Annotated in this window: 70 protein-coding genes and 2 pseudogenes; 51 read left to right on the top strand and 21 right to left on the bottom strand. The window is 42.6% G+C overall.

The genetic code is table 11. From position 1 onward, the window contains the following. Positions 1–37 precede the first annotated feature (37 nt). The 30 genes from rplD (at position 38) to prfA (ending at position 17,789) form a co-directional block, all read left to right on the top strand. Positions 38–676, top strand: a complete 639-nt coding sequence (gene rplD / locus V7K73_RS24610) for a 50S ribosomal protein L4 (protein WP_334883907.1) — start codon at positions 38–40, stop codon at positions 674–676. Next, positions 669–983: a 50S ribosomal protein L23 gene (locus tag V7K73_RS24605; RefSeq protein ID WP_334883895.1), complete on the top strand. Its 315-nt coding sequence runs from the start codon at positions 669–671 to the stop codon at positions 981–983. The genes rplD and V7K73_RS24605 overlap by 8 nt, the downstream gene beginning before the upstream one ends. Positions 984–1,130: 147 nt before the next feature. Then, positions 1,131–1,994, top strand: a complete 864-nt coding sequence (gene rplB / locus V7K73_RS24600; protein WP_334883894.1) for a 50S ribosomal protein L2 — start codon at positions 1,131–1,133, stop codon at positions 1,992–1,994. A gap of 99 nt (positions 1,995–2,093) precedes the next feature. Then, positions 2,094–2,372 (top strand): 30S ribosomal protein S19, encoded by a 279-nt coding sequence (rpsS, locus tag V7K73_RS24595; protein WP_012410721.1) that lies wholly within the window; start codon positions 2,094–2,096, stop codon positions 2,370–2,372. An 81-nt stretch (positions 2,373–2,453) separates the two neighbouring features. Next, positions 2,454–2,810: a 50S ribosomal protein L22 gene (gene rplV / locus V7K73_RS24590; protein ID WP_069070777.1), complete on the top strand. Its 357-nt coding sequence runs from the start codon at positions 2,454–2,456 to the stop codon at positions 2,808–2,810. 54 nt (positions 2,811–2,864) lie between these two features. Next, positions 2,865–3,650, top strand: coding sequence for a 30S ribosomal protein S3 (gene rpsC / locus V7K73_RS24585; RefSeq protein ID WP_334883892.1), 786 nt, complete (start codon positions 2,865–2,867; stop codon positions 3,648–3,650). Positions 3,651–3,785: 135 nt separating this feature from the next. Continuing rightward, positions 3,786–4,211 carry a 50S ribosomal protein L16 gene (rplP, locus tag V7K73_RS24580; RefSeq protein WP_334883890.1) on the top strand — a complete coding sequence of 142 codons (426 nt, stop codon included), beginning with the start codon at positions 3,786–3,788 and terminating at the stop codon, positions 4,209–4,211. 3 nt (positions 4,212–4,214) lie between these two features. Next, positions 4,215–4,442: a 50S ribosomal protein L29 gene (rpmC, locus tag V7K73_RS24575; RefSeq protein WP_334883888.1), complete on the top strand. Its 228-nt coding sequence runs from the start codon at positions 4,215–4,217 to the stop codon at positions 4,440–4,442. Positions 4,443–4,448: 6 nt separating this feature from the next. Further along, complete coding sequence (gene rpsQ, locus V7K73_RS24570; RefSeq protein WP_334883887.1) at positions 4,449–4,697, top strand: 30S ribosomal protein S17; 249 nt, start codon at positions 4,449–4,451, stop codon at positions 4,695–4,697. Between the two features lie 46 nt (positions 4,698–4,743). Beyond that, positions 4,744–5,112, top strand: coding sequence for a 50S ribosomal protein L14 (gene rplN / locus V7K73_RS24565; RefSeq protein WP_229547629.1), 369 nt, complete (start codon positions 4,744–4,746; stop codon positions 5,110–5,112). Further along, the gene (gene rplX / locus V7K73_RS24560; protein ID WP_334883885.1) at positions 5,112–5,465 is read left to right on the top strand and encodes a 50S ribosomal protein L24; all 354 of its coding nucleotides are present in this window, start codon (positions 5,112–5,114) and stop codon (positions 5,463–5,465) included. Before rplN ends, rplX begins: the two co-directional genes overlap by 1 nt. 116 nt (positions 5,466–5,581) lie before the next feature. Further along, positions 5,582–6,142, top strand: a complete 561-nt coding sequence (gene rplE / locus V7K73_RS24555) for a 50S ribosomal protein L5 (RefSeq protein ID WP_334883883.1) — start codon at positions 5,582–5,584, stop codon at positions 6,140–6,142. 8 nt (positions 6,143–6,150) lie between these two features. Continuing rightward, positions 6,151–6,552 carry a 30S ribosomal protein S8 gene (gene rpsH, locus V7K73_RS24550; RefSeq protein WP_012410712.1) on the top strand — a complete coding sequence of 134 codons (402 nt, stop codon included), beginning with the start codon at positions 6,151–6,153 and terminating at the stop codon, positions 6,550–6,552. A 79-nt stretch (positions 6,553–6,631) separates the two neighbouring features. Then, positions 6,632–7,180 carry a 50S ribosomal protein L6 gene (gene rplF, locus V7K73_RS24545; RefSeq protein ID WP_334883880.1) on the top strand — a complete coding sequence of 183 codons (549 nt, stop codon included), beginning with the start codon at positions 6,632–6,634 and terminating at the stop codon, positions 7,178–7,180. A 2-nt stretch (positions 7,181–7,182) separates the two neighbouring features. Continuing rightward, complete coding sequence (gene rplR, locus V7K73_RS24540) at positions 7,183–7,545, top strand: 50S ribosomal protein L18 (protein ID WP_099101131.1); 363 nt, start codon at positions 7,183–7,185, stop codon at positions 7,543–7,545. Between the two features lie 95 nt (positions 7,546–7,640). Then, complete coding sequence (gene rpsE, locus V7K73_RS24535) at positions 7,641–8,168, top strand: 30S ribosomal protein S5 (RefSeq protein ID WP_334883878.1); 528 nt, start codon at positions 7,641–7,643, stop codon at positions 8,166–8,168. A gap of 191 nt (positions 8,169–8,359) precedes the next feature. Next, on the top strand, positions 8,360–8,803 hold the full coding sequence (gene rplO, locus V7K73_RS24530; protein ID WP_104906408.1) for a 50S ribosomal protein L15: 444 nt from the start codon (positions 8,360–8,362) through the stop codon (positions 8,801–8,803). A gap of 74 nt (positions 8,804–8,877) precedes the next feature. Then, entirely contained in the window at positions 8,878–10,188 is a 1,311-nt protein-coding gene (gene secY / locus V7K73_RS24525; RefSeq protein WP_334883876.1) for a preprotein translocase subunit SecY, read from the top strand. Positions 10,189–10,190: 2 nt separating this feature from the next. Then, positions 10,191–10,745 carry an adenylate kinase gene (locus V7K73_RS24520; protein WP_334883874.1) on the top strand — a complete coding sequence of 185 codons (555 nt, stop codon included), beginning with the start codon at positions 10,191–10,193 and terminating at the stop codon, positions 10,743–10,745. A gap of 185 nt (positions 10,746–10,930) precedes the next feature. After that, entirely contained in the window at positions 10,931–11,155 is a 225-nt protein-coding gene (infA, locus tag V7K73_RS24515; protein WP_006276978.1) for a translation initiation factor IF-1, read from the top strand. A gap of 117 nt (positions 11,156–11,272) precedes the next feature. After that, positions 11,273–11,386: a 50S ribosomal protein L36 gene (gene rpmJ / locus V7K73_RS24510; RefSeq protein ID WP_015129703.1), complete on the top strand. Its 114-nt coding sequence runs from the start codon at positions 11,273–11,275 to the stop codon at positions 11,384–11,386. Positions 11,387–11,501: 115 nt separating this feature from the next. Beyond that, positions 11,502–11,882, top strand: a complete 381-nt coding sequence (gene rpsM, locus V7K73_RS24505; protein WP_069070762.1) for a 30S ribosomal protein S13 — start codon at positions 11,502–11,504, stop codon at positions 11,880–11,882. 54 nt (positions 11,883–11,936) lie between these two features. Further along, positions 11,937–12,332, top strand: a complete 396-nt coding sequence (rpsK, locus tag V7K73_RS24500; protein WP_069070761.1) for a 30S ribosomal protein S11 — start codon at positions 11,937–11,939, stop codon at positions 12,330–12,332. A 572-nt stretch (positions 12,333–12,904) separates the two neighbouring features. Then, positions 12,905–13,852, top strand: a complete 948-nt coding sequence (locus tag V7K73_RS24495; RefSeq protein WP_334883873.1) for a DNA-directed RNA polymerase subunit alpha — start codon at positions 12,905–12,907, stop codon at positions 13,850–13,852. Positions 13,853–13,884: 32 nt separating this feature from the next. Continuing rightward, entirely contained in the window at positions 13,885–14,235 is a 351-nt protein-coding gene (gene rplQ / locus V7K73_RS24490) for a 50S ribosomal protein L17 (RefSeq protein ID WP_094349105.1), read from the top strand. A gap of 117 nt (positions 14,236–14,352) precedes the next feature. Further along, positions 14,353–15,201 (top strand): tRNA pseudouridine(38-40) synthase TruA, encoded by an 849-nt coding sequence (truA, locus tag V7K73_RS24485; RefSeq protein ID WP_334883905.1) that lies wholly within the window; start codon positions 14,353–14,355, stop codon positions 15,199–15,201. A gap of 87 nt (positions 15,202–15,288) precedes the next feature. Continuing rightward, on the top strand, positions 15,289–15,750 hold the full coding sequence (gene rplM, locus V7K73_RS24480; RefSeq protein ID WP_334883871.1) for a 50S ribosomal protein L13: 462 nt from the start codon (positions 15,289–15,291) through the stop codon (positions 15,748–15,750). Then, positions 15,750–16,166 carry a 30S ribosomal protein S9 gene (gene rpsI, locus V7K73_RS24475; protein WP_104906415.1) on the top strand — a complete coding sequence of 139 codons (417 nt, stop codon included), beginning with the start codon at positions 15,750–15,752 and terminating at the stop codon, positions 16,164–16,166. Before rplM ends, rpsI begins: the two co-directional genes overlap by 1 nt. A gap of 178 nt (positions 16,167–16,344) precedes the next feature. Then, a complete protein-coding gene (gene rpmE / locus V7K73_RS24470) occupies positions 16,345–16,587 on the top strand; it encodes a 50S ribosomal protein L31 (RefSeq protein ID WP_069070756.1) in 243 nt (80 codons plus the stop codon). Between the two features lie 104 nt (positions 16,588–16,691). Further along, entirely contained in the window at positions 16,692–17,789 is a 1,098-nt protein-coding gene (prfA, locus tag V7K73_RS24465; RefSeq protein WP_334883869.1) for a peptide chain release factor 1, read from the top strand. Positions 17,790–17,932: 143 nt separating this feature from the next. Here prfA and V7K73_RS24460 read toward each other — a convergent pair whose 3' ends face one another. Continuing rightward, positions 17,933–18,376, bottom strand: a complete 444-nt coding sequence (locus V7K73_RS24460) for a hypothetical protein (protein ID WP_334883867.1) — start codon at positions 18,374–18,376, stop codon at positions 17,933–17,935. A 239-nt stretch (positions 18,377–18,615) separates the two neighbouring features. Here V7K73_RS24460 and V7K73_RS24455 point away from each other — a divergent pair, with 239 nt between their 5' ends. The 10 genes and pseudogenes from V7K73_RS24455 to V7K73_RS24410 all read left to right on the top strand — a co-directional run bounded on the left by V7K73_RS24455 (position 18,616) and on the right by V7K73_RS24410 (position 26,477). After that, positions 18,616–18,978, top strand: coding sequence for a helix-turn-helix domain-containing protein (locus tag V7K73_RS24455; RefSeq protein ID WP_104906418.1), 363 nt, complete (start codon positions 18,616–18,618; stop codon positions 18,976–18,978). A gap of 86 nt (positions 18,979–19,064) precedes the next feature. Beyond that, on the top strand, positions 19,065–19,523 hold the full coding sequence (locus tag V7K73_RS24450) for a DUF29 domain-containing protein (RefSeq protein WP_334883865.1): 459 nt from the start codon (positions 19,065–19,067) through the stop codon (positions 19,521–19,523). Then, positions 19,468–20,052, top strand: a complete 585-nt coding sequence (locus V7K73_RS24445) for a hypothetical protein (protein ID WP_334883863.1) — start codon at positions 19,468–19,470, stop codon at positions 20,050–20,052. Before V7K73_RS24450 ends, V7K73_RS24445 begins: the two co-directional genes overlap by 56 nt. A 216-nt stretch (positions 20,053–20,268) precedes the next feature. Continuing rightward, positions 20,269–20,766, top strand: a complete 498-nt coding sequence (locus V7K73_RS24440; RefSeq protein ID WP_334883861.1) for a hypothetical protein — start codon at positions 20,269–20,271, stop codon at positions 20,764–20,766. 281 nt (positions 20,767–21,047) lie between these two features. Next, entirely contained in the window at positions 21,048–22,733 is a 1,686-nt protein-coding gene (locus tag V7K73_RS24435; protein WP_334883860.1) for an ABC-F family ATP-binding cassette domain-containing protein, read from the top strand. 221 nt (positions 22,734–22,954) lie between these two features. Next, positions 22,955–24,553 carry a 2,3-bisphosphoglycerate-independent phosphoglycerate mutase gene (gpmI, locus tag V7K73_RS24430; RefSeq protein WP_334883858.1) on the top strand — a complete coding sequence of 533 codons (1,599 nt, stop codon included), beginning with the start codon at positions 22,955–22,957 and terminating at the stop codon, positions 24,551–24,553. Positions 24,554–24,695: 142 nt separating this feature from the next. Next, positions 24,696–24,929 carry a preprotein translocase subunit SecG gene (secG, locus tag V7K73_RS24425; protein WP_229554260.1) on the top strand — a complete coding sequence of 78 codons (234 nt, stop codon included), beginning with the start codon at positions 24,696–24,698 and terminating at the stop codon, positions 24,927–24,929. A 10-nt stretch (positions 24,930–24,939) separates the two neighbouring features. After that, a complete protein-coding gene (locus V7K73_RS24420) occupies positions 24,940–25,755 on the top strand; it encodes a peptidase (protein WP_334883855.1) in 816 nt (271 codons plus the stop codon). A gap of 132 nt (positions 25,756–25,887) precedes the next feature. Next, positions 25,888–26,244: pseudogene (locus V7K73_RS24415) on the top strand (putative toxin-antitoxin system toxin component, PIN family); the annotation flags it as partial. Next, entirely contained in the window at positions 26,241–26,477 is a 237-nt protein-coding gene (locus tag V7K73_RS24410; RefSeq protein ID WP_118167601.1) for a hypothetical protein, read from the top strand. The pseudogene V7K73_RS24415 and the gene V7K73_RS24410, both read left to right, overlap by 4 nt. Positions 26,478–26,546: 69 nt before the next feature. On the opposite strand, the gene V7K73_RS24405 is transcribed toward V7K73_RS24410, so the two are convergent. The 6 genes from V7K73_RS24405 to V7K73_RS24380 all read right to left on the bottom strand — a co-directional run bounded on the left by V7K73_RS24405 (position 26,547) and on the right by V7K73_RS24380 (position 33,257). Then, positions 26,547–26,993 (bottom strand): DUF29 domain-containing protein, encoded by a 447-nt coding sequence (locus V7K73_RS24405; RefSeq protein ID WP_334883903.1) that lies wholly within the window; start codon positions 26,991–26,993, stop codon positions 26,547–26,549. Positions 26,994–27,092: 99 nt separating this feature from the next. After that, entirely contained in the window at positions 27,093–28,241 is a 1,149-nt protein-coding gene (locus V7K73_RS24400; RefSeq protein WP_334883853.1) for a glycosyltransferase family 4 protein, read from the bottom strand. A 327-nt stretch (positions 28,242–28,568) separates the two neighbouring features. Next, a complete protein-coding gene (locus V7K73_RS24395; protein ID WP_334883901.1) occupies positions 28,569–30,206 on the bottom strand; it encodes an MFS transporter in 1,638 nt (545 codons plus the stop codon). Continuing rightward, entirely contained in the window at positions 30,193–31,122 is a 930-nt protein-coding gene (gene recO, locus V7K73_RS24390) for a DNA repair protein RecO (protein ID WP_334883851.1), read from the bottom strand. Before recO ends, V7K73_RS24395 begins: the two co-directional genes overlap by 14 nt. A 105-nt stretch (positions 31,123–31,227) precedes the next feature. Further along, positions 31,228–31,908: a deoxyribose-phosphate aldolase gene (gene deoC, locus V7K73_RS24385; RefSeq protein ID WP_229554255.1), complete on the bottom strand. Its 681-nt coding sequence runs from the start codon at positions 31,906–31,908 to the stop codon at positions 31,228–31,230. A gap of 170 nt (positions 31,909–32,078) precedes the next feature. After that, the gene (locus tag V7K73_RS24380) at positions 32,079–33,257 is read right to left on the bottom strand and encodes a DNA cytosine methyltransferase (RefSeq protein ID WP_334883849.1); all 1,179 of its coding nucleotides are present in this window, start codon (positions 33,255–33,257) and stop codon (positions 32,079–32,081) included. A 288-nt stretch (positions 33,258–33,545) separates the two neighbouring features. On the opposite strand from V7K73_RS24380, the gene V7K73_RS24375 reads away from it, so the two are divergent. The 6 genes from V7K73_RS24375 (at position 33,546) to V7K73_RS24350 (ending at position 40,466) form a co-directional block, all read left to right on the top strand. After that, positions 33,546–34,817, top strand: a complete 1,272-nt coding sequence (locus tag V7K73_RS24375) for a glycosyltransferase family 4 protein (protein WP_334883847.1) — start codon at positions 33,546–33,548, stop codon at positions 34,815–34,817. Between the two features lie 1,220 nt (positions 34,818–36,037). Next, the gene (gene rsfS, locus V7K73_RS24370) at positions 36,038–36,496 is read left to right on the top strand and encodes a ribosome silencing factor (protein WP_334883845.1); all 459 of its coding nucleotides are present in this window, start codon (positions 36,038–36,040) and stop codon (positions 36,494–36,496) included. After that, positions 36,493–36,993: a CGLD27 family protein gene (locus V7K73_RS24365; protein WP_334883843.1), complete on the top strand. Its 501-nt coding sequence runs from the start codon at positions 36,493–36,495 to the stop codon at positions 36,991–36,993. The genes rsfS and V7K73_RS24365 overlap by 4 nt, the downstream gene beginning before the upstream one ends. 93 nt (positions 36,994–37,086) lie before the next feature. Beyond that, positions 37,087–38,040, top strand: a complete 954-nt coding sequence (locus tag V7K73_RS24360) for an asparaginase (protein WP_334883841.1) — start codon at positions 37,087–37,089, stop codon at positions 38,038–38,040. Between the two features lie 416 nt (positions 38,041–38,456). Beyond that, on the top strand, positions 38,457–38,969 hold the full coding sequence (locus tag V7K73_RS24355) for a group I intron-associated PD-(D/E)XK endonuclease (RefSeq protein ID WP_334883839.1): 513 nt from the start codon (positions 38,457–38,459) through the stop codon (positions 38,967–38,969). A 42-nt stretch (positions 38,970–39,011) separates the two neighbouring features. After that, the gene (locus tag V7K73_RS24350; protein WP_334883837.1) at positions 39,012–40,466 is read left to right on the top strand and encodes a YcjF family protein; all 1,455 of its coding nucleotides are present in this window, start codon (positions 39,012–39,014) and stop codon (positions 40,464–40,466) included. Positions 40,467–40,802: 336 nt separating this feature from the next. Here V7K73_RS24350 and V7K73_RS24345 read toward each other — a convergent pair whose 3' ends face one another. Further along, positions 40,803–41,852, bottom strand: a complete 1,050-nt coding sequence (locus V7K73_RS24345) for an anti-sigma factor antagonist (protein ID WP_334883835.1) — start codon at positions 41,850–41,852, stop codon at positions 40,803–40,805. Positions 41,853–42,050: 198 nt separating this feature from the next. Between V7K73_RS24345 and V7K73_RS24340 the strand changes: the two genes are divergently transcribed. Then, a complete protein-coding gene (locus V7K73_RS24340) occupies positions 42,051–42,848 on the top strand; it encodes a 7-carboxy-7-deazaguanine synthase QueE (RefSeq protein ID WP_334883834.1) in 798 nt (265 codons plus the stop codon). Between the two features lie 551 nt (positions 42,849–43,399). On the opposite strand, the gene V7K73_RS24335 is transcribed toward V7K73_RS24340, so the two are convergent. Both V7K73_RS24335 and V7K73_RS24330 read right to left on the bottom strand, forming a co-directional pair. After that, complete coding sequence (locus V7K73_RS24335) at positions 43,400–44,044, bottom strand: DUF3318 domain-containing protein (protein ID WP_334883832.1); 645 nt, start codon at positions 44,042–44,044, stop codon at positions 43,400–43,402. 77 nt (positions 44,045–44,121) lie between these two features. Next, positions 44,122–44,679, bottom strand: a complete 558-nt coding sequence (locus V7K73_RS24330; protein WP_334883830.1) for a hypothetical protein — start codon at positions 44,677–44,679, stop codon at positions 44,122–44,124. Positions 44,680–44,740: 61 nt separating this feature from the next. Between V7K73_RS24330 and V7K73_RS24325 the strand changes: the two genes are divergently transcribed. Continuing rightward, on the top strand, positions 44,741–44,902 hold the full coding sequence (locus tag V7K73_RS24325; RefSeq protein WP_334883828.1) for a hypothetical protein: 162 nt from the start codon (positions 44,741–44,743) through the stop codon (positions 44,900–44,902). Positions 44,903–44,987: 85 nt separating this feature from the next. Here the strand turns inward: V7K73_RS24325 and V7K73_RS24320 are convergent, their stop codons facing one another. Next, a complete protein-coding gene (locus V7K73_RS24320) occupies positions 44,988–45,734 on the bottom strand; it encodes a methyltransferase domain-containing protein (RefSeq protein ID WP_334883826.1) in 747 nt (248 codons plus the stop codon). 152 nt (positions 45,735–45,886) lie between these two features. On the opposite strand from V7K73_RS24320, the gene V7K73_RS24315 reads away from it, so the two are divergent. Continuing rightward, positions 45,887–46,771: a LysR family transcriptional regulator gene (locus V7K73_RS24315; protein ID WP_334883825.1), complete on the top strand. Its 885-nt coding sequence runs from the start codon at positions 45,887–45,889 to the stop codon at positions 46,769–46,771. A gap of 4 nt (positions 46,772–46,775) precedes the next feature. Here V7K73_RS24315 and V7K73_RS24310 read toward each other — a convergent pair whose 3' ends face one another. Continuing rightward, a complete protein-coding gene (locus V7K73_RS24310) occupies positions 46,776–47,402 on the bottom strand; it encodes a retropepsin-like domain-containing protein (protein WP_334883824.1) in 627 nt (208 codons plus the stop codon). Positions 47,403–47,438: 36 nt separating this feature from the next. Between V7K73_RS24310 and V7K73_RS24305 the strand changes: the two genes are divergently transcribed. Together V7K73_RS24305 and V7K73_RS24300 are read left to right on the top strand one after the other, a co-directional pair. Further along, on the top strand, positions 47,439–47,573 hold the full coding sequence (locus V7K73_RS24305; protein WP_334883822.1) for a hypothetical protein: 135 nt from the start codon (positions 47,439–47,441) through the stop codon (positions 47,571–47,573). 36 nt (positions 47,574–47,609) lie between these two features. Beyond that, entirely contained in the window at positions 47,610–49,007 is a 1,398-nt protein-coding gene (locus tag V7K73_RS24300) for a hypothetical protein (RefSeq protein ID WP_334883820.1), read from the top strand. Between the two features lie 96 nt (positions 49,008–49,103). Here the strand turns inward: V7K73_RS24300 and V7K73_RS24295 are convergent, their stop codons facing one another. The 9 genes and pseudogenes from V7K73_RS24295 to V7K73_RS24255 all read right to left on the bottom strand — a co-directional run bounded on the left by V7K73_RS24295 (position 49,104) and on the right by V7K73_RS24255 (position 54,741). Next, entirely contained in the window at positions 49,104–49,520 is a 417-nt protein-coding gene (locus V7K73_RS24295; protein WP_334883818.1) for a putative toxin-antitoxin system toxin component, PIN family, read from the bottom strand. Further along, positions 49,510–49,737: a hypothetical protein gene (locus V7K73_RS24290; protein ID WP_334883817.1), complete on the bottom strand. Its 228-nt coding sequence runs from the start codon at positions 49,735–49,737 to the stop codon at positions 49,510–49,512. The genes V7K73_RS24295 and V7K73_RS24290 overlap by 11 nt, the downstream gene beginning before the upstream one ends. Positions 49,738–49,812: 75 nt before the next feature. After that, positions 49,813–49,923, bottom strand: a pseudogene (locus V7K73_RS24285) (AbrB/MazE/SpoVT family DNA-binding domain-containing protein); the annotation flags it as partial. Positions 49,924–49,971: 48 nt separating this feature from the next. Further along, complete coding sequence (locus V7K73_RS24280) at positions 49,972–50,187, bottom strand: DUF2442 domain-containing protein (protein WP_334883815.1); 216 nt, start codon at positions 50,185–50,187, stop codon at positions 49,972–49,974. Positions 50,188–50,215: 28 nt separating this feature from the next. Next, positions 50,216–51,619, bottom strand: coding sequence for a ferredoxin:protochlorophyllide reductase (ATP-dependent) subunit N (locus V7K73_RS24275; protein ID WP_334883813.1), 1,404 nt, complete (start codon positions 51,617–51,619; stop codon positions 50,216–50,218). A 163-nt stretch (positions 51,620–51,782) separates the two neighbouring features. Further along, a complete protein-coding gene (locus V7K73_RS24270; protein ID WP_334883811.1) occupies positions 51,783–52,568 on the bottom strand; it encodes a DUF5331 domain-containing protein in 786 nt (261 codons plus the stop codon). Positions 52,569–52,600: 32 nt separating this feature from the next. After that, the gene (gene bchL, locus V7K73_RS24265; protein WP_012410753.1) at positions 52,601–53,467 is read right to left on the bottom strand and encodes a ferredoxin:protochlorophyllide reductase (ATP-dependent) iron-sulfur ATP-binding protein; all 867 of its coding nucleotides are present in this window, start codon (positions 53,465–53,467) and stop codon (positions 52,601–52,603) included. A gap of 604 nt (positions 53,468–54,071) precedes the next feature. Further along, complete coding sequence (locus tag V7K73_RS24260) at positions 54,072–54,326, bottom strand: TIGR02450 family Trp-rich protein (protein ID WP_334883809.1); 255 nt, start codon at positions 54,324–54,326, stop codon at positions 54,072–54,074. Positions 54,327–54,435: 109 nt separating this feature from the next. Continuing rightward, the gene (locus V7K73_RS24255; RefSeq protein WP_334883807.1) at positions 54,436–54,741 is read right to left on the bottom strand and encodes a hypothetical protein; all 306 of its coding nucleotides are present in this window, start codon (positions 54,739–54,741) and stop codon (positions 54,436–54,438) included. Positions 54,742–54,802: the final 61 nt, after the last annotated feature.

Here is a 54,802-nt window from a genome sequence, read left to right as displayed (position 1 = left end):
ATGACCAATGACCAATGACAAAGGACAAATAACAAAGATGGTTGAAAGCGTAGTTAAAAATTGGCAAGGAGAACAGGTCGGCGAGACGACCTTCGAGTTGCGCGTTGCCAAGCAAGAAACAGCCTCTCATATTGTACACCGCGCCTTGGTACGGCAATTGACTAATGCTCGTCAAGGAAATGCCAGTACAAAAACACGTTCAGAAGTCAGAGGCGGTGGTCGTAAGCCTTGGCGACAAAAAGGTACTGGTCGCGCTCGTGCAGGGTCTATTCGTTCACCACTGTGGCGTGGTGGTGGTGTAATCTTTGGGCCAAAGCCCAGAGACTTCGACCTCAAGTTGAACCGCAAAGAGCGACGTTTAGCACTGCGGACAGTATTTGTCAGCCGCATTGAGGACTTAATCGTAGTAGAAGAATTTAGCACCGAGCTATCTCGCCCAAAAACTAAAGAATTAGTGGCAGCGCTTGCCCGTTGGGGAGTAGCGCCAGAAACCAAGTCACTGTTAATTTTGTCTGAAATTGCGGATACAGATAACGTTTATTTGTCAGCCCGCAACATTGAAAATTTAAAACTAATTGCAGCTGACCAGCTAAATGTTTTTGATTTACTGCACGCTGACAAGATTGTAATTACGGCATCAGCCCTAGAAAAAATTCAGGAGGTCTACAGTGCCTAACTTTGACCCCCGCGACCTTGCCGACTTAGTGCGTCGCCCAATTGTCACCGAGAAAGCGACCATCTTAATGGAACAGAATAAGTACACCTTTGAAGTAATTCCAAAGGCATCTAAGCCAGAAATCAAGGCTGCGATCGAAGACTTGTTTCAGGTGAAGGTTGTAAAAGTCAACACCACCCTACCACCGCGTAAAAAGCGGCGCGTTGGTAAATTTATTGGTTATAAGCCCCAATATAAACGAGCCATTGTTACCGTCGCAGCTGGGGATGAAGACAAGATTAGACAAGTTCTATTCCCAGAAGTCTAGGAATTTGAGAATTGAGATTTGAGATTGAGGAGTTTACTCAATAAGTCCCCAAGATGGTCGCAATTAGTTAAACACTCATTAAATCCAAAATCTAAAATTCAAAATCCAAAATTAAGTAAATCCAAAATCCAAAATCCAAAATAGATTATGGGTACTCGTTCTTATCGCCCTTATACCCCCAGCACTCGCCAAGTTACAGTTTCTGACTTTGCGGAGATCACAAAAACTGAGCCAGAAAAATCCCTAACTACCTCGAAGCATCGCGCCAAAGGTCGGAATAATACAGGGCGGATTACCAGTCGTCGCCGGGGTGGCGGACACAAACAACTTTACCGGATCGTCGATTTTAAAAGGGATAAACATAATATTCCTGCCAAAGTCGCAGCAATTGAATACGATCCTAACCGCAATGCCCGAATTGCCCTTTTGTATTACCAAGATGGCGAAAAACGGTATATCCTGCATCCCAACGGGTTGAAAGTTGGAACAATAATTATTTCTGGACCTGAAGCTCCCTTTGAAGATGGTAATGCTTTACCTCTCTCGAAGATTCCCTTGGGTACTGGTGTTCACAATGTAGAAATGACTCCTGGCAAAGGTGGTCAAATCGTGCGTGCTGCTGGTGCTAGCGCTCAAGTTGTCGCAAAAGAAGGTGATTATGTAACTCTCAAGTTACCTTCAGGAGAAGTCCGCTTAATTCGGCGCGAGTGCTACGCCACCATTGGGCAAGTAGGCAACACCGATGCTAGAAACCTGAGTGCAGGTAAAGCAGGGCGAAATCGCTGGAAAGGTCGCCGTCCTAAGGTTAGAGGTAGCGTCATGAACCCAGTGGATCACCCACATGGTGGTGGTGAGGGTAGAGCACCTATCGGTAGATCGGGGCCTGTTACACCTTGGGGTAAACCCACATTGGGCGCTAAGACACGCAATCGTAAGAAACTTAGCAGCAAATTGATTGTGCGTCGTCGTCGGAAGTCTTCTAAACGCGGTCGCGGTGGTCGTGAATCTTAAAGAGTTAGGAGTTATGAGTTATGAGTTGAGAGTAAAATCTAACTCCTAATTCCTCACTCCTTACTCCTAATTTCTAAATCCTAAATCCAAAATTGAACTATGGGTCGTTCTCTAAAAAAAGGTCCTTTCGTTGCGGATCATCTCCTAAAGAAAATTGAAAAGCTCAACGACAACAACAGAAAAGAAGTTATTAAAACTTGGTCAAGAGCTTCGACAATTTTGCCTCTAATGGTAGGTCATACCATAGCTGTTCATAACGGACGCCAACACGTTCCAGTTTTTGTAAATGAACAAATGGTAGGACACAAATTGGGTGAATTTGCCCCAACACGCACCTACAGGGGTCATGGAAAAAGCGACAAAAAAGCAGGTAGGTAGTCATTAGTCATTATTCATTAGTCATTAGCTAAAGACAAATGACTTCATGACAAACGACAAATGACAAAAATGGAGAAAATTATGGCTACTAATACTACTGAAGTAAAAGCGATCGCTCGTTTTATCCGCATCTCAGCCTACAAAGTGCGTCGGGTACTCGATCAAATCCGGGGGCGATCGTACCGAGAAGCGTTAATCATCCTAGAATTCATGCCTTATCGCGCCACTGAACCCATATTGAAGGTTCTCAGAAGCGCTGCTGCTAATGCCGAACACAACGCTGGGTTAGATCGGACTCAACTAGTGATTACTCAGGCTTATGCCGATCAAGGACCGCCGTTGAAGCGGTTCCAACCAAGAGCGCAAGGTCGAGCTTACCAAATTCGCAAGCCGACGTGTCATATTACTGTGGCCGTTGCAGCCGCCCCAGAAAAATAAGCTTTTTTTACACGAATAAATTGCGTAAAGTAAGAAATTTTAGAGGAAGCATTCGTGGGACAGAAGATTCATCCAGTTGGTTTTCGCCTGGGTATTACACATGAGCATCAATCCCGTTGGTTTGCTGTTCCTGATCGCTATCCAGAACTTCTCCAAGAAGACTACAAACTCCGGCAATACATAGATCAAAAGCTAGGTAGACAGGCTCAAAACAACGCCGGAATTTCCGAGGTACGGATTGAGCGCAAAGCCGACCAAATTGACTTAGAAGTACGCACAGCTAGACCAGGTGTAGTAGTAGGTCGTGGTGGTCAAGGGATTGAATCCTTGCGTACCGGACTCCAAGGGTTGTTGGGTAGTAATCGCCAAATTCGCATTAACGTAGTTGAAGTCCAACGAGTTGATGCTGATGCCTACTTAATTGCCGAATACATTGCTCAACAATTAGAACGCCGGGTTTCCTTTCGGCGGGTAGTGCGGCAATCGATTCAGCGGGCCCAAAGGGCTGGTGTCCAAGGGATTAAAATCCAAGTCAGCGGTCGGCTCAACGGTGCAGAAATTGCCCGGACAGAGTGGACTCGTGAAGGTAGAGTACCTTTACATACCTTACGGGCTGACATTGACTACTCTTATTGCACGGCAAAAACTGTTTACGGCATTCTGGGCATCAAAGTATGGGTGTTTAAGGGAGAAATTATTCCTGGACAGGAAGAAACTCCGCCACCACCTGCAAGCCGCGAACGCGATCCCCGCGATCGTGGCGATCGCGATCGTGAACCCCGTCGCCGTCAACAACAACGTCGTCGTCAGCAGTTTGAAGACCGATCAAATGAAGGATAAATCGTCATTAGTCATTAGTCATTAGTCATTAGTAAATGGCAGATGACAAATGACAAAGCGCAAAGTCTGAGCGCCGGAAACCGGCGATCAGAACTTTGTAAGAGGGGACAAATGACAAATGACAAGTAACAAATCATGTTAAGCCCTAGAAGAACTAAATTCCGCAAACAACAGCGCGGACGGATGGAGGGACTAGCCAGCCGTGGTAGCACCCTTAACTTCGGTGATTTTGCACTCCAAGCGCAAGAACCTGCTTGGATTACCTCCCGGCAAATCGAGGCTTCCCGTCGGGCAATGACTCGTTATATTCGTCGGGGTGGACAAATCTGGATTCGGATTTTCCCTGATAAACCTGTAACCATGCGTGCTGCTGAAACCCGGATGGGTTCCGGTAAAGGTAATCCAGAGTTTTGGGTAGCTGTAGTCAAGCCAGGACGTATTTTGTTTGAAATAGGTGGGGTTTCGGAAGAAATCGCCCGTGAAGCTATGCGCTTGGCTTCATTTAAACTGCCCATAAAAACTAAGTTTATTGTGCGCCCTCAACCACAGGAGCAGGAATAGCTAATGCCTCTTCCCAAGATTTCAGAAGCAAGAGAATTAAGTGACGAGAAACTTTCTGAAGAAATTGTCGCGATCAAAAGACAACTATTTCAGTTGCGCTTGCAAAAAGCCACAAGACAACTAGAAAAGCCTCACCAGTTCCGACAAATGCGGCACCGCCTAGCCCAATTGCTGACGTTAGAAACAGAGCGCAAACGGGCAGCAAGTCAATCGACTAAAGAAGAAAAGTAGGAGATTATGGCAGTTAAAGAACGAGTTGGCTTGGTAGTGAGCGATAAAATGCAAAAAACTGTGGTAGTAGCCATAGAAAACCGCGCTCCTCACCCCAAGTACGGCAAGATTGTGGTTAACACCCAACGATATAAAGTTCACGACGAAGAAAATAAGTGTAAAGTAGGCGATCGCGTTCGCATTCAGGAAACTAGACCCCTGAGCAAAAGCAAGCGCTGGAAAATCACAGAAATTCTGAACGTCAAGCCTACTTAAACCTCATCGTTGTTAGAAACTAACAACATTACAAGGGAGAATAATTGTGATTCAACCCCAGACTTACCTGAATGTCGCAGATAATAGCGGTGCCCGCAAACTAATGTGCATCCGCATCTTAGGCGGAGGCAACCGTCGTTATGGTTTTATCGGTGATAAAATTATCGCCGTTGTCAAAGATGCTACACCCAACATGGCTGTAAAAAAGTCTGATGTTGTGGAAGCAGTAATTGTCCGAACTCGGAAAGCTATGTCTCGTGACAGCGGCATGAGTATTCGCTTTGATGATAACGCGGCTGTAATCATCAACAAAGACGGTAATCCCAGAGGTACACGGGTTTTTGGCCCAGTTGCCCGGGAACTGCGCGATAAAAACTTTACCAAAATTGTTTCTCTGGCTCCGGAGGTGCTTTAATGGCAACCAAAAAGGATACGCCCAAAGTATTCCACAAAATGCACGTCAAAACTGGCGACACTGTACAAGTGATTGCTGGCAAAGACAAGGGAAAAGTTGGTGAAATTATCCAGGCACTTCCCCAACTGAGTAAAGTTATTGTCAAAGGTGTCAATATTAAAACTAAGCACGTTAAACCCCAGCAAGAAGGGGAATCAGGGCGGATTATTACCCAAGAATTCCCGATTCATAGCTCCAACGTGATGCTTTATTCCACTAAGCAAAACGTTGCCAGTCGTGTTAGTTATACCTTTACCTCAGAAGGCAAAAAAGTCAGGAAACTTAAAAAAACTGGCGAGATTCTGGATAAATAGTTAGAAGTTAGGAATTAAGAGTTAGGAATTAAATTTAACTCATAACTCATAACTCATAACTCATAACTCATAACTTTGTTCCCTGACCAAGCCCAGGGATATCAGGACAAAAAACTATGCCGACAACAAGACTCAAAACCTTATATCAAGAGACAATCGTCCCCAAACTGATCACTCAGTTTCAATATACCAATGTTCATCAAGTACCGAAGTTGGTAAAGGTTACTATTAACCGAGGTTTGGGTGAAGCGGCTCAAAATGCGAAGTCACTAGAGGCATCGATTAACGAAATTGCCCTGGTAACAGGTCAAAAACCAGTGGTGACACGGGCGAAAAAGGCGATCGCTGGCTTTAAGATTCGTCAAGGGATGCCTGTGGGGATCATGGTTACTCTGAGAGCCGAACGGATGTATGCCTTTTTTGACCGACTAGTTAGCCTGTCATTACCCAGAATTCGAGATTTTCGCGGCGTTAGCACTAAAAGCTTTGACGGACGCGGTAACTACACTCTGGGTGTGAGAGAACAGCTAATTTTTCCAGAAGTCGAATACGACAGCATCGATCAAGTCCGTGGGATGGATATTTCCATCATTACCACAGCAAAAAACGACGAAGAGGGTCGCGCCTTACTTAAAGAATTAGGAATGCCCTTTCGCGATCAAGAAGTTCATCAATAGAGGGAACGATGGCGGCTAACGACACAATTGCAGATATGCTGACGCGCATCCGCAATGCCAACCTGGCGCGGCATCAAACTACACAAGTGCCAGCTACAAAAATGACCCGGAGTATTGCCAAAGTACTACGGGAGGAAGGCTTTATTGCTGAAATTGAAGAAGCAGAAGAAGGGGTAAAACACAATCTGGTGATTTCCCTGAAATACAAGGGTAAAAACCGTCAGCCACTAATCACCGCCTTAAAGCGAGTGAGTAAGCCTGGCTTACGTGTTTACTCGAATCGAAAAGAATTACCAAGGGTACTAGGCGGCATTGGCATTGCCATTATTTCTACATCCAGTGGGATTATGACTGACCGCGAAGCGCGGCGTCAGAACTTGGGTGGCGAAGTGCTTTGTTACGTTTGGTAGTCATTGGTCATTAGTCATTTGTCATTAGTGAAGGACAAAGGACAAAGGACAAAGGACAAATAACAAAGGACAAAAAGTCATGTCTCGTATTGGTAAACGTCCAATTACTATTCCCGCCAAAGTTCAAGTGGCGATCGATGGTACGAAAATTGTGGTGAAAGGCCCGAAGGGAGAACTTTCTCGCACTCTCACATCTAATGTCTCACTCTCTCAAGAGGGAGACATATTACAGGTAAATCGTCGGGATGAAACTCGTACTTCAAAGCAACTGCACGGCTTGAGCCGCACTTTAGTTGCCAACATGGTCGAGGGAGTTTCCCAAGGTTTTCAGCGCCGTTTGGAAATTCAAGGTGTTGGTTACCGCGCACAAGTTCAGGGGCGTAACCTAGTTTTAAATATGGGTTATAGCCATCAGGTGCAAATTGAACCACCAGAAGGAATTCAGTTTGCTGTAGAAGGTACCACTAACGTCATTGTCAGTGGGTATGACAAAGAAATCGTAGGCAACACAGCCGCCAAAATTCGTGCCGTTCGTCCACCAGAACCTTACAAAGGTAAAGGCATTCGTTATGCCGGTGAAGTGGTCAGACGGAAAGCTGGTAAGACTGGTAAGGGTGGTAAGAAGTAGAAATGAAACTTACTCGTAGAGAATCAAAAAATCGTCGTCATCGACGCGTTCGTGGTAAAGTTATTGGCTCCCCGGAACGTCCGCGTTTAGCGGTATTTCGTTCTAATGAGCATATCTATGCCCAAATAATTGATGATACTCAGCATCAAACCATAGTGGCAGCATCGACTGTAGAACCAGAACTGAAATCTAGTTTAGCGTCATGTGCAAACCGCGACGCATCGGTGCAAGTTGGTAAGTTGATCGCAGTGCGATCGCTAGAAAAAGGCATCACCAAAGTAGTCTTTGATCGCGGTGGTAACTTATATCATGGTCGTGTCAAAGCATTAGCTGATGCAGCACGCGAAGCTGGTTTAGATTTCTAAAGTCATTGGTCATTAGTCATTGGACAAATGACAAAAGACAGAATGACAAAAGACAAATGACAAAAGACAAATGACGTTCACCAGAGCACTAAATTATGGCAACAGAGCGTAAAAGTAGAACAAAGCGTGCCAAAAAAGAAGAAACCACTTGGCAAGAACGGGTTATCCAAATCCGACGCGTAAGTAAAGTGGTCAAAGGTGGTAAAAAACTCAGCTTCAGAGCGATCGTTGTTGTCGGTAACGAACGCGGTCAAGTTGGTGTCGGAGTAGGCAAAGCCTCAGATGTAATTGGCGCCGTCAAAAAAGGCGTAGCCGACGGCAAAAAACACCTCATTGATATCCCCATCACTAAATCCAACTCCATCCCCCATCCCATTGATGGTGTCGGTGGCGGTGCGAAGGTAATGATGCGCCCAGCCTCACCTGGTACTGGGGTAATTGCTGGAGGTGCTGTGCGGACTGTGCTGGAATTGGCAGGAGTTCGTAATGTCTTAGCCAAGCAACTTGGCTCTAACAATCCGCTCAATAATGCTAGAGCAGCAGTCAATGCCTTATCTACACTGCGGACTCTTGCTGAAGTCGCGGAAGATCGCGGTATTCCTATTGAAAGTCTCTACATCTAATTTAGTCATTAGTTATTGGTTATTGGTCATTAGTCATTAGTTAATAACAAAGGACAAATGACACACAAACGCCCCTCCGGGTAACGCTCGTGCCTCGCTAGTGCTGCGCTAACGCCAGTTACTCATCGGGGAGACCCCTAAGACCGCACTGGCTCACAAATGACAAACGACAAATGAGAACTTGATAACTTATGAGACTCCATGATGTTAAGCCGCAAAAAGGCTCAAAGAAACGCAAGAAGCGTGTAGCTAGAGGTATTTCTGCCGGTCAAGGTGCCAGCGCTGGTCTAGGTATGCGGGGTCAAAAATCTCGCTCCGGTAGCGGTACTCGACCCGGTTTTGAAGGTGGTCAACAGCCATTGTACCGCCGCTTACCTAAGCTGAAGGGCTTTCCGATTGTTAATCAGAAGATTTACACTACGATTAATGTAGAGAAGCTAGCCTCTCTTCCCGCTAATACGGAAGTAACTTTGACCTCATTGAAGGCAGCAGGTATCCTAACTGCTGTCAAAGGGCCATTGAAAATTTTAGGTAACGGGGAATTGAGTATTCCGCTCAAGGTACAAGCGGCAGCTTTCACAGGTTCAGCTCGTAGCAAAATTGAGGCAGCTGGAGGGAGTTGTGAAGTCTTATGAGTGAGCCGGAACAGCGCACTTAAATGGAAGCCAACTCGCTGTCAGCGCCTGGTTCACTATAAAGGTAGCACTCTATGATCAGTCGAGATAAAGCCCCTACGGCTCAAGAAACTTTTATGCAGATGGCACAAGCAGCGGGCCTCAGAGGTAGGCTGCTTGTGACTGTCGGTATTTTAATTTTGGTTCGCCTGGGTATCTTCTTGCCCGTACCAGGGATTGATAGACCGAGATTTGCCGAAGCCATATCTGGCAGTAATTCCATATTTGGCTTATTGGATATATTTTCCGGGCGAGGACTTTCGACTTTGGGAGTCTTTGCTTTAGGGATTTTGCCCTTCATTAATGCCTCTATTATCATCCAATTGCTCACCGCAGCAATTCCATCTTTAGAAAATTTACAGAAAAATGAAGGCGAAGCCGGTCGGCGAAAAATATCGCAAATTACCCGCTATGTAACTGTAGTTTGGGCAATTCTACAAAGTACAGCTTTTTCGGCATTATTCCTCCAGCAATTCGCCTTACACCCAGGGCTAATCTTTGTAGCTGAAACTGCGATCGCTCTGACTGCTGGTTCGATGTTCGTCATGTGGGCATCAGAACTGATTACAGAACGTGGTATTGGGAACGGTGCATCATTGTTGATTTTTGTCAACATTGTCGCGTCATTACCAAAAGCTTTGGGTGATACCATAGACTTGGTGCAAGTCGGGGGTCGGGAAGCAGTAGGTCGTGTGATCGTGCTGCTGTTAGTTTTTCTAGCAACAATTGTTGGTATTGTGATTGTGCAGGAAGGAATGCGCCGCATCCCAATTATTTCGGCTCGTCGCCAAGTAGGTAGGCGAGTTTTGGCAGAGCAACGTAGCTATCTGCCCCTGCGGCTGAATCAAGGCGGCGTCATGCCAATTATTTTTGCTACTGCCATCCTCAGTTTGCCACTGCTGATCGCCAATTTTAGTAAAAATGCCGATTTGGCGAATATAGTTAACACTTATTTGAGTCCAAGCGGTTCTAGCTCCTGGGTCTATGCCTTGGTATACATGATTTCCATTGTTTTCTTCAGTTACTTCTATTCTTCGTTGATTCTCAACCCAGTAGATGTGGCGCAAAACTTGAAGAAAATGGGTTCTAGTATTCCTGGAATTCGTCCCGGTAAGGCAACTAGCGAGTATATCGAACGCGTGTCCAACCGACTAACTTTTTTGGGTGCAATCTTTTTGGGCTTGGTTGCTATTATCCCCACCGCCGTGGAAAGCGCTTTGAATGTGAAAACTTTCCGGGGAATAGGTGCTACCTCTTTGTTAATTTTAGTTGGTGTGGCAATTGAGACAGCCAAACAAGTCCAAACTTATGTCATCTCTCAGCGCTATGAAGGAATGGTGAAATAATAGTGACGCGATTAATCTTCTTGGGGCCACCTGGAGCGGGTAAAGGAACACAAGCTCAAACTTTGGCTGAACACTTGAATATTCCCCATATTTCTACTGGGGAAATATTAAGACAAGCCATGAAAGAGCAAACTCATTTGGGAATCAAGGCTCAAAGTTATGTTGATAGCGGCGAGTTAGTACCCGATCAGCTAGTGCAGGACTTGGTACAGGAGCGCCTCAGTCAAACAGATGCCAAAAATGGTTGGATTCTTGATGGTTTTCCCCGCAAAGTGACCCAAGCAGGTTTTCTGGAGAAGTTACTCCAAGAAATACATCAGAGTGGCGAAAGGGTAGTCAATCTAGATGCACCAGATGAAGTTGTGATCGCACGTTTGCTTGCTAGAGGACGAAAAGATGATACCGAAGAGGTGATTCGTCGTCGTTTAGAAGTGTACCGCGCTGAAACTGCACCTTTAATTGATTATTACGGCGATCGCAAAAAACTCCTAACAGTCAATGGCAATCAGTCCCAAGAAGATGTCACTGGTGAACTACAAAAAGTAATTGCTTCCTGAAAGGGGAGTAGGGAATTCACCACTTATCACTCACTATTTCCCACTCCCCACTCCCTATACCAAGAAAAAGATCAATTTTAGCTAAGATATATTAATAAACTGTTGATATATTTCTTAAAGTGTGTTCTCTTGCAGATAAAGTGCTGCAACTGAACACGAAATTGTTGAGTTGAGGAAAAAACAAATTGTCTAAGCAAGATTTGATTGAAATGGAAGGCACGGTTACAGAGTCCCTGCCCAATGCAATGTTTCGCGTTGACTTGGACAATGGCTTTAACGTGCTAGCTCACATTTCCGGCAAAATTCGCCGAAATTATATCAAGATTTTGCCCGGCGATCGCGTCAAGGTAGAGTTAACTCCTTACGACTTGACCAAAGGCAGAATTACCTATCGACTACGAAAGAAGTAAGTATATGTAGAGAATTTTACCATAAAACCATTTTTTTGGCTGTTTGCTAGTCATTGAAGTGGATTAATTTCCCTAGGAATGCTATAATTTTATATTTGGAGTCAAAAAATAAAAGGCATGAAAGTTAGAGCCTCAGTCAAGAAAATTTGTGAGAAGTGTAACGTGATCAAACGTCGTGGTCGCGTTATGGTGATCTGCGTCAACCCCAAGCACAAGCAACGTCAAGGATAACACTCTTACAAACAGAGTGAGTTGTAAGACGCATATCATCATTAAAACGAAAAGACGCGATTAATCACGTTTTTCCAACCAACAGTAATTGCGAGAACAATAGGGAGAGTTCATTGTGGCACGTATTGCCGGAGTAGACCTTCCACGCGATAAGCGCGTCGAGATCGGTCTGACTTACATTTATGGAATTGGTTTATCACGTTCTCAAGAAATTATAGCGGCTACTGGTGTGAACCCAGACACCCGCGTTAAGGACTTAAGTGATGCCGATGTGACAGCCCTACGAGGGGAAATAGAAAGCAACTATCAAGTTGAAGGCGACTTGCGGCGCTTGGAGTCTTTGAACATCAAGCGCTTAGTTGACATTGGTACCTACAGAGGCCGTCGTCATCGCATGGGCTTACCAGTCAGAGGACAAAGAACTCGCACCAATGCCAGAACCCGTCGAGGCAGAAGGCAGACAGTGGCTGGGAAGAAGAAGGCTCCAGGGAAATAATTTTGCAACGCTTGCTAATTCGAGCAAGTTTTACCTTAAATCAACTAAACAAGTATGGCGAGACAACCAACTAAAAAAACCGGGAGCAAGAAGCAGAAACGGAATGTACCCAGTGGAATGGCCTACATCCAGTCTACTTTCAACAATAGCATTGTCACCATTACCGATCAAAATGGAGATGTCATCTCCTGGGCTAGTGCTGGTTCTAGCGGTTTTAAGGGAGCAAAAAAGGGAACTCCCTTTGCAGCGCAAACTGCTGCTGAAAGTGCAGCCCGTAGAGCCATTGATCAAGGAATGCGCCAAATTGAGGTAATGGTCAGTGGTCCAGGAGCAGGTAGAGAAACCGCTATCCGGGCACTTCAAGGAGCAGGACTGGAAATTACACTCATTCGGGATATTACCCCCATTCCTCACAATGGTTGCCGTCCACCCAAGCGCCGTCGAGTTTAAACACCAAGACTTAGGTATTGAGTAAGAAAAATTACAAAAAAGTAAGTTATTTTACTTACAATAACTGCTTGGGCGTATAACCTGCAAATTGTCATTGGGTAAAAGCTTGGGCGACCAAAAGTGCGTCAGATTTTCCCTGCGGGAAAGGTGTTAAACTTCGGGAACCCAAAATATTATTAGCGCCTGTAAGCTCAATAGGAGCGTCAAACTATACCGTAATTTTATACTAGTAGTTTGATTAACCTAGACTACAGGACATAAAGTCAACCAATTTTGGATTTTGGATTTCCGATTTTGGATTGAACCCGACCATGAGGGTACGGGGCTTGAAGATTTTAAATTGGAGATTTTGGATTTGTTCTGCCCACTTAAATTTTAGATATTAAATTTTGGATTTTGGATTAGGAAAATCTTTCAATCTCAAATCGGCAATTACATTATCTAAAATTCTGCGGCGCGGGGCATGAGCCAAAAAATCTAAAATCTAAAATCTAAAATCTAAAATTCTTAGTCAATTCGGGAGGCAATTGATTTGTCTGCTAGCAGCACCTTAGAAAAAGGGAGGCTCATCCGTGGCGCAGTTTCAGATTGAATGTGTAGAGTCTAATACTGAAGAAAGTCGGAACCATTACAGTAAATTTGTTCTGGAACCTCTAGATCGTGGTCAAGGAACAACGGTTGGCAACGCACTGCGGCGAGTTTTACTGTCCAACCTAGAAGGTACAGCAGTTACAGCAGTGCGGATTGCAGGCGTTTCACACGAGTTTGCCACAGTTCCAGGTGTGCGGGAAGATGTGCTGGAAATCCTCATGAAAATGAAGGAAGTTATCCTAAAAAACTATTCCTCGCAGCCTCAGATTGGTAGATTACTCGTTACAGGTCCAGCAACAATCACTGCGGCGCATTTTGATTTACCTAGTGAAGTAGAAGTCATCGATCCGACCCAGTATGTAGCCACTATCGCTGAGGGTGGAAAGCTGGAAATGGAATTTCGGATCGAGAAAGGCAAAGGCTATCGCACCGTAGAGCGAGGACGTGAGGAAGCCACATCGTTGGACTTTCTGCAAATCGACTCAATATTTATGCCGGTGCGAAAAGTCAATTATAGTGTTGAAGAATCTCGTGGGGAAGGCTTGATTCCAAAAGACCGACTGCTGTTGGAAGTTTGGACAAATGGCAGTATTTCCCCCCAAGAAGCACTATCTTCGGCCGCTGGGATCTTGGTAGATTTATTCAACCCGTTGAAAGACATCTCCCTAGAACCAACAGACACAGGCTCGGACATTCCAGACGACCCAACTGCCCAGATACCCATCGAAGAGTTGCAACTTTCTGTACGGGCTTATAACTGTCTCAAACGCGCACAAGTTAACTCTGTGGCAGATTTGTTGGATTATACCCAAGAAGACCTCTTAGAAATTAAGAACTTTGGTCAGAAATCAGCAGAAGAAGTCGTGGAAGCTTTGCAGCGACGCTTGGGCATCACCCTGCCAATGGAAAGAGGCTCTAAACACCCTTAAGAAAAACCGTTCATAACTCATAGTGCATAATTATGCGTCACCGTTGTCGCGTCAAAAAACTCAGTAAACCAGCCGATCAACGTCGTGCTTTATTGCGATCGCTCGCCACCGAGTTGATCCGTCATGGTAAGATCACCACCACTTTAATTAGAGCGAAAGTTCTCCGAAGTGAAGTGGAAAAAATGATTACCCTAGCCAAAAATGGCTCCTTGTCAGCACGTCGGGAAGCCCTTGGCTATATATTCGACAAACAACTGGTTCACGCTCTATTTGAGCAAGCTCCAACTCGATATGGCGATCGCCAGGGCGGTTATACCCGCATCCTGCGGACTGTACCGCGTCGGGGTGATAATGCCAAAATGGCCATAATTGAATTGGTTTAAGTCATTTAGTCATTAGTTATTAGTCATCAGTCATTAGTCATTGGTCATTAGTGAATAACAAAGGACAACTGATAAAGGACAAATGATAAAAAACAAATGACAAAGGACAAAATCTGTATGTTAGAAAGCCACCAGCCTACACAAACTCATCGAGTAGCCTTGGTAATCCAATACCTGGGCACTCATTTTCATGGCTGGCAACGGCAAAAAAAACAACGGACTGTCCAAGAAGAGATAGAAAGAGCGATCGCTACTATTCTTGGGTATCATGTAACATTACACGGTGCCGGACGAACCGATTCTGGAGTTCATGCTGCTGCTCAAGTAGCCCATTTTGAAGCAACAGGTTTAATTCCGCCTCACAAGTGGGCAACAATCCTAAATAGCTATCTGCCGCCAGATATATTAATCAGGGCTTCAGCTAGTGTCGATAACCGTTGGCACGCTCGCTTTAGTGCAGCCTATCGACGGTATCGCTACACAATATATACTGAAGATCGACTTAACTTGTTTGTAAGACCCTTCAGTTGGCATTATTATTATGCACCCCTGGATGAATCTTTAATTGAAGCTGCCTTGAAACCTCTGTTGGGAAAGCATCACTTAGCTGCTTTTCACCGTGCAGGCTCAAAGCGATCGCATTCCTGGGTAGAGGTGCAAGCAGCAGAGTGTCGTCGCAGTGGGCCATTTATCCATATTGAAATACAGGCAGATGGATTTTTGTATGGCATGGTACGGCTGTTGGTAGGGATGCTGGTACAAGTAGGTTCTGAAGAACGGACACTTTCTAGCTTCACCGAACTCTGGAAAGAACAACGTCGAGAAGAAGTGAAACACGCCGCACCGCCCCAAGGTTTATGCTTGTTGCGAGTCGGCTATCCAGATTTTCCCTTTCCAAAAGAGATTTGGTACGACACCTTGCCAAAGTTCGTCACTAGTCAAGAGTCATTAGTCATTGGTCACTAGTGAATAACAAAGGACAACTGACAAGGGACAAAGGACAAATAACAAATGACTAATGACAAATTAAAAATGACAAAGGACAAATGACAAATGACAACGAGTAAAACATACCTTCCTTCTCAAGCGTCCCTTGAGCGTGAGTGGTACATAGTAGATGCCACCGATAAACGCCTCGGTCGCCTCGCCAGCGAAGTCGCACAGGTATTGAGAGGCAAAAAGAAACCCGAATATACACCTCATCTAGATACAGGTGACTTCGTAATCATCATCAATGCTGAGAAAGTAGCAGTTACAGGCAAAAAGCGCACTCAAAAGCTTTACCGTCGCCATTCTGGTCGCCCCGGTGGGATGAAAACGGAAACTTTCGCTAAACTGCAAGACCGCATACCAGAGCGGATTTTAGAACAAGCTGTTAAAGGGATGCTACCTAAAAGTAGTCTGGGTAAGCAGTTGTTCACCAAGCTGAAAGTTTACGCAGGTCCTACCCATCCCCATGATGCTCAAAAACCTAAAGAACTAAAAGTTAGTACAATTCCTGGAGAAGAAAATTAATGGTAGTAGCAGATGCTAATAGCGGTCGCGCCGTATACTGGGGTACTGGTCGTCGTAAGAACGCAGTAGCACGGGTACGCTTGGTTCCAGGCACCGGTCAACTGATTGTGAACGGTAAAGATGGAACCTTGTATTTCCAATTTAACCCCAACTATCTGGGAGTGATCAAAGCACCCTTGGAAACTCTGGGATTAGAAAACGAATATGACATTTTGGTGAAAGCAGAAGGCGGCGGCTTGACCGGACAGGCTGATTCTGTCCGTTTGGGAGTTGCTCGTGCTTTGTGCCAACTAGACCCAGACAACCGCCCACCTTTGAAAACCGAAGGTTATTTGACTCGTGATCCGAGAGCCAAAGAGCGGAAGAAATATGGTTTACATAAAGCCCGGAAAGCGCCTCAGTACTCTAAACGTTAGGGAATTGGGCATCCCAACTCTTGGAGACGCTACGCGAACGACTTCGCTCAGGGCAAGTGGGGATGGGGCATGGGGCATGGGGCATTGGTTTCTCCCACTTCCTCATCTCCCCACTCCCTAGCTGCAATTGAATGAAACCTGAAAGATATAATTGATATAGATTCATCACAAAAAAACAATGGCTAAAGCTGATATTCACCCCAAGTGGTATCCAGATGCTAAAGTTTACTGCAACGGTCAAGTTGTTATGACCATTGGCTCTACTAAGCCAGAATTGCATGTAGATGTTTGGTCTGGAAATCACCCCTTTTACACAGGCACTCAGAAGATTATTGACACTGAAGGTCGAGTTGAGCGCTTCCTCCGCAAGTACGGCATGAGCAGCACTCAAACATCTGGCGACGAACAAGACAAAAAGTAGCGAGTTGGCTCTGCTGTTAACGACGGCCCTGCATCAGCTGGGTCGATTTTCATTTATATGCTCGAGCCAATTTGTTATTTTTTTAAGGAGCGATCGCACTGGTCATGGCTGAATCATACTTACTGGATAAACTCAAATCCGTTGAACAAACCTTTAATGAGTTAACACGTCGTCTTGGCGACCCCGATACCGCTAGCAATCCTGATGAGTATCAAGAAATTGCTAAGTCTCGTTCTTCTTTGGAAGAGGTAGTTAATACATACGAGATTTGGAAAACAGCCCAAGAAGACTTGACCGGAGCGCGTCAAGTTTACAAAGAATCTGCGAGTGACCCAGAGTTGCAAGAAATGGCAGCACTGGAAGTAAAGGAACTTGAACAAAAAATAGAATATTTAGAGTCTCGCTTGAAAGTCTTACTGCTACCACGCGACCCCAATGATGAAAAGAATATCATGTTGGAAATTCGCGCTGGTACTGGTGGCGATGAAGCAAGTATTTGGGCTGGGGATTTGATGCAAATGTACACCCGCTATGCCCAGACTCAAGGTTGGAAAGTTTCTCTTGTGAGCGAATCTCGAGGAGAAATGGGTGGCTGGAAAGAGGTCATTCTCGAAATTAAAGGTAATGACGTTTACAGCCAGTTAAAGTTTGAAGCTGGAGTGCATCGTGTGCAGCGGGTGCCTGCAACTGAATCTGGGGGACGGGTTCATACTTCCACAGCTACGGTAGCGATTATGCCAGAGGTGGACGATGTGGAAATTCACATTGACCCGAAAGATATTGAAATGACTACAGCCCGTTCTGGTGGTGCTGGTGGGCAAAACGTCAACAAGGTGGAAACAGCCGCCGACTTGATGCATAAACCGACGGGAATACGCATTTTCTGTACAGAAGAACGCAGCCAGTTGCAAAACAAAGAACGGGCGATGCAAATTTTGCGGGCGAAGTTGTATGAGATGAAGTTACGCGAACAACAAGAAGCTGTAACTTCCATGCGGCGATCGCAAGTTGGTACAGGGTCGCGATCGGAAAAAATTCGCACCTATAATTATAAAGATAACCGGGCTACCGATCATCGGTTAGGTCAGAATTATTCTCTTAACCCTGTTTTGGAAGGTGATTTAGAGACGCTTATCCAATCTTGTATATCTCTAGACCAACAGGAACGTCTTGCGGAATTAGCGACTTCTGCGGCTAACTAATTTTTGCTGTTAAATACCCTGTAAAACCCAATATCAGTTAAGACTTGCTCCTCCCTAACCCTCCTTAAAAAGGAGGGAATTAAAGCCAACCTTTTTAAGGGGGGTTGGGGGGATCTTCCGGGGCTAAATACCACTAGCTGAAACTATTCCTGTAAAACCACTTGCTGTACTGTTGCTTGTAACACACATAGGTGGTTTTCTAATATTGCGTGGAGTGCATCTTCCATTTCACTGGGATAATGGTAATAAGCAAATTCGTACTTCATAAGGTAATTTAGCCTTGCCCATTCCTTCAGGGTTTGACAGGTATAAATTAACTTTTCTACTTCCTTTTGCCAACGCGCAAAAATCCGGTAACTAAAAAAGCTGCTGCATATATTGCCTTTTGCATCCCAGTAGGAAATACACACTTGATGCTTCAGACGGTGGATTTTTTTGATTTGCTTAACGTCGTAGCCTTTAACTTTTAAGGCTTCTTTCGCTTCAGCCTCGGAAATGTGCCACTGTTCTGGTTTAATTTTATTAGTGGCTATAAGATTTCGACCCTTGCGGCGATATTGATTAGTTTTGCGTGGCTTGCCAAACATGATGCACCTTCGATATATTTCTTCGCAGCAAAGTTGAGCTACTAGCACAAGCGCCGTAACAAACTAAGTTTTTTGGTTTGATTAAAGATAGATGGGTTCGTCTACTAGCTTGATACCTGTAGTTGTCATTTTACAACTAAAGATATAGTTTAGTACTAAAACACAAGGCTGTCAATATAAAAGTAAACTTGTAATATTGAAAGTAAACTTGTAAATACAGTTGGCTAGCTATATAAGCAGTGAAGATCGAAAGCAAACAAAAACTGATTGAAATCATTAAACTAGCTCGCGGTTCAATGAGTCAGCGAGCGTTTGGTAAGCTTTTGGGAGTATCTGCTACTGCCGTTCAAATGTGGGAAAAAGGTGTGAAGGTGCCAGATACAGAAAATTTGGCTCAAATCGCATCTAAAGCAGGCTACACAATGGAAGAGTTAATTAGCTGCATTGATGGCAAGCCAATTCCAGAAACCTCAGATTTGAGTCTGATTCTTAGACAAATCCAGCACATGCCTTTGGCCCAAGTGGCTCAAATCGTCCAAGCTGCGGCAGATAGATTGGCGGCTGTTGCTGAAGCATCCGGGGATGAAGCGAAGGCTAGTTGAATAATTCGTAATTCGTAATAGAGCCTCCGGCACGCTGCGCGAACGTAATTCGTAATGACGCTTACTGCTTGTCAAGATTCAACTTTATGGACAAAGCTTTTTTGTATGATAAAGACTTCTATGGTTGGACACAGGAGCAGGCTAAAGCGTTAGAGCAGAGGCTAGTTATGGAACTAGACTGGGAACACCTGCAAGAGGAAATTCAAGCTTTGGGGAGACAGGAGTATCGAGAACTCGTGAGTCGTCTGAGTGTGTTACTCGGTCATCTCTTGAAATGGGAGCATCAACCCGAACAACGCTGTCGTAATTGGTTTTTAACAATTCGAGAACAGCGTCGCGCCATCGGTAGGCATTTGCGACAGAACCCTAGCTTAAAGTCTCGAATAGAAAAAGCCTTGTTGGATGGCTTTGAAGCGGGAGTCGATTTGGCGCTACGAGAAACTAACTTACCATTACGAACTTTTCCAGAGCATTGTTGCTATTTATTTGATGAGGCGATCGCAGACAATTTTCTGTGCGATACTCGTCAAGACTGGGAAGGATAATTACTACCATTTTTATGAAGCTCATTTTAAAAATAAAACTTTAGGGCATTATGATACTTTTGCTACAAATATTGGTCTAAAAAGTTTGGCTGTAAGAGGGCATGATAACTTGTCCTTTTATAATAGTGTAATAGATAGTAAATTAGGAAAAATAGATCCCAAAATAGGACAACCTAGTTTTAAAGATAACACATTACCAGCATTAGTATTATGTAATCGTTTACCTTCAGAAATTGATGAATCTTCTACCAAACAAATAAATCCTAAAGATATTAATTTAGTTATATTTTCAGCAGATTTTCTTGAAAAAGTAGACAATAGTGGTAAAGATGCTCTTGTTAATTTCATGAGACAACTTTCATCATCTATTAATAGTAATACTACCAATAAATTTGTAGATGAGCAACAATGGAAAACCTCATGGTATTGGTTAAACCAATATGTAGAATTTAAACCATCTTTCTTTGGTATTAAACCAGATATATTTGGCGTTATAGGAGATATTCTTCATCTGCGATTTGACAAGTAATTAATAATATTTCTATATTTATCTTCTTGGTAGAAATACATAACGGCTGCACAAACTAAGTCCGTCTGCGTGGACTCCAGCAAGTTGAAACCCACGGAGGTGGGTTTTGTCTGTATAGATGCGATTTCTAATCGCCAGTGCTAGAGTATTTGACTGGCAGTTAAACAATAAATGGTTTTAAAATGGTGCAATCTTAAAATATTTAGGGGTGCAGCTATGTCGCTACGCAATGAGCCTTTAGATTGGCAACTTGAAACAAATAATCCTTATATACCAGTTTATCATCAAGGGAATTTGGTGGGATTTTTTAAACCAGAATATGCTAGCGAAATTATTAAGTTTTTAAACGAAGAAGAAGTTTTAAAGAAAGCACTAAAAATGGCTTGTACTGATTTAATTAAAAAACTGGGAGGCGATCCGAGAAAAGTCTATTATTTAATGGATAAATATATAAAAACTAGTGAACGTCCAAAGCATGGAATTAGAGCGATCGCAGTTTTACTCCAAGATAGGCAAAAAGAGCTTGACTTGAGTAACCAAGAGTTTACTAAATTCTGCGATACTTTTAAATTATCCCCCACTGAACTAAATAATATTTATGCTGGACAAGCATTTGATGATAGTTTGTTAGCGCCATTATCACGTATATTAGGGATGGGAAAAGAGCGGTTAGTGGAAGTACGAGATGGCTCTGAACAACAAAGTAACACTTGAACAGCAAATTAAAATATTCAATTAATACCCACCTTATTGAAATTGGGGGTGACAGTGGAAGAAGTGGCTGAGGCATTTGATTTCAGTGTCGAAGAAGTTAGACAAGTAACACAAAGTCAGCCTTAAGATCGATGTGGTAAATTTTGTCCGTGGCTCAAGCCAAATTTGGTTTGCGCCTCCCGAACTCGATCGCAACGAAATTATAGTTAATTTTTGTTAATATTAGAGGCGGTGTTAGTACTTCGTCCTCAACCACCCACTCCCTACCTGAGAGAAACTTAATGCTGCGACTAGAACATATAAGTAAAATTTATCCCACAGGCGAAGTTCTCAAAGATATCAACTGGGAAGTTAAACCAGGCGATCGCATTGGCTTAGTCGGTGTCAACGGTGCTGGAAAATCTACCCAACTCAAAATCATCTCTGGGGAAATTGAACCCACCGCAGGCGAAATCATCCGTCCTAATAGCTTACATATAGCCTACCTCAACCAAGAATTTGAAGTAGACCCCACCCGCACCGTTAGAGAAGAATTTTGGACTGTCTTTAAAGAAGCCAACGAAGTACAGTTATCTCTGGCGCATGTGCCACAAGAGATGGAAACGGCTAACCCAGACGAACTGGATCGACTGATCGACAAATTGGATCGGTTGCAGCGTAAATTTGAAGCCTTGGATGGCTACAACTTAGATGCACGCATCGGGAAAATTTTACCAGAGATGGGGTTTGGGCTAGAAGATGGCGATCGCCTCGTCAGTGCCTTTAGTGGTGGTTGGCAAATGCGGATGAGTTTGGGTAAAATTCTCCTGCAAAAACCCGACTTGTTGCTGCTGGATGAACCGACTAACCACCTAGATTTAGAAACCATTGAGTGGTTAGAAAATTATCTCAGAGGGCTGATTACGCCGATGGTAATAGTCTCCCATGACCGGGAGTTCCTTGACCGCCTCTGCACCCAAATTGTGGAAACGGAACGTGGCGTTTCCAGTACCTACCTTGGTAACTACTCGGCATATTTAGAACAAAAAGCCGAAAGTCAATCAGCACAACTGAGTGCTTACGAACGCCAGCAGAAAGAATTAGAGAAGCAGCAAACCTTTGTTGATCGATTTCGCGCCAGTGCTACCCGCAGTACCCAAGCAAAAAGCCGAGAAAAGCAACTCGACAAAATCGAGCGGATTGAAGCACCGATTGGTGGGGTAAGAACTCTCCACTTCCGTTTTCCCCCTGCACCCCGCAGTGGACGCGAGGTAGTAGACATTAAAGATTTAACTCATCTTTATGGTGATAAAATCCTGTTTTTGGCAGCAAATCTGTTAATTGAAAGAGGCGATCGCATTGCCTTTCTTGGCCCCAACGGTGCTGGAAAATCTACCCTTCTGCGCGTAATTATGGGTATGGAACCACCCACAGAAGGTAGCGTTCAATTAGGGGATCACAATGTTATTCCCGGTTACTTTGAGCAAAATCAAGCTGAAGCTTTGGACTTGAAGAAAACTGTCATGGAAACTATCCATGATGAAGTTCCCGATTGGGATAATCAAGAAGTCCGCACGCTTTTGGGACGCTTCTTATTCACTGGTGATACTGTATTTAAGGCAGTTGGGGCATTAAGTGGAGGAGAAAAAGCTCGTTTGGCGTTGGCAAAAATGCTCTTGCGTCCCGCGAACCTACTAATTTTAGATGAGCCGACAAACCATCTAGATATTCCAGCGAAAGAAATGCTGGAAGAAGCTCTCAAAAATTATGATGGTACGGCAATTGTAGTTTCCCACGATCGCTACTTTATTTCTCAAGTAGCTAACAAAATCGTCGAAATTCGTGATGGGGAATTCCGGGTTTACTTAGGAGACTATCATTATTATCTCCAAAAAATTGCCGAAGAAAAAGAACAAGCCAAGTTAGCTGCGATCGCGGCTGAAAAGGCTGCTAAAAAAGCTACAAAAGCTTCCAGTAAAAAGAAATAAGAGATTGACTACAAACTTAGTAGTAGTGGTAAAATGCTACTACTAAGTAATCAGTTGTTATTAGCGCTCGACAAAATTACATAAAAATTGCTAAAGTTTAAAAAATCCTTCAGAAAACTGTAAGTCTTTCATAAAAGAAATTAATAAGCAAAAATTCACTTGCGGCGTGGATTAGCAGTGGTATCATTCGGATATTACAAAAAGTAAAGGGCAATTTTACTATGACCAAAGCACCTGTTGCTCCTGTGGTGCTAGTCATTTTAGACGGATGGGGCTACTGCGACCAGAAGCGAGGAAATGCTATTGTTGCTGCTAAAACTCCCATTATGGAAAGTTTATGGGCAGCTTACCCCCATACCCTCATCCGCACATCAGGAAAAGCCGTAGGGTTGCCAGAGGGTCAAATGGGCAACTCGGAAGTTGGTCATTTGAACATTGGTGCTGGGCGAGTTGTACCGCAAGAACTGGTACGCATCTCTGATGCGGTCGAAGACGGTTCTATTGCCTTAAACCCAGCACTCGTCAAAATTTGCCAGGAAGTTCGCTCTCGGAATAGTAAGCTGCATCTAGTCGGGCTTTGTTCTGAGGGAGGGGTACATTCTCATATCACCCATCTATTCGGACTACTTGACTTAGCCAAGAAAGAGCGAATTCCAGAAGTTTGTATCCACGCCATTACCGATGGTCGTGACACCGCCCCAACTGACGGTGTAAGAGCAATCACACTGCTGGAAAATTATATAGACCGCGTAGGAATTGGGCGCATAGTCACCCTCAGCGGTCGCTACTACGCAATGGATCGCGATCACCGTTGGGATCGAGTAAAACGCGCCTACGACGTGATGACCCAAGATGGTCTGGTTGATAATCGCACGGCTGTAGAAATCTTGCAAGCATCTTACGCCGAAGGGGTAAAAGATGAATTTGTCAACCCAATCCGAATTGCTCCAGGCGCAATAGAACCAGGGGATGGGGTGATATTTTTCAACTTCCGCCCCGATCGCTCCAGACAACTAACTCAAGCTTTGGTCAGTCCCACATTTAATGGTTTTGAAAGACAGCAAATCAGACCACTGTCTTTTGTCACCTTTACGCAGTATGATTCAGACTTACCCGTGGCTGTAGCCTTTGAGCCTCAGAACCTCAGTAATATTCTGGGAGAAGTGATAGCCAATCATAGCCTGAATCAGTTCCGCACCGCCGAAACAGAAAAATATGCCCACGTCACCTATTTCTTTAATGGGGGTCTGGAAGAACCTTTTGCTGGCGAAGATCGGGAATTAGTAAGCAGCCCGATGGTAGCGACTTACGATCACGCCCCAGCAATGTCAGCAGCAGCAGTTACAGATGTTGCGATCGCAGCAATTCAAAAGGGTATATATTCCCTAGTTGTGATTAACTATGCTAACCCAGACATGGTAGGGCATACTGGTCAAATCGACGCTACCATTACAGCAATTGAAACAGTTGATCGCTGTTTGGGACGCTTGTTAGAGAGCGTTATTAAAGCCGGTGGTACAACACTTATTACTGCCGATCACGGCAACGCTGAGTATATGCTAGATGAAGGGGGTAATCCCTGGACAGCTCATACTACTAACCCAGTCCCCTTCATCTTGGTAGAAGGAGAAAGAGTTAAAATCCCTGGATATGGTACAAATGTCGAACTGCGAAGCGATGGTAAGCTATCCGACATCGCCCCCACAATTCTAGAGATTTTACAGCTGCCTCAGCCACCAGAAATGACCGGGCGATCGCTGCTGAAAACAGCAGAATATGAGTTGCAACGCACTCGCACCCCCGTACAAGTAGGACTGTAAAACAGTTAGGAGTTAATAGTGAGGAGTGATGAATTAAAACTTTCTTAACTCCCAACTCCTAACTCCTAACTCCTAACTCCTAACTCCCAACCCCCAACCCTAACTCCCTGTTTGAAAAATTTTTATAAATGAGATTCCTACCATGACAGTTTCTAATATCGTGCAAGGCATTTGGGCGTTTTCCGCCACTGGTTTGATTATCTTAGTTTTACTGCATAGTCCCAAAGGTGATGGCATTGGGGCTATTGGTGGACAAGCCCAGCTATTTAGCAGCACCAAGAGTGCAGAAAACACCTTAAACCGAATTACTTGGGCATTGACAGTAATTTTTATGGGTTTAACAGTAGTTTTAAGTGCTGGTTGGCTACCTAAATAAGGATAAGCCAATGGGGAAAAAAACCCAAAATCCCATACTTAACACTCTAATAAATTTAATTTCACCACGGTTAATTACAGCTCTTGCCTTGTTTATTGGCACAGGGCTGTTAATCATTTTTACTAATCTTCAGTCGAGTGATGGGTTTACAAGAATACCAAAATCTGCATATTCAAACTTAATAATCTCTCTCCCTCCATCATCTCCACTAAAACCCCATCCCCTACCACCCACACTTGCACACTGGCAAGATAGCACAAACAGTGGTGACTACTTTTCTCAAGTCACAACAACCCAAGTAGGTTATTTAGTGTGGTCGCAATTTCCTATTCGAGTTTACGTAGAACCACCAAAAGCCATTAGCGAAAAACAAGCTCAAGTATGGGTTAACGCTGTATTACAAGGTGTACAGGATTGGAGTAATTATTTACCTTTAACAATAGTCCAACACCCAGAAATTGCTGATATTACGATCGCACGAAAAGCGCCACCTTTACAAATTTCCCCTGGTAGTAATATACCTCGTGCGCGATCGGCACAAACTACTTACGAGTTATACACCAGCAACAAAGTTTTATCCCACCGCTTCACCATCTTGTTAAGCCCCAGCCAAACAGGTGAGTATCTCATTGCAGCTACCCGCCACGAATTCGGTCATGCGCTGGGAATTTGGGGTCATAGTCCGCTACAAACTGATGCGCTATACTTTTCCCAAGTTCGTCAACCGCCGCCTATTTCTTCTAGAGATGTAAATACTTTAAAGCGGGTTTATGAACAGCCAACCAGTTTAGGATGGTCTTTAGTGGATAATTCAAATATTAATTGATCGATAGGTAGACTATAAGCTCGTCACTATGGAAAAAATGCTAGTAATAGCGAAATAATGACAAATCCGTACCAAATTGTACTTGATACTAATGTACTGCTTTCTGGTTTATGATCTAACCGTGGTGCATCTTACAAATTATTAACAATACTTAATGATAGGCGTTGGCAGTTGAATGTCTCTACCACCTTAGTCTTCGAGTATGAAGAAATTCTCAAACGAGAAAAACAGCAGCTTGGATTGAGCGATGAAGATATTGACAACGTTATTAAAGCTATTTGTAGAATCGCTAATAGATGTAGCATTTTCTATTTATGGCGTCCAGTAGCACGCGATCCTGATGATGATTTTCTCATCGATTTAGCTGTTGAATGCCAAGCCGACTTTATCATCACTTACAATCAAAAAGATTTACAAGCCGCTCAAATATTTGGACTGAGAGTAGTTTCACCTAAAGAATTCTTGCAAATAGTAGAAGAAATCCCATGACTAACTTAAATGTACAGCTACCCGAATCTTTATATAAACAAATTGAAGCTTTAGCAGCCAGAGAAAATATTTCTATTGAACAACTTGCAACTATTGCTTTATCTGCACAAGTTTCCGCATGGATGACCAAAGACTATTTGGAAGAAAAAGCCAAAAGCGGTAGTTGGGAAAAATTTCAGCAAGTTTTGAATAAAGTGCCTAACGTAGAACCAGAAGAATACGACAAATTGTAGTGACTTAATTTTATGGTGTTGCTGAGTTAAAATATGAATATGTTTTGTGTAAAAAATCAAAATTTAAGATTAAGACAACCAATTTTTATCCAAAATTTGCTCTAAGGTATAAGGAGATAATTCGGGTAAATTGGTTAAATTTGTTTTAGCCTTAACATAATCTAAAGCATTGCTATAAATTCTGCTGAAATTCTCCTCATTTAAATAATTGCGTAAATTGGCACTTAAATCTTCATTTATTTGATTACGAAAACTAATAATTTCCGCAGCCCAATGATTAGCATTTCTTGGCTTTTCTAAATCCCAATATTGATAAAGTAATAAATGTCTAATAATCTGTTCCAATAAACTTCTTATTCGCCTTTTTTCATTTTTAGCCAAATCTTCCAATTCTTCTATTAAATTTTCATAGTCAACGTCTGCTAATTGTCGATTTTTGAGACATTTAATAGTCTCCTCTAACCATTGCAGGTAATTGGATTCATATAATGTTTTTATGTCGATGATTCCAGTCATTTGTTGATTTTGTAGCTTTAATTTATAGAAAAGCGTTAGCGACTGTGCGTAGGTCTGACTCGTTAACGCTGCGCTATCCATTGTAACAACTGGGATTCCCTAAGCTCTACGACTTAATGGTAGAGGTCGTTGTGCTAAAACTTCTTTGTAAAGTTCTTCGAGCAGAGTAATATTTTTACTAAGGGTATAGCGGTCTAATACACGCACTCTAGCTTTTTGCCCCAGTAAGGTTGTTAACTCTGGATGGTCTTGTAATACAGGCAAGAGGGTTCTTAATTGCGATCGCGCCGTTTTAGTATTAATAACTATACCTGCGCCCTTTTCCAATACTTCTCCATCTGCACCCACGTCTGTTGCCAAACAAGCCAACCCACATGACATTCCTTCTAACAAAGATAGGGATAAACCCTCTACCAATGAAGGCAAAACAAATACATCTGCGCCCCGTAAAATGTCAATGCGTCGGTCTTCATCAGCGACAAATCCCAACCAGATAATGCCGTATTCTGAACCATAAAATTGCTCTAAAGAAGACTTTAAAGGGCCGTCGCCAACAATTAGCAACTTAGTACCAGGCCCCATTGCCGACTGCTTCCAGGCCCGGAGGAGGGCTTCGACATTTTTCTCTGGCGCTATTCGGCCTTGATAGACAAACAAACGTTCGGCTTTAAATTCTGTTTTGACTTGAGAAAATCCTGGAGAATACTTAACGGTATCAACACCGTTGGGAATTACGGCTATATTTTCTTTCCTTACACCCATCCCTGCCAATAATTCTCGCTGGATTTGGGAAAATACAATCACGCGATCGTAGTTAACTAAAAAAGGTGCATAGAGCTGATAAGCCAAAAGTTGTGTTCCCGATATCAGCTTTGCTCCCTTCCCAGCAAAAGGTGTGTGAAAAGTGGCAATTAGGGGTAACCTAAGTTCCTCACAGATTTCTGGTAGAAAAAAGTCTAGAGGAGATAGCGTCAAGGAAGCATGGACTATATCTGGCTTAATTTTTCGCAACGACTCAGTTAAAAGTTTGGTCGCTTTAAAAGTGGGAATTGTATAAACCTGGGACTTGTAAATAAAAGGGAGGGAAACCTCTCGAAGATTTGGCCAATTGTCAGGTTCAGACTCTTCCTGGGCGAAGTGAAGAAAGCTAACTTGATGTCCCCTATCTAGCAAGGCATTTGTAATTTCTCGACTGTAGGTGACATTGCCGCAAAAGGGTGATTTTTTTCCAATCCAGGCTATACGCATTCTTTATTTAGCTGTAAGAAAAGCGGGTTTGATCTTATTTTATCTAGCTATACTTGCTGGTTTTTTTAATTATTACAGATTCCCAAGACAATCTAGTTTAAAAAGCCTATTTTAAGCTAATTAAACCAGTGGATTTATGGCTTTATTTATTCTACTTATAAGTTGTTAATTTCTGATATTTAAACAACTTATTCTGACTAATGTCAGATTCATATCCCGCAAGTATGAGATAAATTTTCACTTACCACAGTTTACCATGAACAGAAAAGCTTTAAGTAAATATTAATTACTTTTAAGTAATTAATAATAGCTCCTGTTAGCTGATAACTATTTGTGTGAGTTATACCAAGTTAATATGCCTCCTGAAAAAACGATCGCAGCTAATCCCAAAAAAACTGCCTGTAATCCGACAAAGGTTTCTGCTACACCTGCTAATGCCAAAGGTAAGGAGAGAGCAATATTAATTACATTGTTTTGTAAACCAAAAACTTTACCACGCATTTCTGGAGGTGTTTCTGTTTGAATTGCGGTTTGCATGGGAATTCCTACTAGCGCCCCAAAGATACCTAATAGCGCCACTAGTAACAAGACTAGCCAAAGTTGAGTTGTAAATACTGACAAACCAATCAGGGACGCTGCCATACCCATACAACCGTACAAACTTAGTTGGGTATAGGAGAAGCGTTGACCAAATTGGCCCAGAAGTGTTGCTCCCGCAGCGATGCCAACACCACCTGCTGCTAGTAAAAAGCCGAACTGAGAGGCTTTCATGTTGGGAATGATTTCCGCCATCCGAACGGCTAGAACAGTTAATGCTGCAAAAACAGAAAACAAGATAATCAGCTGAAGCAAAGCATTGCGGACGCGATGATTTGCTTTGAGGTAGGCAAAACCATCTCGCAAATCAGAGAATACGTGAGGGAATTCTGTATCGGGGTGGTAGTGTTTTTCCTTAGTTGCTAGGAGGAATAAAATTATTCCTGCGATCGCATAACTACCACCTACTAAAAATTCTTTGCCCAAACTACCACTACCACCAATTTGCAGCCATAGTCCATCAGCGATCGCTAACAATGGTTCCCCAACAGCAAACCCAACAATCACCGATGCCATCATCGTTGTCGTATAAAGCGAATTTGCCGAGAGTAAATCCTGTTCTTCTACAATTAAGGGAATTGCCGCCTGTTCTGCCGGTGCAAAAAACTGCGTCAGCGTAGAAACTAAAAAAGTCACACCCAGAATGATCAAAAAACCAACTGGCAGCACTCCTATGGGTTTCCAGTCATGAGTCAACCACAGCAGAAAGGGAATTGACAAAACCAGGATGCCGCGCCAAATATTCGTTGCCACCAGCACAGCCTTTTTCGACCAGCGATCGACAAACACCCCAGCAACGGAACCAAACAATACGGCGGGAATCGTAAAAGCCATCATCAAAACTGACACCCAACCACTAATACTTTGATTACTAGCCTGAAACTGAGTATTAATCAAAGCAATCATCAGCACCAAATAAACTTTATCTGCTAGTTGCGAGAAAACTTGACCACCCCAAAGAGCCAGGAAATTAGGGTTTTTTAATACAGGCAAAAACCCCTGTTGTTTGATATTTCCTGAACCAACTTCTCCACCAGAACCAGATCCATTTAATGTTGGTGGTTCTTTTTCTGGGATAGTAGCTAATGGCATCTGCCCATTGCTATCTCCTTGGGCAGTAGTTAATTTGTCCTCAGATTGTGTTTCTGATTGACTTAGAATATCAGTTGTTGGGATCTGGTCTGTGGAATTTTGATCATTTTTAGAAACGTCTTTTGGAGACATTTCTTGTCCATTTATTTGACTAGGTGTAGACTTTGAAACAGCACTCAAGTGATTCCTGACTGTAGGATCTGATCCCCTATTCTGTTTTTTAGCGAGGCTTGGTGACAAAGGCAGGATTTTTTTATCCAAATCAGACGGTTGCATCATGGTTGGCAGCAAAATAAGAGTCGATCAAGGTAGCAGAGCGAATAGGGCGACCTAATTGATACTGAGCATACTGGCGCAAAATCTGTTCAACAGATAACCAGTCACGATCTCTAGCACCATCAATTTGCATTATCTCTGGTTGTGACAGATGTTGAAGCAAAGCCAGTTCCATAGCACCCGGACGACTAGAAATCACAGGTATTTCTTGCCGATGCACAACAACTGTTTGGGAGCCAGGTTTTGCAGGTAATGGGATAATCGGGTGATTGGGTAATGGAGAAAAAGATGAATTTCTTTGTATTTCCCTCTCCCTCTCACCCTCTGTTCGCAAACGTTCCCAAGCTTCTAAAGAAACCGTTCCACCCGCAGGGATACTAAATCCTACCTGCCAGTTGGGGTCTGTAAAGTTTGGCTTGAGGGAGTGTCCAGATAAGCAGCAGACTTGCACTTGTGGCGTTACTCCTGCTAATGCTAAAAGGTGAAACACCCCATGAGCCAGATGAGCCAAAACCCCAGATGCATTTGCACTAGATAACGCCTCCAACCGATGGAGATGTTCATTGAACAACTCATAAAGTTCTTCTTGGGGTTGTTCGCTCAAAGCTTGACACAAGACTATTTCTGCTAAATACTGGCCAGCAGCCAATTTGCCCAAATTTTTAGCTAAACCAGGATAAGTTTTTAACGTTTGTGCTTGGGTAATTTTATCAAGCGATCGCCCTTTGGCAATCAATAGTTCATTCACAACAAACATACCACTCCTGCCGCCCAGGCTAGAGTTGTGCTTGCGTGCTCCTGGAGCCACTGCTCGAATCAGACCGAATTCTGGTGTCAAAATCGTCACTATTTTATCCGATTCTCCCAGCACTTGGGTTTTAAGATTAATTCCCGTTGCTTTGTAGGTTCTACTCATTAGTCATTAGTCACTAGTCATTAGTAGTTATTAGTCATTAGTCATTAGTCAAGGGTCATTAGCTTCGGACAAATGACAAATGACAATTGGACTTTGGACAAATGACTATTCACCCTTTCCCAGGTTATCGCGCTGGCGGATCAAATCGATACCGCGAGATGTGCCTAATCTAGTAGCCCCCGCTACGATTAAGTCTAGAGCTTGATTGATAGTGTGGATACCACCCGAAGCCTTAATTCCTACTCTTTCTTTTGCCAATTCCTGCAAAAGTCGTACATCCGCCACTGTTGCACCACCATTCCAACCTGTACTAGTTTTTAAGAAGGCCGCTCCCGCCTCCATAGCTATTTCAGCAGCTATTTTTTTTTCTGCATCTGTCAACAGGTTGGTTTCCAAAATTACCTTGACAGTTTGCCCAGTCTCTTCACAAATTTCGGCAATTTCCCGGTGGACTTCTTCAGTTTTACCAGCTTTCAACCAGCCCAAGTTCATTACCACATCCAACTCAGTGGCCCCATTATCCGCCGCTTCTTGAGCCTCATACAGTTTCACTGCTGAAGTCGTCGCCCCAGAAGGAAAGCCAATCACCGTACATACTTTCGGGTTCTTGCCGTGGAGGAGTTCGACTGCTTGTTTGACATAGGCGGGAAATAAGCAAACCGCCGCAAAATTGAATCTGTATGCTTCTTCACACCACTGCTCAACCTGCTCTGGAGTAGCAGTTGGCGTTAAGAGGGAGTGATCGATAAATGGCGCAATATCAATGTTTGGATAGTCTGCTGCCATCGTGTCTTCTGCCAGTGATTGATTATTAAACTTTATAAAAAATTAAAACATTTCTTATATATATATTAAACCATATTTATTAGAACTTTATTCTGAAAAGAAGCTGCTAACTTTTCTAGGAAGTGAGCTTTGTAGATGTCGCGGAATTATTGTAAGTGTTTAAGTTGACATTAGGCAGTAGTAACCTTAGAAATATCAATAGCACTTTTCACGCCAGTTCCTAAGAAGTCAAAAATACTTTTAGCTAATGCCTTCGATGCCAAATATGGTACGCCATTACCAATAGTCTTAAACATATTCGTGAGTGACATATTCTCTGGAAGTACAAAATTTGTAGGCAAAGATTGTATAGCTAAAGCTTCCGCCACAGATATTCGCCGGATTTTATAGGGATGCAAATGTACTTCATTATTTCCATAGCAAGCTGTCGGAGAGTAACGCCATCTGTGCAGACGCTTGAAAGACTTTTTAGAATCATCTCCTTCATCAATAGCAGCAAATCTTGTGATCCCTGCCCTTGGTTGAAAACAGTTCTCAGCATTGGGATGCTTCAGCACATTATTTTTTCTAAACCAGTATTCAACTGTTAATTCTTCAGGTATGCCATCAGGACAAGGCATTATCGAATTTTCTTGGAATGGTTCGCACTGACGCCAAGGATAAGCAAAAACCTTTTTTTGAGGATATGAAATGTGATTGTCCCAAGGTAAATTTTCTTCATTTAGGAACTTTTCACTACCGACTTTTATTCCTATATCCTTGAGAAAATTCTTTTGGAAACCAATCAGAATAATCCTTTCTCTATCTTGGGGTACACCATATTCGATAGCATTAATTAACCGCTCTGTTAATATATATCCTGCTTCTTGTAATTGTTGCTTTAGCGACTCAAAAAAGAAACGATGCTTTGTCGTTTTCCACAACCCCTTAACGTTCTCAAATAAAAAGAAATCTGGAAGATTGCGGCAAATTAATTCAACGTAAGCAGCAGAAAGCTTGCCATTATCTCCTAAACGTCCTCTATTTTTCCCGCCAATAGAAAAATCAGGGCAGGGAGGACCGCCAATGAAGCCGACAATATTATTAGATTTGCGGCAATCTTGTACTAACTCCCGGAGGTGTTGTGTTTGTAACCCTTCGAGAAGTTGGGTTACATCTGCTATTTCTCCATCATGATACCCGTATTCTGGCAACGGTAAATTGAGAACCTGACGTGAATAGCGGTATGCACTCATGAATGGGGGAAAGATTTCATTGACGTAAACAACCTTAAAACCACTGGTTTCAAAACCTAAATCTAGGAAACCTGAGCCAGCAAAAAAGGAGAAAATACAAGGGCGATCGCTCATTCAATAACTACTGCCGTCAAACAGTCTTAATTAATATCGGAAGACATAGGGTTTATACTTACGTACCAATCAAAAATGAACAATTTTAAGATTGCTTAAATAATAAAAAAATTCACAGTTCCTCTAAGTATTTAATATCAAAGTTTACTCAATCTTTAAGGAAAATACCTGACATAAAAAGAGTCTGAAGTCACAATTAATAAATATAGGAGTTTTCAAACTCCAAATCATGTTTAAGACAAATATTTGTCATTCAATAAAAAACCGGGGTACTTCAGACTAATTTTTATGCGAATTTTAATTTACTCCTACAACTACTATCCAGAGCCAATTGGCATTGCCCCACTGATGACTGAATTAGCAGAGGGACTAGTGAAGCGTGGGCATGAAGTGCGCGTAGTCACCGCTATGCCCAACTACCCTGAGCGTCAAATTTACCAGGAATATCGGGGCAAGTGGTATCTCAACGAATATAAAAATGGCGTTCAAATTCAACGCAGTTACGTTTGGATTCGTCCCCAACCCAACCTATTAGATCGAGTCTTACTAGATGCTAGTTTCGTTGTCACTAGTTTTGTGCCTGCCCTCGTCGGTTGGCGTCCAGATGTTATTCTCTCAACATCGCCATCCTTGCCAAGCTGTGTACCAGTTGCTCTTTTAGGATGGTTACGTGCTTGTCCTGTGATTTTAAATCTACAAGATATATTACCAGAAGCAGCCGTCCACGTCGGTCTACTGAAAAATAAATTGCTTATAAAGTTATTTACAGTGTTGGAAAAATTTGCTTACCACACTGCCAGTAAAATTAGCGTCATCGCCGATGGCTTTGTGGACAATTTGCGATCTAAGGGCGTAAAAGCTGACAAAATTGTGCAAATTCCCAATTGGGTTGATGTCAATTTTATCCGCCCTTTGCCTAAAGAAAATAACCCTTTCCGCGCCGCACATAACCTAAATGGCAAATTTGTAGTACTTTATTCTGGCAACATTGCCTTAACCCAAGGCTTAGAAAGCGTTGTCAAAGCTGCTTCTGTGTTGCGCCATATCCCAGATATTGTTTTTGTCATCGTTGGAGAGGCAAAAGGATTACAGCGATTGCAACAAGAATGTCTAGACTGTGGCGCAGATAATGTTTTGCTACTGCCATTTCAACCCCGCAAATCTTTGCCACAAATGTTAGCAGCTGCTGATGTTGGCTTAGTAGTGCAAAAGAAAAATGTTGTATCCTTCAATATGCCGTCAAAAATTCAAGTGCTACTTGCCAGTGGACGAGCTTTGGTTGCTTCTGTCCCCGATAATGGTACGGCAGCAAAAGCTATCAGGCAAAGTGGCGGCGGAGTTATCGTTCCTCCAGAAGATCCTCAAGCTTTAGCAATGGCAATTTTAGATTTGTACCAAAACCCCGAAAAAGTCAAAACTCTGGGTTATAAAAGTCGCCAATATGCGGTTGAACACTATGCTTTTGAGCAAGCTTTAAATCAATATGAGTCGTTGTGTTACTCATTGATGCCAACTCGTGAAGCAATTCAGTCCACAAGAATTACCAAACAAGAAGTTTAATCTACAGATTACACAAAGTGCTAAACTCAAAACCCTAACTATTCTGCTCCAGTTGCTCTGGCTGTTGCTGCCTGATTTTCGTACCCTGTTTACCTTTTTTTAATTAAAAGTTAAAAATTAAAAATTAATGAAAAAAGAATAATTTTTAATTAATTTTGGGTAAGTAGGTCGGCGAGAAAAAACAAAACCATCTAACGAAAAGTAAAATCTCTGTATTTGGCTCGTAGTTGCGCCCTCTTGCGCTTTAGCGCAACTACAAACCAGTGATGATTATTTGCGCCGACTTACTTACAAGCTCCTACTGAAATCTTTGATTTCAGTGGTCTACAATCAGTAATGGGTTCAGAGCAAGCACGGATTGCAATTTTTAATTAATAATTTTTAATTTCGAGAAGCGACTTGACGGTGGGCTGTACTTAGTAGGTAAATGTTGTAAGAACAGTACTAACATAAATAGTGGTATTACTATGATTATGTTCTAGACTCGTAATCACAAATAATCCCGGAGTTATTGCCAATCAGCAAGCAAATTGGGAACTGCATTCACGCATTCACGCATTCAAACATTTTAGACATTACATAAGGGGATTTAAACCCCCGACTGAAACTGTTGCTACATATAGATGTAGGGGTGTTAAACCCTTAAACTTACGATAAATTACGTCTAAGTATTATTTTAGTCAGTCTGTCAGTATTGATTGCGATCGCCACATTATTAGCAATTTATACTAGTCAGACCATTGCCCGTCCGATTCAAGCAGCTAGAAGTAGTATACAGCCAAGTACTACAAGAGAAAGTACGCGAATGAACAGGGGGAGTTAAATCAGAAAAATCTCAGCTTAAAGATGGCATTAGAGGAATTGCGCTGTACTCAAGCTCAACTCAGAGAATGACGAGAAAACCAGAAAAATAAATGTTTTTGCCTATAAGCAGCCTAAATTTCACCCCAACTCTTCAATTAATCCACAGTGGAGCGAAGACTATTTTCACAGAAAATTCTTGCTGGAAAGCTAATGCTTAATTTATCACTACACAATAGCCATCCGCAACTGCTGATTGCTGATGTCGAAATCTAAGCAGTCAATTATCAAACTAGCCCCATACACACCCGTTTTTTTGTTAGTATTCAAAAAAACCTATTGACACATTTTCAGATCAATTGTTTGTGATTTGTAAGTAAATGTAAACAATTGTTTCAAAAGAAAGCACATGAGGTTTAATGACTGATTATTTCCAAGGAAATTTCCCATTACAATCTGTCCCACTGACGAAGAGTGTGGCAAAGAGCCACGCCCATACCGAAGAGGCGAGCGGAAAATTAGCTGCAACGATCGCAGAGGCTGGATCAGACCGCAAAGCAGGTGAGATTATATTGCTCAAAGTAGCAGAGGTATCTTACCTGGCTGATTACTTTGTGATGATGACTGGCTATTCTAGGGTACAAGTAAGGGCGATCGCTCAAGCAATTGAAGGAAAAGTCGAAACTGAGTTACAACGTCGTCCCATAAGGACAGAAGGAAAAGTCGAGGGGAGTTGGGTACTACAAGACTACGGTGATGTGATCGTTCACATCATGATGCCCAAGGAACGGGAGTTTTATAATTTAGAAGCGTTCTGGATTCATGCAGAGCGCATTTCCCTTCCAGAATCTGATGAAGGTGAGGGTAAGCCAACATGATTAGGTCTTCGGTTTCAAATTGCCCAGTTCCTACAGAGCAACAACCGCTTAATGAGTACCAAGAGTTAAAAAATTCCTGGCTGTTTCGTGATAGCACTTTAGATTTGCGCGAGTATATCACGAAAATAGCTTGGATTTGGGGTTTATCTTGGCTGGTCGCAGGGCCTGTGGCAGCAGCAAGTTTTGCTCCTCACAAGTATATTGCACATTTTCTCCTCTGTGGTGCGGCCGCCGCGAGTGTTGGGGTAGTGCTGGCACTGGTAAGGTTGTACTTAGGCTGGTTCTACGTGTGCGATCGCCTTTGCAGTCCTACAGTATTTTATGAAGAATCCGGTTGGTACGACGGTCAAACTTGGACAAAACCACAGGAAATCCTCAACCGCGATCGCTTAATTGTCTCATACGAAATCAAACCGATTCTGCGGCGGTTACAATTTACCTTCGCTGCCTTGGCGGGAATGTACGTTATTGGTACTATAGTTTGGCATTTGTTTTAAAAGTTAGGAGTTAGGAGTTAGGAGTGATTAGTTAATAATTCATAACTCTTAACTCCTAACTCCTAACTAAAAAAAGGTAATAAAAATAAACCCATGACAATGGGAAAACGAACTCAAGCCACAGCACTGGAAGTCCGGTTGCTGCGGGAAGGTATTATTGAATCCAGGCATATAGTCCAGGCTGTTGTATGCGACGAACGAGGACGGGTTTTAACCGTCGCCGGAAATTCTGAAACTGCTGCATTTATCCGTTCAGCGCTCAAACCATTTCAGGCACTCGCAGTCACCACTACAGGTACACTGGAACGCTATGACCTCAGCGATCGCGACTTAGCAATTATCACAAGTTCCCACAAAGGAAGAATAGATCAAGTCCGACAGGTATTTAACATTCTTTGGCGGGCTGATATTGACCCGACTGTACTCCAGTGTCCAATTCCTGAAGATAAGCACAGTCCTCTGGAATACAATTGCTCTGGTAAACATGCGGCAATGTTAGCTGTTTGTCAGCAACGCCGTTGGCCCTTGAATAACTACTTGGATCGCAAGCACCCAATACAGCAGTTGATTTTGGGCAAAGTAGCAGAATTGCTGCGAATGCCAGCTGAAGAATTTATCAGCGCTCATGATGACTGTGGCGCACCAACTTATCTGATGCAACTCGGTCACATGGCATCTTTATATGCACTGTTAGCCTCTAGTACCAACTTGGATATGGAGCGCATTGTCCGGGCGATGACTCATCACCCCGCTATGGTAGCAGGAGATGGAGAATTTGATACCGAACTCATGCGCTTAACTCCAGGAGAACTGGTCAGCAAAACTGGTGCAGAAGGAGTGCAATGCATTGGTAGACTCGGTGAAGGCTTGGGATTGGCAATCAAAGTCATGGATGGGGCAAAACGAGCAAAATACGCCGTGGCTATTCACTTACTCCAGCAAATGGGTTGGATTAGTCCCAGCGCCGCCGAAAGCCTTTCAGAAAAGTTTGTCACCTTGGGAAAATACAAGCGTTTAGAAGTAATTGGAGAATTATCATTTTTGTAGTTGCCAAACTCTTGACTATAGGTTATGATAAAAAAGTCAAGAGCGACGCGGGATAGAGCAGCCTGGTAGCTCGTCGGGCTCAAAGGGCAAATTTAACTAGACGCTTATTAGTTAAGTTTGCGATGGGCGGTACATAAGGAAACTTATGTGCGTTTATCTGTCAAACTCGGGGAAGCCAATAGCGCGGTAATCCCGAACCAAGCTCCAAAAATGGAGAAGGTGTAGAGACTGGAAGGCAGACACCCTAACGAGAATGTCGAGGGTGAAGGGACAGTCCAGACCACAAACTAGGGAATCTAGGCAACGAAAGTTGTAGTTGGTAAGCATAACCCGAAGGTCAGTGGTTCAAATCCACTTCCCGCCATCAAAGATAAAGTAAAACCCTGTAATCTTAAAAGATTATAGGGTTTTGTTTTATGCTAATTGTCAGCTACTTAGTCTTACAAATGGATACAAAGCTTAAGGGAGACATAGCAGAGCAAGCTGCTGTTCTTCATGCCTTAAAGCGTGGTTGGGGAGTTTTAAAACCTTTTGGCGATCGGCTTCCTTACGATCTAGCATTTGATGTAGAGGGAACTCTAGTTAAAATTCAAGTCAAATATGCTTTGTTGGATGAGCCTTCTGGCAATTATGTTGTAGATAATCGCCGCACTAAAACCAATCGGCGGCTGATGCTTCGAGAAGCGTATAAGCTATCAGATTTTGATTTTGCCTTGGTATATATAGAAAAACTTGACCTGTTTTATGTCTTTCCCATAGATGTGTTCATAGATTATGGCAGCGAAGTACACCTTGTTGAAGCGGAAAAACGACAACGTAAACCTCGTTCTGCACAATATCGTGAGGCTTGGGAATTAATTTTACAGGCATCTGTAGGTAAAGAAAGTTGTGTTCGATCGCCTGTTCAATTCCCAGAAGCAGGTTTTTAATCTATTCTGGAAGAAATAGCCATCGAAAAGGCGCAAAGAATCATGGTTGTGAAGTTGCAGCGACCAATTTTAGTAGGAGGATTGGGACTGTCCTTTTCTCTGTGGATGTTGGAGAGTTGGCACGATTCTATAGTGCAGGTGGGTGAGTTTGGTTTGTTGAGTGCCTTAGCTGTAGGCGGTGGTTTGTGGTTATTCCAAAAAAATCGCCCGAAAGACAGTTTAGAGCAGCTAGATGGTATGGTAGTTGATCGGACGACTGTAGAAAGTGCGATCGCTAAAACTGAAACTGTAATAAACCAACTGGCACAAGAAGCAGAAAACCACACAGCATTAGAGACACTCAGAGAACAAGTTGCTCAATTGTTGTTGGAGTTAGACAGACAAGATATTAAAGTTGCTGTGACTGGCGGTAAATTCGTGGGTAAAAGCACTTTAATTAAAGTGCTAAAGGAAAATGTCGAGACACGAAATTTGGTGTCTCTAGAAGAAACAGCACCTTTATTTAGAGAAACGGGTGACAATTCAGATGCAGCTGTTTTAGCAGAAGTGGCAAAATCTGATTTTGTTTTGTTCCTGACAAACGGTGATTTGACAGACTCAGAATTTCAAACCTTACAGCAGCTAAAAGCAGGAAATCAGCCCACAATCCTGGTTTTCAACAAACAAGACCAGTATTTAGCCGATGAAAGCGCCAGTATCTTGCTGTCATTAAAACAGCGAATGCTCTTAAATGTAGTTGCAACTGCGGCCTCTCCCATTCCCATCAAAGTCCGAAAGCATGAGGCTGATGGTTCTGTGCAAGAGTGGATGGAACAACCAGCACCAAATATCAAGCAGTTGAGGGGGCAGTTGGGTGAATTGGTACAGCAGGGACAACGGCTAGTTTGGTTAACAACCATGAGAAAAGCCGGGTTGTTGAAAGCTGAGGCGAAAAACTGCTTGAATGGAACTAGACGCGATCGCGCTACCCCAATTATTGAACAATATCAATGGATAGCTGCTGCTGCTGCCTTTGCTAACCCAGTCCCAGCGCTTGATATCCTAGCAACTGCGGCAATTAATGCTCAGATGGTAATGGATTTGGGTAATATCTATCAGCAGAAATTTTCCTTAGAACAGGCGCAAACTGTAGCTGGAACAATGGGAAGTTTGATGCTGAAACTAGGCTTAGTTGAACTTTCTACGAATGCTATTAGTACTGTTCTGAAAAGTAATGTTGTTACCTTTGTTGCTGGTGGCGTAGTCCAGGGAGTAAGTGCAGCTTATCTGACCAGAGTAGCAGGGTTAAGTCTAGTTGAGTATTTCCAACAGCAGGAAATAGCGATAGATTCTGGTACTGGTTTGAATTTGGAGAATTTGCGGCAAACCTTGCAAAAGGTATTTGGGCAAAATCAGCAGATTGGTTTTTTGCAGGGATTTGTTAAGCAAAGCGTGAAGCGTTTGTTGCCAGAAGCGCAGCCGGTTAAAGTAGTTGGTGTTAAAGAGGCAGTAGGATAATCTTATACACAGGATTACCAAATTTTGGATTTTTGATTTTGGATTGAATGATTCAAAATCAAAAATTTAAACTTTTTTTCAAAGCCAATTTTTTAAACGAACCGCATTCGCGCAGCGTCTCGTTAGAAAAGAACGCAAAATAAATAAAGAAAGAAAGAAATGCTTAACTGAACTGTATTGCAATCTAAAATTTAAAATTTAAAATCTAAAATTGGCTGACAGTTGTCTACTGCTGTAGGTCAACCTAAAATACACCCAAGCCTAATTTAGGCTTGGGTGTATCTAACAATTATTGTGATTGGGAGTTTCCAAAAAATTGTGAATAAGGGTATTTAGCTAAACAGCACCACTGTTTCTATTAAACAGAATAGCTATAGTTTTGAAAATTAGCTTTAAATCGTACACCAAACTCCAATTTTTTTGATACTGCAAATCTAGGCGAATTACATCTTCAAAACTACGAACTGTAGAACGCCCATTTACTTGCCATTCGCCAGTCATACCGGGTTTAACATCTAAACGTTGCCACTCGGGTACTTCGTAGCGTTCCACTTCATCGGGTGTAGGTGGTCGAGTGCCGACTAAACTCATCTCTCCTTTGAGGACGTTCCAAAATTGGGGTAATTCATCAAGACTAGTTCGCCGTAAAAAGCGCCCTACCTTGGTAATTCTGGGGTCATTCTCATTCTTGAAAAAAGCACCTTGCACTTGGTTTTTAACTTGGGATTTTTTCGCTTCCGCATCCACACACATGGAGCGGAATTTCCAAATCTTAAACTGTTTCCCCATCCAACCACAACGAATTTGAATAAAGAAAATGGGGCCTGTATCATTAATTTGAATAGCGATCGCAATTGGAATAAATAAAATTCCTGTAATTAATAAACCGATCGCAGACCCTACAATGTCTAACAACCGTTTCATCCAAGATGCCACAGAAGGGTGAGTAGTGGGTAACTGCTCTACTTTCCGGGAAGTTGTCTTCCGATTATCTACTAAGTCTTCCTGCTTGATTAGCGGCGCATCATCTACAAGCTCTAAGGGAAAAACCTGATCCAATCCCGTGAGTTTTAGGACTGCCATTATTTGAGGTGTTACATTCCGCAGTGTTAATGTAATCCCTTGAGTCTGGGCGTATTTGAAGTTACTAACCAGGGCACCTAAACCACTACTATCCATAAAAGTAGTTTGGTGAAAGTCAATAATGATTTGCTTAGGATGTGAATTTGGCTGGATTAAGCTTTGGCAGGTTTGCTTAAAGCCTAAGGCCTCCAGCACGCTCAACCGCTTAGGCATCTGGACTATAGCCATGTCATTTAGGGAATTAACTGGAAAATCGACCTCTGTCGGTTGGCTAGTCATGAAGCTCTGCACTTTCGTTGCCATGTATAATGTAATCTGCCAAACATTACTTTGTCCTAAAAAATTACTTAACCTAATATTGGAATCAGTAGTAATAAGGACTAATTGCGATTTACCGGGGCTGAGATTGGAGATCGCTAGCGACGATTCACAATAGAACAAGAAGCCAAAAAAGATCCTTGTTGTTGTGCCGACGCAGCGCGATCGCGTTGCTCTCATTAAATGATTGCTAAAAATACGGTTACACCTACCGCACGCCTGATTGAAATCTTTTCTGCCATTCAAGGGGAAGGACTAAATGTAGGGATGCGTCAGATATTTATTCGTTTTGCTTTGTGTGATTTGCGCTGTCAATTTTGTGATAGTGTCCACACATGGAATGCACCTGCTAGTTGTCGGATAGAGCGATCGCCTGGATTGCGCGACTTTGAAATCCACTCTAACCCTGTCTCTCTACCCATACTAACTGAATGGGTGGAACGACAAAATGTACCTTCTCTACACGATAGCATTAGCTTAACTGGAGGCGAACCACTTCTTCATGCCCCATTTTTAACCCAGTTTCTACCCGAAGTACGAGCCATAACTGGTCTACCTATATACTTAGAAACTGGCGGACATCGCCCAGAACAACTGGCAATGATTCTCCCTTACTTAGACTCTGTAGGTATGGATTTAAAATTGCCCAGTGTTAGCGGCGAAAGTCATTGGCAAGAACATGCTAAATTTCTCCAATTATGTCATGACTCATATTTAAATGTTTTTGTCAAGATAATTGTGTCTCAAAACACAGATCCAGCCGAGTTGGAACGTTCAGCTTTGTTGGTGGCAGAGGTTAGTCCAGATATCTCAGTATTTTTACAACCTGTTACGCCTTTAGCAGTATCTGAACAATTCTCACCTTTAGCTGTGCTTGCCCCTACGCCCGATCAAGTTTTGACGTGGCAAGCTTTGATGAAGGGCTTTCTCAAGCATGTGCGTGTGATCCCTCAGACGCATAAAATGCTGAACCAACTGTAAAAGTTTCTGTAAAATTTGAGTTTGATAAAGATGTAGTCAAGAAAAAAGTAAGATTCGATGAAATCGCCATTGGGCTGCTGTTTGCCTGATTAGCGGCAGCATCTCTCTCGGTAGTCATTTGCTAGTCGGAGGCAGAGTCAAGAGTGAAGAGTCAGGAAGGAGGAGTTTGAAGTTTCGAGTTCACTTATAAGTAGGTAGGCGTAATTAAATAATTCGTAATTCGTAATTCGTAATTCGTAATTCGTAATTCGTAATTCGTCAATTTTGTTTTGTAATGAAGAGAAGTTTGTGGGGACGGTTTCCGTCCACAAAACTTCGGGGGATTTAACCCCAATCGCATTACTTGCTTATTTTTTGAACCGGGGGACTTAAACCCACGGAACCAGTTAAACATAAGATAAAACCTCAGCCTCAATCCCTCTGTGATGCTTTGGAGAGCGAAAAGGGAGGCAGAGTGAGGTTTTATATTTAATTATGACCCACTTACTTAACTCCAAACTCCAAACTCCTAACTCCAAACTCCAAACTCCTAACTCCTAACTCCTAACTAATTACAACCCATCTTCATCGGGAGTTTTGGATTTAGCTTTTGCCTTATTAGCACTGCGCTTGAGGGCAGAGAGTCTTGCTTCGTATTTCGACCGTTGGCGCTTACTAGGAGTATTGTCAATCAGGGTTTTTAAGGCACTACCGAGACTCTTGTAGGCATTGGGGAGGCTATAACCAAAACGAGTTGCCAAAGCGATCGCTTTCTCATCAGCATTGAGCAATTCTTTTAGTTGCTTTTCCCCACTATTTTTTTGATACAGTCGCCAGCCTGACACGCCACACAGGGACAAAGCTAACACCAGAAGCAATCCATCTTGTACCCACAATTCGCCTACAGCACCACCTAAACCGATGGCTAGTGCTGCCATTTCCCAACCATCTTTAGGAATTGTGTCATTTTGAACGCGAGCAACTTCATGCCAGAACAGCAGATTACGCTGATCCATTGCGAGGGCATCCCATTTCACCAAGTCAATTTGAATTTCTACCTGGTCTTTACCAATTTCTTCGCAACGAACCAGGGGTGGATTGACCTCAGTTGTGCCTTCAACCGTAACCCAGCTCTGTAATTCTGGCGGTAATAAGCCTTTCAACCGCCGTAGTTCACTCATTTCCGCTTTAGCAGAGGAGGTTGCATAGGATGTCATAATATCCAGCCCCAGAAAATTTCAGTATATAGTGAGGGTATCACTTTGGAGTATAGCGATTTAAGTGATGATCCGTCTCACTCGCCCTTAAAACTTCCTCGCTTTTTTCGCGCTTCCATTGCTTTTTCGAGTAAATCTAGCAATCCTGGAGCTTCTTCTTGGATACTGAGTAACAGTCTTTCACCAAGTTCTATATTCCCCGGATCAAAACCTGTTGCCATCACTTCTTTCAGGCGAGGTATTGCTATGCCATCCACAATCTGAATTAACCCACTCAGACAACGGTGAAATTGTTTTTCTGTGAGAATCGAGTCTTCTAAAGGAAACTCAATAATGGCACGGATTTCGCCATCGGATGGGTCATATTCCCATTGCAACATTTTGGTTTCCCAGGAAATGGCAAGCATTGTCTGTAGGATAGCTGCCTTGTGAGGATGATCTTGAATTCCTGCCAAGACTTGAGGGGCAAATACCCGGAAAAATTTTCCCTCTTCATCCAACTGGACAACTATTAGAAAATCTTCTAGGTTATCAGCCTCCACGCCTGTTATAATCCGGTCTTCTTCATCATCAAAACGATAGTCCCAACCAAGGTTGTCTAAATAGTTGGCAATCTGTTTGAGGTTAGCTCCCATAAAAGCCTCATAAGGAACGTGGAGCAGTTGTTACCAGACCTAGTTTAACCTGCGAGGGGAGTTGTTTAGGTTGGGGTGGCTACAAGCGATCGCACCTCTAGTTTTTGCGATCGCTGCTTGTGGTGGAGAGTCAGGTCAAACAGCAAGTATACCCAGCACTCCACGCAGTACTCCAGCAGCACCAGCAACTAGAAATCGTTGGGATAGTATTTTTAATGAATAGCGGTTCCCCCGTCGAGTCAGCAACCCAAAAGAAGAAAGAACACGCAAGTTTTTGTCACAAATTCTCTAGAAAATCTTGGATTAATCTAACCTTTCCATCCCACAACTTCACACCAAGCTTGAGCAAAAAATCCATCTGGGTGCTGACTCCATTCTCCTAAAGCACGACTCATTGCTGTAAGCGATCGCTCATCAGTCCAACCTTTCTTTACAGTTCCATCCACCTTTGCAGAAGCCTCAATTAGCAGCGCCAAATATTCTGTAGCTTCACTCAACGGCTCATAACATTGATAAGAAGCCGAAGCTTTGATATTAATAAATCCACTTTCGCGTACCAAAGCGCGTAACTCTCTACCTACATAAGGATTACCAGAATTCTGCTGCTGGAGCCACTTGTAATAAGAAAATGCTTTTTCCAGTTCTGGTGTAGATGGTGCAATCAAAAACCCGCCCCAGTCAGGACTACGAAGCCCAACAATCCCCCCCGGTTTCAAAACTCGCCAAAGTTCCCGTAACGCCTGCGCTGGTTCTTGGAGATGCTCAAACAGCGCATGGGAAAAGATTGCATCAAATGAGTTATCACAGAAGGGTAGAGCATATATATTTCCCTCCAGAAAATTAGCATTACTAACACCTTGAGTAAAAGCACTTTCAGCAGCTATCCGAATTTGAGAGGCTTCTCGATCAATACCAGTAAGCGTACCAGGAGCGATCGCTTTTGCTAAACCCAAAGCGATCGTACCAGGGCCGCAGCCACAATCTAGTAAATTTATGCCTGGACGTAAATAAGGCTTGAAAAACGCAGCATGAGTATCAATGCTGCGACTTGCCATAAAATTCGTTGCATTGCTCGAATAGCCTGGAGTATACCTTTCCGGCATAGCTGTAACTCCCTAAGATATCTGTATGAGTATCATAGGTAGATAATTTTGAGATGTCCAATATATATTTATAGATAATTAAGACTTATTAAATATCAAAAAACATGGAATTGCGACATCTGCGCTACTTTATTGCTGTCGCTGAAGAACTGCACTTCAGTAGAGCCGCCGAACGATTGCACATTGCTCAACCGCCTTTAAGCCAGCAAATTCAGCAATTAGAGGCGCAATTGGGGGTAGAACTGTTTCAGCGTAAAACCAAGCGACAGGTGCAACTAACGCAAGCTGGACAAGTATTTTTGCAAGAAGCTTATCAACTTTTAGCTCAACTGTCCAAGGCAATTGAGCTAACCCAAAAAACAGGAAGAGGTGAAAAGGGACTACTGCGAATTGGCTTTACCAGTTTGGTAACTTACGATTTGCTTCCTGTAATTTTGCGACGGTTTCGAGAAGAGTTTCCAGAAGTAGAGTTAATTTTGAACGAATTAACCACAACTCAACAAGAGCAAGCGCTACAGCATCGCCGCATTCATGTAGGCTTTGCCCATCCACCGTTAGAAGATAATACACTCAATCAAGAGTGCATTCAGCGAGAAGCTTTAATTGTGGCGATGTTAGAAACTCATGTCTTAGCTGAACAACAAAAGATTTCAGTGCGATCGCTAGTCAACGAAAACTTTATCATGTTCCCTCGCCACTTGGGCTTCGGACTTTACGACCAAATCGTGAGTCTTTGTCAGCAAGGAAATTTCAGCCCGAAAGTGACTCAAGAAGCGATTCAGATGCAGACAATTATCGGATTGGTTTCAGCCGGAATGGGGATTGCGATCGCGCCGTTTTCATTGCAAAATCTTCAGAGGGATGGTGTAGTTTATCGCGCTTTAGAAGAAAAAACACCATTAGTAGAAACGGCTGTAGTGTGGCGACAAGAAGATATGACACCTGTACTAAGGGAATTTCTGCAAGTTGTCAAGAATATCTGTGGTTAAATGATTAGTTATCTCCACGCCACGTAAAAATAATTTGTTCATCAGCTTGCCTAAACTCAATATTAAATTTATCAAATACAACTTCTCTTCCTAGAAGTAATTGCTCTCCACCTGTATTAGTTTGTAACCATGCCACAGCAGCAATAAAACTGTGTTTATCAATTGTCATTTCAAGATTACGTAAAACATACTCAACTCTTCCGCCGATGGTTTCTGCTAATAACGTTGATTCTGCATCAGCGAGAGCATAGCCCAAATCTTGACCGACTTTGAAAGAAATTAAACTTAATTCAGCACCAGAGTCTACTAACATCGTTGTAGACATTTCTATATTTCTATGCTTGAGTTTTACATGATAATTTGGTTGCCAGTCATGCCGAGCGATTGTACGAAAGCGAATTGGTAGAATTTGGATAGAAGCAGTGCGACGCGGAACTAAGTAAATTACAAATAGCTGTTCTGAAGCCTCTGCCAATTGTATAACTTCACGCAGATTTTCACTGTGAGCGATTAAACCATTAGCATTGTAAGCAATATATTGATTTTTATATAAATCTAATAACATTTGGCGATTCTGGTTTAGCCACTTCAGCATTTGCTGACTTTCATCGGGAGAGGGTGTTTTATTCATAGATTTTGCTGACAATTTCAGCCATTTTCTACCAGCTTGCCTTTTACTTATGATTGTATCTGCGATCGCTCAAATCTTCTGGTTAAAAAAGAGCGATCGCTATTAGACAGAATAGGACTCACATTAGTATTAGCTGAATTGTTAGACAACACATCAATGTGGGAATACTGACTAAAGTGTAGAAATTTTAGTAATCAAGAGAAGATTATGAGTATACCATTGACAGTAACCTTTCAACTTGCTAGTTGGATTGTCAAAGGACTACAAGATGGGACTTTAGTAAGGGTTGGGGGTGTAATTATAAATGCAACGAGCAAACATATTGTTACCTGGTTAAGGGAACCCAATAATTCTTCAGTTCCAGCATTGAGTTCTTCACCTAACAATTTACTTAACCTTGTTTTCTCCGGTGCAAATCTCGTTGCTTCAGGCGCTAATGCCGCTGCGACAAGACAAGGATTAGCTGATGTCAGTGGACGCTTGGGTGGAGTTGAACAAACAAGTTTAGGAAACATAGCTGTTTCAGGGGTAAATTTGATTGGAACAGTTGCTAATGCGGCTATTTCTGGAAAAGGCTTCGCCGATGTCAATGGACGTTTAGATGGGATTGAAAATCAGTTAGGGGAAATTGGGCAGAATCTGCAATTAACTCAAGGAATTTTGCAAGTGACTACTGCTGCTAGCATACTTAATCTTGGCGTTTCAGTTATAGGTTTTGCTGTAATAGCACAGCGTCTCAATGAACTAGAAAAACGCCTAAAACAAGCAGAAAAACTATTGAACAAAGTCAACCGCAAAATCGACCTTAGTTTCTATGCAAATTTTCGTGCTGCAATCGAATTAGCAATTAATGCCTTCACGATGACAAAACCTGAAAATCGTAGAAGCAGCGCCTTACAAGCTATTAATCGTTTTTTAGAAGCAGAGCATATTTATACTGAATTTACTGATATCGAAATTGAGCAAAAAAGTCAAATTGCTGATGAATATTTGCTGACTTTATCTTTAGCGTACTTAGCTGAAGCACGTTGTTATTTAGAATTAGAGGAACATGATACAGCACGTCGGCGCTTTCAAGAAGGGGCTAAAGTTATCCGTTCTCGTATTCATAAATATGTTGAGATACTGCTAACCTCTAACCCCGCAGCATACTTACATCCTCAGTTAAAAGATCAGATTGATTTGCGAAGACTGACCAGAATTTATCAATGGATTGACCCAACTTTAGATGAAAATGCTGTGTTTGAGCTTCAGCGTAAAAATTTGTTTAAAATAGCCAAAGATCCTGAGAAATGGTTAGACTCAATACCAGCAGCAATTTTAACTCGCGTTGAGGTTGAAGGTGGTTGGTTTGGCCCAAGTCAGGATGATTTAAACCAAGAAGCTTACAAACGTCTTCCCCAAGCATTTGAAGTAATGGAATCTATGATTGAAACCAATCGCCGTTTTGAAGCATATCAAACAGAAGTACAAGCAATATCCCAATTAGGAATCAGCTTTCATGACTGGCTTAAATTAACTCCCTCTACAGAAATTAAACCAGACGGCGCAGAATTAATGTATATCATTCCATCCAAACCTCTAGAGTTACAGCCTTCGATATGAACTAAATATAGCATTTCATTCGTAGCGAATTAAACCTGGTTTCCGCAATTCAAAACGTGGCATAAAATGTTACAAGTTGAGAAATGACAGAACTAATTAATCAAGGTAAAGAAAGTCTCTGGGAGTAATAATCTGGTTTTGATATTCGGCTAGGGTCTTGAGTGATAAAAGGTCTTGATCTCCTGTGATTAAAAATGCTGCATTGGCATCTTTAGCAAGTTCTAAAAATTTGTTGTCATCTGCATCTCTACAGGTGTTTATTTGAGATTTTATTTCTATAAATTGACTGTATTTTTTAACTACGTCCAAAAAATATTGTCGGTCTTCATTTGAGATATATTTATCGAACTTACGTTTGTAAATTCGTGTGTTTAATTCTTGATAAGTTTCATCGCTTTGAGCAATTTTGAATTCTTTATAGACTTTATCTAGGGCTTTACGGGCTGTTCCATTAGGACTTAGGGCAGCACTAAGTAAAACATTTGTGTCAATGACAATTAGTTTATGATTCATCGGCGAGTAATTCTTCTAGAGTTTCTTCGGTTAATCCTTTGGCTTGAGCATTTCTGCCGATTCTGTCAAAAACACTAAGTAAATCTTCATCTTTATTATTTGAAGAGGTTCTCTTTATTTCTTGAATAAGTTGTTCTTGTTCTTGTGCGGGAAGTTGTAGAACAAGATTAAGAATCTGCTCGAAGGTTAGGGTGAGTTGATAGATTTTTTGAGTCATGGTGAGTTCTGGAGTTAGGGAATAGAAACTTGTTAGCTTTTTTAATCAGGTTTGAGCCAGTTTTCTACTTTTAAATCACGATTTCTCTACACCTTGGCGAATTGCATTATCCATATCCTCAAGAGTTTTAGATTTTCCTGAATATTTTAAGCAACCTGCTACATCATCTAATTTAGTTACTGAAAAAAATTCCTAGACTGTAATAAATCATCCACTTCTGCAATTGCTTCTGTTTTAACTCCAACTTTTTTCATATTCTTCCAGATTTCTATATGTAGGAATAGATTGATTAGTAACCACACAATAAAGAACATCTGGGTCTAAATCTGCGCCATTATCCCAGTGAATTTTTCCCCATTCAGCGTTAATTTTAACAGTTTTAAAATAGGTTAAATCTTTTAAAGGTGCAAAAATAAAAAAAAGGCAAACCCAAAAGTTCGCCTTAATCATAATTATGTTGCTCAATCCAAACTCAAACTTAAATCTTCGCTTCTTCTCTCACCAACTTATCCCAACCCAAATCTTTTAAATTATTATTCCGACGCAACGGACGAGTCACCAACTCTAACATGTCACGCGCATTCGTAAAGCCGTGAATTTGAGCAAAAGTGAACTCCACAGACCACTTGGTATTAATACCGCGTGCTTCCAATGGGTTAGCGTGAGCCATACCAGTAATTACCAAATCTGGTTTCAACTCATAAATCCTCTGAAGTTGATTGTAATTATCCGGCTTCTCTACAATCCTTGGCAGGGGTGAATTCATTTCCTGGCAAGTTTTCTCCAACAGTGCCAACTCAGCAGCTTGATAGCGCTTATCCATGTAGGGAATGCCGATTTCGTGAACTGTCATCCCACAACGGATTAAGAATCTTGCTTGGGAAACTTCCAGCAAGTTATCACCCATGAAGAATACAGACTTACCGCGAATCAGCTTTACGTAATCTTCCACCCCTGCCCAAATTTGAGCTTCTCGTTCATCCAAACCCTTGGGAGTAATCCCAAACACCGAGCAGATTTTCTCAATCCAAGCGCGGGTGCCATCGGGTCCAATGGGGAAGGGTGCGCCAATGAGTTTACACTTGCGGCGACGCATTAAGGTAGTAGCAGTGCGGCTGAGGAAGGGGTTGACACCAGCGACATAATACCCTTCTTCCAATACTGGCAATTCTGTAAAGCGCTTCGCGGGTAGCCAGCCGGAAACTTTGATCCCTTGTTTTTTCAGTTCCAAGGTTAGCTGAGTCACTACGGGGTCGGGAAGGGAGCCAAAGAGAACCAAGGGTGGATGAACTACGTACTCAGACTCATCTTGGGCGACATCTTCTTTCTTTTTACCAAAGTTGAGTAACTTAGCGATCGCATTCCGTTCACTTTTCTCTGTTTCTGCCACCGGAGCCTTATCAGGACAACGGTTAGCCATAGCAGCTAATACCGTGTCTTCTCCTTGGGTGAAGGCGTAATCTAGACCATTTGCCCGCGCTACAACGATGGGAATACCAATCTCAGATTCTAGCTTCGGTGCCAAACCTTCCAAATCTGTTTTGATAATTTCGGTAGTGCAAGTGCCAATCCAGACAATTACACTAGGATTGCGATCGCGTTTAATTTGCAAACACAACCGCTTTAACTCTTCATAATCATTCAGCTGTGCCGAAATATCCCCCTCTTCCAACTCTGCCATTGCATAGCGGGGTTCAGCAAAAATCATCACCCCCATCGCGTTTTGCAGGAAGTAGCCACAAGTTTTTGTCCCAATCACCAAAAAGAAGCTATCTTCAATTTTTTGGTATAACCACGCTACGCAGCTAATTGGGCAAAAGGTATGGTAATTTCCAGTTTCACATTCAAAGCTTAAAGCTTCTGGTTGTTGAGCAACAGTCATTTTGGTTTTTTCTCCCCTTGATTTTTCAAGTTAGGAGTAATTAAGTTATGAGTTATGAGTGATGAGTTATGAGTTATGAATTATGAGTTTTTATTCCTAACTCCTAACTCCTAACTTTTTTTAACTCCTAACTCCTAACTTTTCTTAACTCCTAACTTAGTAATTAAGCATTGGGGAAGAGACGGGCAATTTCTGATTCATCAAAAACGCCTGCTGGCAGTTCTTCCCCCAAAAAATCGTTACTTTCTTCAGCTTTTTGCAAAGCTGTTTCATCACTCCAGACATCTGACAATACGTCTTTAAAGGCATTCTCATCTAGTGAAATATCTTCAAGCGCCTCCTCTTCATCCAGCTTGATTTCCATTGCATCTGTTGTACCGAAGCCCATGTCCCCAAACTCATCTGCTTCTAAACTAGAGGCTTTGAGAGACTCTTCTTTTGAATCGTGTCCGTTGGATAAAGAAATATCACCAAAGGCGTCTTCAATTTCTTCTAACTCGCTGATTTCTAAGGTTTGCTGCTTAGAATCCACCAGTGTGATTTCTTGAACTACCGCCACCGCCGCAAAGCCATTTATATGAGAATGTGCCAAAGTTTCGTCTTCAGGCTTTTCGTCAATGACAGCTGCTGGTTCTTCTACGAATCTCTCTATTTCTGGGTTGACGAAGCGATTACCGAGAGCGAAATCTGGGTCAAAATGCAAATCCAGCACTTCAATCAGGGTATCAGCATCAGGATTGAGTTTGGCAAAGGGCAACATTAACTGCGCTAGTTTTGGCTCTAGGGCGTTAACTACTCCCAGGATGAGGTAAGAAGGTGGTCGCTTCCCGCCATCAGGTGTGTACACCGATTCCACTTGCATGTGCAGCGTGATCCAGTCCCGATTGTTCTGGAAAAATTGCAACCACTTTTGCTTTAATGAACCTGTAAAGCTATGAAAGAATGCCATGTTATTGTCCCCCATCCTGAAAACTTGATGATTTATACAATCATCAAGTCTAGTTCCTCTTCTGAATTAGGAACCTGGGGTTTACCCGGATTTAGATAAAAATCGGATAACAAAGAGAACAACTCACGGTCTGGTGTGTCATTAGGCACAACACCTTCTGGACGCGCCAGAATTTGGTCAGCGATGTTGAGATAGTAGTCGCAAACGTAGTCTAGGGAAGGATCTTGCTCTGCCATTTCAAACAAAGTCTTACCTTTTACACGGGAAACACGGATATCTTCAATTAAAGGTAAAACTTCTAGAACTGGCATTGGCACTGCTTCTATATATTTTTCAATCAAGTCGCGCTTGGAGGTGCGGTTACCAATTAACCCAGCTAGACGTAGTGGGTGAGTTCGGGCTTTTTCACGAACTGAAGCCGCAATTCTATTAGCCGCAAACAAAGCATCAAAGCCGTTGTCTGTAACGATCAGGCAGTAATCTGCATAGTTTAGTGGTGCTGCAAAACCACCGCAAACTACGTCACCCAGAACGTCAAAGAGAATTACATCGTATTCATCAAAGGCGTTGAGTTCCTTAAGTAATTTTACGGTCTCGCCGACTACGTATCCACCGCACCCAGCACCCGCAGGTGGGCCACCAGCTTCTACGCAATCTACACCGCCGTAGCCTTTATAAATTACATCTTCCGGCCAGACATCTTCGTAGTGATAGTCCTTTTCTTGGAGGGTGTCGATAATTGTCGGAATCAAAAACCCAGTCAGGGTAAAGGTACTGTCATGTTTGGGGTCGCAACCAATTTGCAGCACTTTCTTGCCACGTTTAGCTAGGGCGACGGATATATTACAGCTAGTTGTGGATTTACCGATACCACCTTTTCCGTAGACTGCTAGTTTCACTTTTATTTGCCTCTTATAGCTTCTTGTCAAACTTGTGGCTCAAACATTTGCCTTCACCTTTCCTGAGATGGCGATGCGTGAGGTCTGTTCATGTCATTATTGGGCAAATTACCTAGAAAAGAAAGTGGCTCTTAATTTGGAAAACGGTCTTAGGTGATGAATTAAGTCAAAATTGTATCTATTTGGGTTTTTATGAGTCTTAAAGACTTTATTAGCTCTAAAAGGCATAAATAAACAGTTTTTATTACTTATTTTTATAAAAATAGTTACAAAATACAAAAATTTGAAATGGTGTTTTTTGAATGCTTTTTATAGAATTAGCTGATGGTCGGACAAGGTGTTTTCAAGGCATTGGGGCGCAGGGACAAGGGTAAAGAGAGGTATATGCAGTCAGATGCTTGAAATATTAGTGGAGTTTGCGTTAGCGTAGCTCACCGAAGGTATCGCAGATAAATTGCCAGTTTTTAGTCGATAGTCAGAACCATTTAATTGCTGCTTGAGAGTAAGTTACCCTAGTTTTGTAAAAATTTATTAAATTTCCAAATTTAGGAGGCGGCAGCCCTCTTGATGGGCATTCCCAGCCAGAGACTGGGAACGAGGCTAATTAGGACACCTCACTTTCAACTCCGTGGATTTCTTGTAATGTTTGCCAGCCTGCTTGCCACTGGGAGTTATCTTGTAATAATTTGGCATTTATCCAAAAACGGACTTTCGGATCGCAAGCCGCAACCATTTCGGCATAAACCCAATTAGCCTGATTTTTCCGATTGACTACTTGAAAGTGCCGCCAGCCATCAACCTTTTGCTGTGCCGTCCACTTAGAACCAACTAGGTAAGGAAATTTCTGTTTTTTAGTCATTTGTCATTTGTCATTTGTCATTTGTCATTGGTCATTGGTCATTGGTCATTTGGTATTTGTCATTAGTTATTTCTCCCCCTAATCTCCCTCATCTCCCTCATCTCCCCAATTAAGATGTCACCAAATCACCGTTACGGGTAAACTTCTGACAATTAAACTCACTATCTTGCTGGACACATAGCGAAAAACATCTAATATGGCTCCAGCAGGTGTTGATGTTGTTGGTAATTTTGCGCTTTTTCTTGGAAAGGCGTTGCCTTACGACTTCATTAGGGCAAAGAATTTCTAACGTACCCGTACCATCTTCGTAATTGACGATGCGAAATAGACACTCTTGCAACATCGCACGGCTGCTGCTGTCGAAGAACCGCTTAAAGCGCTGGGTTGAGTCGATGGGGGATATTATTCCCCGCACCTCTCATTTAGATCCGTGCGTACCCGTTTCCGTGTACACGGCTCCCGATGTTCTTAGCTTG

Source organism: Nostoc sp., assembly GCF_036916975.1.
Classification (GTDB): domain Bacteria; phylum Cyanobacteriota; class Cyanobacteriia; order Cyanobacteriales; family Nostocaceae; genus Nostoc.
This window is presented reverse-complemented; position numbering and strand designations above follow the sequence as displayed.

Excerpts from the sequence above, each read along its gene's own strand:
- deoC (WP_229554255.1), bottom strand. The coding sequence starts at position 31,908 with ATGGCAGCAGACTATCCAAACATTGATATTGCGCCATTTATCGATCAC.
- V7K73_RS24300 (WP_334883820.1), top strand. The coding sequence starts at position 47,610 with ATGAGTATACCATTGACAGTAACCTTTCAACTTGCTAGTTGGATTGTC.
- rpmJ (WP_015129703.1), top strand. The coding sequence starts at position 11,273 with ATGAAAGTTAGAGCCTCAGTCAAGAAAATTTGTGAGAAGTGTAACGTG.
- rplX (WP_334883885.1), top strand. The coding sequence starts at position 5,112 with ATGGCAACCAAAAAGGATACGCCCAAAGTATTCCACAAAATGCACGTC.
- truA (WP_334883905.1), top strand. The coding sequence starts at position 14,353 with ATGTTAGAAAGCCACCAGCCTACACAAACTCATCGAGTAGCCTTGGTA.
- rpmE (WP_069070756.1), top strand. The coding sequence starts at position 16,345 with ATGGCTAAAGCTGATATTCACCCCAAGTGGTATCCAGATGCTAAAGTT.
- V7K73_RS24320 (WP_334883826.1), bottom strand. The coding sequence starts at position 45,734 with ATGGCAAGTCGCAGCATTGATACTCATGCTGCGTTTTTCAAGCCTTAT.
- V7K73_RS24445 (WP_334883863.1), top strand. The coding sequence starts at position 19,468 with ATGAGGCGATCGCAGACAATTTTCTGTGCGATACTCGTCAAGACTGGG.
- V7K73_RS24330 (WP_334883830.1), bottom strand. The coding sequence starts at position 44,679 with ATGGGAGCTAACCTCAAACAGATTGCCAACTATTTAGACAACCTTGGT.
- rpsI (WP_104906415.1), top strand. The coding sequence starts at position 15,750 with ATGGTAGTAGCAGATGCTAATAGCGGTCGCGCCGTATACTGGGGTACT.
- gpmI (WP_334883858.1), top strand. The coding sequence starts at position 22,955 with ATGACCAAAGCACCTGTTGCTCCTGTGGTGCTAGTCATTTTAGACGGA.
- V7K73_RS24295 (WP_334883818.1), bottom strand. The coding sequence starts at position 49,520 with ATGAATCATAAACTAATTGTCATTGACACAAATGTTTTACTTAGTGCT.
- rpsK (WP_069070761.1), top strand. The coding sequence starts at position 11,937 with ATGGCGAGACAACCAACTAAAAAAACCGGGAGCAAGAAGCAGAAACGG.
- V7K73_RS24280 (WP_334883815.1), bottom strand. The coding sequence starts at position 50,187 with ATGATTAAGGCGAACTTTTGGGTTTGCCTTTTTTTTATTTTTGCACCT.
- V7K73_RS24395 (WP_334883901.1), bottom strand. The coding sequence starts at position 30,206 with ATGCAACCGTCTGATTTGGATAAAAAAATCCTGCCTTTGTCACCAAGC.
- V7K73_RS24335 (WP_334883832.1), bottom strand. The coding sequence starts at position 44,044 with ATGACATCCTATGCAACCTCCTCTGCTAAAGCGGAAATGAGTGAACTA.
- V7K73_RS24360 (WP_334883841.1), top strand. The coding sequence starts at position 37,087 with ATGACAATGGGAAAACGAACTCAAGCCACAGCACTGGAAGTCCGGTTG.
- rplP (WP_334883890.1), top strand. The coding sequence starts at position 3,786 with ATGTTAAGCCCTAGAAGAACTAAATTCCGCAAACAACAGCGCGGACGG.
- rpsS (WP_012410721.1), top strand. The coding sequence starts at position 2,094 with ATGGGTCGTTCTCTAAAAAAAGGTCCTTTCGTTGCGGATCATCTCCTA.
- V7K73_RS24345 (WP_334883835.1), bottom strand. The coding sequence starts at position 41,852 with ATGGCAACGAAAGTGCAGAGCTTCATGACTAGCCAACCGACAGAGGTC.
- V7K73_RS24340 (WP_334883834.1), top strand. The coding sequence starts at position 42,051 with ATGATTGCTAAAAATACGGTTACACCTACCGCACGCCTGATTGAAATC.
- prfA (WP_334883869.1), top strand. The coding sequence starts at position 16,692 with ATGGCTGAATCATACTTACTGGATAAACTCAAATCCGTTGAACAAACC.
- V7K73_RS24400 (WP_334883853.1), bottom strand. The coding sequence starts at position 28,241 with ATGCGTATAGCCTGGATTGGAAAAAAATCACCCTTTTGCGGCAATGTC.
- rplE (WP_334883883.1), top strand. The coding sequence starts at position 5,582 with ATGCCGACAACAAGACTCAAAACCTTATATCAAGAGACAATCGTCCCC.
- rplV (WP_069070777.1), top strand. The coding sequence starts at position 2,454 with ATGGCTACTAATACTACTGAAGTAAAAGCGATCGCTCGTTTTATCCGC.
- rplM (WP_334883871.1), top strand. The coding sequence starts at position 15,289 with ATGACAACGAGTAAAACATACCTTCCTTCTCAAGCGTCCCTTGAGCGT.
- rplO (WP_104906408.1), top strand. The coding sequence starts at position 8,360 with ATGAGACTCCATGATGTTAAGCCGCAAAAAGGCTCAAAGAAACGCAAG.
- V7K73_RS24405 (WP_334883903.1), bottom strand. The coding sequence starts at position 26,993 with ATGACTGGAATCATCGACATAAAAACATTATATGAATCCAATTACCTG.
- V7K73_RS24375 (WP_334883847.1), top strand. The coding sequence starts at position 33,546 with ATGCGAATTTTAATTTACTCCTACAACTACTATCCAGAGCCAATTGGC.
- recO (WP_334883851.1), bottom strand. The coding sequence starts at position 31,122 with ATGAGTAGAACCTACAAAGCAACGGGAATTAATCTTAAAACCCAAGTG.
- V7K73_RS24290 (WP_334883817.1), bottom strand. The coding sequence starts at position 49,737 with ATGACTCAAAAAATCTATCAACTCACCCTAACCTTCGAGCAGATTCTT.
- V7K73_RS24310 (WP_334883824.1), bottom strand. The coding sequence starts at position 47,402 with ATGAATAAAACACCCTCTCCCGATGAAAGTCAGCAAATGCTGAAGTGG.
- V7K73_RS24420 (WP_334883855.1), top strand. The coding sequence starts at position 24,940 with ATGGGGAAAAAAACCCAAAATCCCATACTTAACACTCTAATAAATTTA.
- rsfS (WP_334883845.1), top strand. The coding sequence starts at position 36,038 with ATGACTGATTATTTCCAAGGAAATTTCCCATTACAATCTGTCCCACTG.
- V7K73_RS24270 (WP_334883811.1), bottom strand. The coding sequence starts at position 52,568 with ATGGCATTCTTTCATAGCTTTACAGGTTCATTAAAGCAAAAGTGGTTG.
- rpsQ (WP_334883887.1), top strand. The coding sequence starts at position 4,449 with ATGGCAGTTAAAGAACGAGTTGGCTTGGTAGTGAGCGATAAAATGCAA.
- V7K73_RS24380 (WP_334883849.1), bottom strand. The coding sequence starts at position 33,257 with ATGAGCGATCGCCCTTGTATTTTCTCCTTTTTTGCTGGCTCAGGTTTC.
- rplB (WP_334883894.1), top strand. The coding sequence starts at position 1,131 with ATGGGTACTCGTTCTTATCGCCCTTATACCCCCAGCACTCGCCAAGTT.
- V7K73_RS24450 (WP_334883865.1), top strand. The coding sequence starts at position 19,065 with ATGGACAAAGCTTTTTTGTATGATAAAGACTTCTATGGTTGGACACAG.
- rplQ (WP_094349105.1), top strand. The coding sequence starts at position 13,885 with ATGCGTCACCGTTGTCGCGTCAAAAAACTCAGTAAACCAGCCGATCAA.
- rpsE (WP_334883878.1), top strand. The coding sequence starts at position 7,641 with ATGGCAACAGAGCGTAAAAGTAGAACAAAGCGTGCCAAAAAAGAAGAA.
- V7K73_RS24435 (WP_334883860.1), top strand. The coding sequence starts at position 21,048 with ATGCTGCGACTAGAACATATAAGTAAAATTTATCCCACAGGCGAAGTT.
- V7K73_RS24350 (WP_334883837.1), top strand. The coding sequence starts at position 39,012 with ATGGTTGTGAAGTTGCAGCGACCAATTTTAGTAGGAGGATTGGGACTG.
- V7K73_RS24460 (WP_334883867.1), bottom strand. The coding sequence starts at position 18,376 with ATGTTTGGCAAGCCACGCAAAACTAATCAATATCGCCGCAAGGGTCGA.
- V7K73_RS24365 (WP_334883843.1), top strand. The coding sequence starts at position 36,493 with ATGATTAGGTCTTCGGTTTCAAATTGCCCAGTTCCTACAGAGCAACAA.
- V7K73_RS24275 (WP_334883813.1), bottom strand. The coding sequence starts at position 51,619 with ATGACTGTTGCTCAACAACCAGAAGCTTTAAGCTTTGAATGTGAAACT.
- rpsH (WP_012410712.1), top strand. The coding sequence starts at position 6,151 with ATGGCGGCTAACGACACAATTGCAGATATGCTGACGCGCATCCGCAAT.
- V7K73_RS24260 (WP_334883809.1), bottom strand. The coding sequence starts at position 54,326 with ATGACTAAAAAACAGAAATTTCCTTACCTAGTTGGTTCTAAGTGGACG.
- rpmC (WP_334883888.1), top strand. The coding sequence starts at position 4,215 with ATGCCTCTTCCCAAGATTTCAGAAGCAAGAGAATTAAGTGACGAGAAA.
- V7K73_RS24315 (WP_334883825.1), top strand. The coding sequence starts at position 45,887 with ATGGAATTGCGACATCTGCGCTACTTTATTGCTGTCGCTGAAGAACTG.
- V7K73_RS24355 (WP_334883839.1), top strand. The coding sequence starts at position 38,457 with ATGCTAATTGTCAGCTACTTAGTCTTACAAATGGATACAAAGCTTAAG.
- V7K73_RS24410 (WP_118167601.1), top strand. The coding sequence starts at position 26,241 with ATGACTAACTTAAATGTACAGCTACCCGAATCTTTATATAAACAAATT.
- secY (WP_334883876.1), top strand. The coding sequence starts at position 8,878 with ATGATCAGTCGAGATAAAGCCCCTACGGCTCAAGAAACTTTTATGCAG.
- V7K73_RS24440 (WP_334883861.1), top strand. The coding sequence starts at position 20,269 with ATGTCGCTACGCAATGAGCCTTTAGATTGGCAACTTGAAACAAATAAT.
- rplF (WP_334883880.1), top strand. The coding sequence starts at position 6,632 with ATGTCTCGTATTGGTAAACGTCCAATTACTATTCCCGCCAAAGTTCAA.
- secG (WP_229554260.1), top strand. The coding sequence starts at position 24,696 with ATGACAGTTTCTAATATCGTGCAAGGCATTTGGGCGTTTTCCGCCACT.
- rplD (WP_334883907.1), top strand. The coding sequence starts at position 38 with ATGGTTGAAAGCGTAGTTAAAAATTGGCAAGGAGAACAGGTCGGCGAG.
- rplR (WP_099101131.1), top strand. The coding sequence starts at position 7,183 with ATGAAACTTACTCGTAGAGAATCAAAAAATCGTCGTCATCGACGCGTT.